General features: G+C 56.5%; 49 protein-coding genes and 1 pseudogene (2 of these 50 cut by a window edge). 30 read left to right on the top strand and 20 right to left on the bottom strand.

What is annotated here, in order from left to right:
- The 7 genes from lptB to C8R31_RS12815 form a co-directional block, all read right to left on the bottom strand.
- Positions 1 to 162: the 5' portion of an LPS export ABC transporter ATP-binding protein gene (gene lptB / locus C8R31_RS12845; protein ID WP_107694471.1), read on the bottom strand. The gene continues 561 nt to the left of window position 1, outside the view; 162 of the gene's 723 nt are visible here — the first part of the coding sequence; the start codon lies at positions 160 to 162; its stop codon lies beyond the left edge, outside the window.
- Between the two features lie 24 nt (positions 163 to 186).
- Positions 187 to 681 (bottom strand): lipopolysaccharide transport periplasmic protein LptA, encoded by a 495-nt coding sequence (gene lptA, locus C8R31_RS12840; protein ID WP_107694551.1) that lies wholly within the window; start codon positions 679 to 681, stop codon positions 187 to 189.
- A gap of 106 nt (positions 682 to 787) precedes the next feature.
- Positions 788 to 1,360, bottom strand: coding sequence for an LPS export ABC transporter periplasmic protein LptC (gene lptC / locus C8R31_RS12835; protein ID WP_107694470.1), 573 nt, complete (start codon positions 1,358 to 1,360; stop codon positions 788 to 790).
- Positions 1,357 to 1,881 (bottom strand): HAD family hydrolase, encoded by a 525-nt coding sequence (locus C8R31_RS12830; protein ID WP_107694469.1) that lies wholly within the window; start codon positions 1,879 to 1,881, stop codon positions 1,357 to 1,359. The genes lptC and C8R31_RS12830 overlap by 4 nt, the downstream gene beginning before the upstream one ends.
- Before the next feature lie 302 nt (positions 1,882 to 2,183).
- Positions 2,184 to 3,128 (bottom strand): 4-hydroxy-3-methylbut-2-enyl diphosphate reductase, encoded by a 945-nt coding sequence (gene ispH / locus C8R31_RS12825; protein ID WP_107694468.1) that lies wholly within the window; start codon positions 3,126 to 3,128, stop codon positions 2,184 to 2,186.
- Positions 3,129 to 3,367: 239 nt separating this feature from the next.
- Positions 3,368 to 4,360: a cobalamin-binding protein gene (locus C8R31_RS12820; protein ID WP_107694467.1), complete on the bottom strand. Its 993-nt coding sequence runs from the start codon at positions 4,358 to 4,360 to the stop codon at positions 3,368 to 3,370.
- A 77-nt stretch (positions 4,361 to 4,437) separates the two neighbouring features.
- Complete coding sequence (locus C8R31_RS12815) at positions 4,438 to 5,556, bottom strand: 3-deoxy-7-phosphoheptulonate synthase (RefSeq protein ID WP_107694466.1); 1,119 nt, start codon at positions 5,554 to 5,556, stop codon at positions 4,438 to 4,440.
- 277 nt (positions 5,557 to 5,833) lie between these two features.
- On the opposite strand from C8R31_RS12815, the gene miaA reads away from it, so the two are divergent.
- The 7 genes from miaA (at position 5,834) to C8R31_RS12780 (ending at position 15,945) form a co-directional block, all read left to right on the top strand.
- Positions 5,834 to 6,757: a tRNA (adenosine(37)-N6)-dimethylallyltransferase MiaA gene (miaA, locus tag C8R31_RS12810; RefSeq protein WP_258192701.1), complete on the top strand. Its 924-nt coding sequence runs from the start codon at positions 5,834 to 5,836 to the stop codon at positions 6,755 to 6,757.
- A gap of 50 nt (positions 6,758 to 6,807) precedes the next feature.
- Positions 6,808 to 7,143, top strand: a complete 336-nt coding sequence (locus C8R31_RS12805) for a BON domain-containing protein (protein ID WP_107694464.1) — start codon at positions 6,808 to 6,810, stop codon at positions 7,141 to 7,143.
- A 123-nt stretch (positions 7,144 to 7,266) separates the two neighbouring features.
- Complete coding sequence (locus C8R31_RS12800; RefSeq protein ID WP_107694463.1) at positions 7,267 to 9,621, top strand: acyl-CoA dehydrogenase; 2,355 nt, start codon at positions 7,267 to 7,269, stop codon at positions 9,619 to 9,621.
- A 74-nt stretch (positions 9,622 to 9,695) separates the two neighbouring features.
- Positions 9,696 to 11,537 (top strand): long-chain fatty acid--CoA ligase, encoded by a 1,842-nt coding sequence (locus tag C8R31_RS12795; protein WP_107694462.1) that lies wholly within the window; start codon positions 9,696 to 9,698, stop codon positions 11,535 to 11,537.
- Positions 11,538 to 11,603: 66 nt separating this feature from the next.
- Positions 11,604 to 12,020, top strand: coding sequence for an acyl-CoA thioesterase (locus tag C8R31_RS12790; RefSeq protein ID WP_107694461.1), 417 nt, complete (start codon positions 11,604 to 11,606; stop codon positions 12,018 to 12,020).
- A 35-nt stretch (positions 12,021 to 12,055) separates the two neighbouring features.
- Positions 12,056 to 14,605: a 3-hydroxyacyl-CoA dehydrogenase/enoyl-CoA hydratase family protein gene (locus C8R31_RS12785; protein ID WP_107694550.1), complete on the top strand. Its 2,550-nt coding sequence runs from the start codon at positions 12,056 to 12,058 to the stop codon at positions 14,603 to 14,605.
- Positions 14,606 to 14,742: 137 nt separating this feature from the next.
- Positions 14,743 to 15,945, top strand: coding sequence for an acetyl-CoA C-acyltransferase (locus C8R31_RS12780; RefSeq protein WP_107694460.1), 1,203 nt, complete (start codon positions 14,743 to 14,745; stop codon positions 15,943 to 15,945).
- Positions 15,946 to 16,050: 105 nt separating this feature from the next.
- Here C8R31_RS12780 and C8R31_RS12775 read toward each other — a convergent pair whose 3' ends face one another.
- A complete protein-coding gene (locus C8R31_RS12775) occupies positions 16,051 to 16,257 on the bottom strand; it encodes a DUF3460 family protein (protein ID WP_107694459.1) in 207 nt (68 codons plus the stop codon).
- 93 nt (positions 16,258 to 16,350) lie between these two features.
- Complete coding sequence (locus tag C8R31_RS12770; RefSeq protein ID WP_107694458.1) at positions 16,351 to 17,127, bottom strand: polyamine aminopropyltransferase; 777 nt, start codon at positions 17,125 to 17,127, stop codon at positions 16,351 to 16,353.
- Between the two features lie 211 nt (positions 17,128 to 17,338).
- Here C8R31_RS12770 and C8R31_RS12765 point away from each other — a divergent pair, with 211 nt between their 5' ends.
- Complete coding sequence (locus C8R31_RS12765) at positions 17,339 to 17,830, top strand: hypothetical protein (protein WP_107694457.1); 492 nt, start codon at positions 17,339 to 17,341, stop codon at positions 17,828 to 17,830.
- 281 nt (positions 17,831 to 18,111) lie between these two features.
- Positions 18,112 to 19,587, top strand: coding sequence for an SEL1-like repeat protein (locus C8R31_RS12760; RefSeq protein ID WP_107694456.1), 1,476 nt, complete (start codon positions 18,112 to 18,114; stop codon positions 19,585 to 19,587).
- Between the two features lie 91 nt (positions 19,588 to 19,678).
- Here the strand turns inward: C8R31_RS12760 and C8R31_RS16090 are convergent, their stop codons facing one another.
- A complete protein-coding gene (locus C8R31_RS16090; protein WP_181320595.1) occupies positions 19,679 to 19,849 on the bottom strand; it encodes a hypothetical protein in 171 nt (56 codons plus the stop codon).
- Positions 19,850 to 20,060: 211 nt separating this feature from the next.
- Between C8R31_RS16090 and C8R31_RS12755 the strand changes: the two genes are divergently transcribed.
- A complete protein-coding gene (locus tag C8R31_RS12755) occupies positions 20,061 to 20,537 on the top strand; it encodes a hypothetical protein (RefSeq protein ID WP_258192700.1) in 477 nt (158 codons plus the stop codon).
- A gap of 134 nt (positions 20,538 to 20,671) precedes the next feature.
- Positions 20,672 to 21,175 (top strand): hypothetical protein, encoded by a 504-nt coding sequence (locus C8R31_RS12750; RefSeq protein WP_107694455.1) that lies wholly within the window; start codon positions 20,672 to 20,674, stop codon positions 21,173 to 21,175.
- 94 nt (positions 21,176 to 21,269) lie between these two features.
- On the opposite strand, the gene chaB is transcribed toward C8R31_RS12750, so the two are convergent.
- Positions 21,270 to 21,497: a putative cation transport regulator ChaB gene (gene chaB, locus C8R31_RS12745; protein WP_107694454.1), complete on the bottom strand. Its 228-nt coding sequence runs from the start codon at positions 21,495 to 21,497 to the stop codon at positions 21,270 to 21,272.
- A 487-nt stretch (positions 21,498 to 21,984) separates the two neighbouring features.
- Between chaB and C8R31_RS12740 the strand changes: the two genes are divergently transcribed.
- On the top strand, positions 21,985 to 22,143 hold the full coding sequence (locus C8R31_RS12740) for a DUF3309 family protein (protein ID WP_107694453.1): 159 nt from the start codon (positions 21,985 to 21,987) through the stop codon (positions 22,141 to 22,143).
- 746 nt (positions 22,144 to 22,889) lie between these two features.
- Here the strand turns inward: C8R31_RS12740 and C8R31_RS12735 are convergent.
- Complete coding sequence (locus C8R31_RS12735) at positions 22,890 to 23,594, bottom strand: MIP/aquaporin family protein (RefSeq protein ID WP_107694452.1); 705 nt, start codon at positions 23,592 to 23,594, stop codon at positions 22,890 to 22,892.
- A gap of 356 nt (positions 23,595 to 23,950) precedes the next feature.
- On the opposite strand from C8R31_RS12735, the gene C8R31_RS12730 reads away from it, so the two are divergent.
- On the top strand, positions 23,951 to 24,979 hold the full coding sequence (locus C8R31_RS12730; RefSeq protein WP_107694451.1) for a trypsin-like serine protease: 1,029 nt from the start codon (positions 23,951 to 23,953) through the stop codon (positions 24,977 to 24,979).
- Positions 24,980 to 25,112: 133 nt separating this feature from the next.
- Complete coding sequence (locus C8R31_RS12725) at positions 25,113 to 25,715, top strand: hypothetical protein (protein WP_107694450.1); 603 nt, start codon at positions 25,113 to 25,115, stop codon at positions 25,713 to 25,715.
- A gap of 748 nt (positions 25,716 to 26,463) precedes the next feature.
- Here the strand turns inward: C8R31_RS12725 and C8R31_RS12710 are convergent.
- From C8R31_RS12710 to C8R31_RS12700, 3 genes and pseudogenes are all read right to left on the bottom strand, one after another.
- Positions 26,464 to 26,685: a hypothetical protein gene (locus C8R31_RS12710; RefSeq protein WP_107694447.1), complete on the bottom strand. Its 222-nt coding sequence runs from the start codon at positions 26,683 to 26,685 to the stop codon at positions 26,464 to 26,466.
- A complete protein-coding gene (locus C8R31_RS12705) occupies positions 26,676 to 27,845 on the bottom strand; it encodes an aspartate aminotransferase family protein (protein ID WP_107694446.1) in 1,170 nt (389 codons plus the stop codon). The genes C8R31_RS12710 and C8R31_RS12705 overlap by 10 nt, the downstream gene beginning before the upstream one ends.
- A gap of 309 nt (positions 27,846 to 28,154) precedes the next feature.
- Positions 28,155 to 29,269: pseudogene (locus C8R31_RS12700) on the bottom strand (IS3 family transposase).
- Between the two features lie 349 nt (positions 29,270 to 29,618).
- Here C8R31_RS12700 and C8R31_RS12695 point away from each other — a divergent pair.
- The 5 genes from C8R31_RS12695 (at position 29,619) to C8R31_RS12680 (ending at position 33,183) form a co-directional block, all read left to right on the top strand.
- Positions 29,619 to 30,017, top strand: a complete 399-nt coding sequence (locus C8R31_RS12695) for a hypothetical protein (protein WP_258192699.1) — start codon at positions 29,619 to 29,621, stop codon at positions 30,015 to 30,017.
- Positions 30,018 to 30,137: 120 nt separating this feature from the next.
- The gene (locus tag C8R31_RS12690) at positions 30,138 to 31,058 is read left to right on the top strand and encodes a pyridoxal-phosphate dependent enzyme (protein ID WP_107694444.1); all 921 of its coding nucleotides are present in this window, start codon (positions 30,138 to 30,140) and stop codon (positions 31,056 to 31,058) included.
- A gap of 199 nt (positions 31,059 to 31,257) precedes the next feature.
- Entirely contained in the window at positions 31,258 to 31,857 is a 600-nt protein-coding gene (locus C8R31_RS12685; protein WP_107694443.1) for a LexA family transcriptional regulator, read from the top strand.
- Complete coding sequence (locus C8R31_RS16665) at positions 31,835 to 32,224, top strand: hypothetical protein (protein ID WP_308811278.1); 390 nt, start codon at positions 31,835 to 31,837, stop codon at positions 32,222 to 32,224. Before C8R31_RS12685 ends, C8R31_RS16665 begins: the two co-directional genes overlap by 23 nt.
- A gap of 8 nt (positions 32,225 to 32,232) precedes the next feature.
- Positions 32,233 to 33,183: a DUF4113 domain-containing protein gene (locus C8R31_RS12680; RefSeq protein ID WP_308811277.1), complete on the top strand. Its 951-nt coding sequence runs from the start codon at positions 32,233 to 32,235 to the stop codon at positions 33,181 to 33,183.
- A 262-nt stretch (positions 33,184 to 33,445) separates the two neighbouring features.
- Here the strand turns inward: C8R31_RS12680 and C8R31_RS12670 are convergent, their stop codons facing one another.
- On the bottom strand, positions 33,446 to 35,062 hold the full coding sequence (locus C8R31_RS12670; protein ID WP_107694441.1) for a dihydroxyacetone kinase subunit DhaK: 1,617 nt from the start codon (positions 35,060 to 35,062) through the stop codon (positions 33,446 to 33,448).
- 252 nt (positions 35,063 to 35,314) lie between these two features.
- Between C8R31_RS12670 and C8R31_RS12665 the strand changes: the two genes are divergently transcribed.
- The gene (locus C8R31_RS12665) at positions 35,315 to 35,596 is read left to right on the top strand and encodes a DUF768 domain-containing protein (RefSeq protein WP_107694440.1); all 282 of its coding nucleotides are present in this window, start codon (positions 35,315 to 35,317) and stop codon (positions 35,594 to 35,596) included.
- A gap of 615 nt (positions 35,597 to 36,211) precedes the next feature.
- Here the strand turns inward: C8R31_RS12665 and C8R31_RS12660 are convergent.
- Both C8R31_RS12660 and C8R31_RS12655 read right to left on the bottom strand, forming a co-directional pair.
- Positions 36,212 to 36,430 (bottom strand): type II toxin-antitoxin system RelE/ParE family toxin, encoded by a 219-nt coding sequence (locus tag C8R31_RS12660; RefSeq protein WP_107694439.1) that lies wholly within the window; start codon positions 36,428 to 36,430, stop codon positions 36,212 to 36,214.
- A complete protein-coding gene (locus C8R31_RS12655) occupies positions 36,427 to 36,678 on the bottom strand; it encodes a type II toxin-antitoxin system ParD family antitoxin (protein ID WP_258192708.1) in 252 nt (83 codons plus the stop codon). The genes C8R31_RS12660 and C8R31_RS12655 overlap by 4 nt, the downstream gene beginning before the upstream one ends.
- Before the next feature lie 688 nt (positions 36,679 to 37,366).
- On the opposite strand from C8R31_RS12655, the gene C8R31_RS12650 reads away from it, so the two are divergent.
- From C8R31_RS12650 to C8R31_RS12635, 3 genes are all read left to right on the top strand, one after another.
- Positions 37,367 to 38,674, top strand: coding sequence for a site-specific integrase (locus C8R31_RS12650; protein WP_258192698.1), 1,308 nt, complete (start codon positions 37,367 to 37,369; stop codon positions 38,672 to 38,674).
- A gap of 889 nt (positions 38,675 to 39,563) precedes the next feature.
- Positions 39,564 to 40,124, top strand: coding sequence for a glycoside hydrolase family 18 protein (locus C8R31_RS12640; protein ID WP_107694436.1), 561 nt, complete (start codon positions 39,564 to 39,566; stop codon positions 40,122 to 40,124).
- A gap of 349 nt (positions 40,125 to 40,473) precedes the next feature.
- Complete coding sequence (locus tag C8R31_RS12635; protein WP_107694435.1) at positions 40,474 to 40,812, top strand: SpvB/TcaC N-terminal domain-containing protein; 339 nt, start codon at positions 40,474 to 40,476, stop codon at positions 40,810 to 40,812.
- Positions 40,813 to 40,953: 141 nt separating this feature from the next.
- Here the strand turns inward: C8R31_RS12635 and C8R31_RS12630 are convergent, their stop codons facing one another.
- Positions 40,954 to 41,721 (bottom strand): N-acetylmuramidase domain-containing protein, encoded by a 768-nt coding sequence (locus C8R31_RS12630; RefSeq protein ID WP_107694434.1) that lies wholly within the window; start codon positions 41,719 to 41,721, stop codon positions 40,954 to 40,956.
- Between the two features lie 1,104 nt (positions 41,722 to 42,825).
- On the opposite strand from C8R31_RS12630, the gene C8R31_RS12625 reads away from it, so the two are divergent.
- From C8R31_RS12625 to C8R31_RS12600, 6 genes are read left to right on the top strand one after another with little or no spacing between them, the layout of a single operon-like run.
- A complete protein-coding gene (locus C8R31_RS12625; RefSeq protein WP_107694433.1) occupies positions 42,826 to 43,272 on the top strand; it encodes a hypothetical protein in 447 nt (148 codons plus the stop codon).
- A gap of 56 nt (positions 43,273 to 43,328) precedes the next feature.
- Entirely contained in the window at positions 43,329 to 43,781 is a 453-nt protein-coding gene (locus C8R31_RS12620; protein WP_146164593.1) for a hypothetical protein, read from the top strand.
- Positions 43,762 to 45,054: a hypothetical protein gene (locus C8R31_RS12615; protein WP_107694431.1), complete on the top strand. Its 1,293-nt coding sequence runs from the start codon at positions 43,762 to 43,764 to the stop codon at positions 45,052 to 45,054. The genes C8R31_RS12620 and C8R31_RS12615 overlap by 20 nt, the downstream gene beginning before the upstream one ends.
- Complete coding sequence (locus tag C8R31_RS12610) at positions 45,054 to 45,938, top strand: endonuclease/exonuclease/phosphatase family protein (RefSeq protein WP_107694430.1); 885 nt, start codon at positions 45,054 to 45,056, stop codon at positions 45,936 to 45,938. Before C8R31_RS12615 ends, C8R31_RS12610 begins: the two co-directional genes overlap by 1 nt.
- Positions 45,932 to 46,627 (top strand): hypothetical protein, encoded by a 696-nt coding sequence (locus C8R31_RS12605; protein WP_107694429.1) that lies wholly within the window; start codon positions 45,932 to 45,934, stop codon positions 46,625 to 46,627. Before C8R31_RS12610 ends, C8R31_RS12605 begins: the two co-directional genes overlap by 7 nt.
- Entirely contained in the window at positions 46,624 to 50,199 is a 3,576-nt protein-coding gene (locus tag C8R31_RS12600) for a hemagglutinin (RefSeq protein ID WP_107694428.1), read from the top strand. Before C8R31_RS12605 ends, C8R31_RS12600 begins: the two co-directional genes overlap by 4 nt.
- A 65-nt stretch (positions 50,200 to 50,264) precedes the next feature.
- Here C8R31_RS12600 and C8R31_RS12595 read toward each other — a convergent pair whose 3' ends face one another.
- On the bottom strand, positions 50,265 to 50,477 hold the full coding sequence (locus C8R31_RS12595) for a hypothetical protein (RefSeq protein WP_107694427.1): 213 nt from the start codon (positions 50,475 to 50,477) through the stop codon (positions 50,265 to 50,267).
- Here C8R31_RS12595 and C8R31_RS12590 point away from each other — a divergent pair.
- Positions 50,476 to 57,671, top strand: partial view of a LysM peptidoglycan-binding domain-containing protein gene (locus C8R31_RS12590; protein ID WP_107694426.1) — the 5' portion only. 5,419 nt of this gene lie beyond the right edge of the window; the window shows 7,196 of its 12,615 coding nt (coding positions 1-7,196); its start codon is at positions 50,476 to 50,478; the stop codon falls past the right edge of the window. The two genes, C8R31_RS12595 and C8R31_RS12590, sit on opposite strands and share 2 nt — an antisense overlap.

The raw sequence follows: 57,671 nt of genomic DNA, 5'->3' as shown, positions 1-57,671 counted from the left end.
CGGGACTAAACCGACCATCATATAGAAACACGTGGTCTTGCCCGCGCCGTTGGGTCCGAGCAGGCCTACGACTTCGCCGCTATTGACGGAAATCGAAACATCCTGCACCACCGTTCGGGACTTATAGGTTTTTTTTAAATTATCGGCTCTGAATTCGCTCATTTTCCAGCACGTCGGCGTTCGACTTCATCGACTCTCAGCATCCGGTTTTTTCTTCGGTTGAATCACGGCCCTTACCCTTCCTTCGGAATGAGTTTGAGTACTTGTTTCGCCACTACCGTTTACCTGGAAGAATTCATTGACAGCATCGTAGGAAATGTAATCTCCATGAACCTCATCCTGCCCGCGTCGTAATCTCGCTTTCTTGAATAGCTGCACCTTGTCGGCCTTGCCGTCATATTCCATTCGTTCACTCCACCCCTCCACATACTCATCCTTGCCGTCGCGCTTTTGGCGAAAGGTGGCAAGGTTGCCGAACGCAGTGGCGTGCTGGAACCCGTTGGCGTCTTCTTTCACCGTCATCTTGTCAGCGCGAATGACCAAGGTTCCCTGAGTGAGCACTACGTTGCCGGTGAAGGTCGCGAGTTTGTTGGCATCCTGTACAGTCGCCCGGTCGGCTTCCAGATGAACGGGCCGATCGCGGTCAGCCCTTTCAGCCAGAACGGGCGCGGCAAGGGCCATGCCGAGTAAATACCCCACGCAACTTGAACGCAAGCCATGGATTTTCCATCGCGAGGGCCACCCCGCGAATCGCCCGCCTCGCGCCGGGCCTTGCGCCTCACCTTTCCTATCGTCGTTTGTCATGAACAACCTTAACCTGCGACAATAGCTGTGTGATACCCGTGCGGTTACTCATCTCCATGCCAACTGCTCTGATCACCGCGTTTGTTTCGGTAATAACGACGGGCTTGTCCGTTCTGGCAATATCGTCATCCGGGATAACATGGAGCAAGCTCGTAGTCATGCTTGTCTCGCCGCGGCCCTTACCTCCATTTCGCACTACCATGACGTTGCCGCTCAGATAAATATCTTCGCCACTGCTTGTCATTTTCGCTTCGTCCGCCTTCACTTGCATTGCCGGTTTTCCCGGCTCGGTATTGATCAAGCGCGGCTGCTCAAGATCAGTGGAGTCATCGTCCGGGTAATGCACCATTTTCTTCCCGAGCAGGACATGACGTCCAACGCCGCTCTCATCCATTCGAATAGCGGAAAAGTTTTCCACCACATAGTCAGGCGTTCGGCTCGGTTGATTGTTCTGCGAAGGGGAAATTGCACGCGGCGATTGATTCAGCCAGAACGGCAATATTACGAGCAAGGCGAGAATAACGACGAGGAGCCAGGAAGGCAGGCGATTGATCATTTAAGATAGGCCGCCAATTGGGCATCCAGGGTCTGCTGCGCGTGCATAATCAATTCACAAATCTCGCGTACAGCGCCCCGGCCACCTTCCAGACGGGTAACATGATGCGCATGCTTTTTCACAAAAGCCGGCGCGGCCGGCACTGTAATGGAAAGACCGCAACGCAACATCACCGGCAAGTCTATCAAATCATCTCCCACATAGGCGCAGGCGGAGGCGTCCATCCCGTGATCCTTAAGCATCGCCTCGAATACGGGCAGCTTGCTTTTCGCGCCCTGGTAAACGATGGTAACGCCCCAATCCTTGGCCTTCAGGTCGACGCACCGCGATTGCCTACCGGTGATGAGCGCAATATTAACTCCGCTCGCCCTCAGCATCTTAAGGCCGTGGCCATCCTGGCTATTGAATGCCTTTATCTCCTCGCCGCCGTCCGTAAGGTACAGGCTTCCGTCGGTAAGTACCCCGTCCACGTCAAAAACGACCAGACGAATATTTTTAGCCTTCTCCAGTATGTGCTGCATCGATTACAACGGCTTATTGCCAGGGCGATTGAACAGTTAATTAATTCGGATGCGGATCAGGTCGCGTAACAGACGTGCGACCAAAGCCCAGCCGGTTTCCAATTTGCCGCAACTTCGACCCATGATTTTACTGGGACAGAGGTGGAAAAATCTGATGGAGGCTCCCTGCTGCAATCAGGCAGCCCAATTGCAGAGGCCAGCGACCAGTTTTATAGCGGGTAGCGGTTGATTGTAAACCCGATGGCGAACCACAACAGCTGAGGCTCGGATATTACCGGGGTGAAGCAGTGAGAATCATCTGATCAATTCTTAGGCAACGGAAATACTACCGACTCAACCACGCCGCTCAGTTCTTCGACCATGACTTCCCTGCCAGCCTGCCCCGCTCCTATCTGCCTGAGACGCGCGATCACCTCCTGCACGAGCACTTCCGGTGCGGAAGCCCCAGCGGTAATGCCGATCCGGTCTTTTCCTTCCAGCCACGTCTCCAGCAGTTGTTCGGCCCGGTCTATCATATATGCGTCAACCCCGGCATTTCTGGCAACTTCGCACAAGCGATTGGAATTGGAACTATTAGGCGAGCCGACTACGATAACCAGATCGCACTGCTTTACCATCATTTTTACGGCATCCTGCCGATTCTGCGTCGCGTAGCAAATATCGTCCTTTTTTGGGCCGGTAATTTTTGGAAACCGCTTCTTCAGCGCCTTGATAACGCGCGTCGCGTCGTCCACCGACAACGTCGTTTGGGTAACGTAGGCCAGATGGCTCGGGTCTTTCACTTGCAAATTTTCGACGTCCTCTTCGGTTTCCACCAGATACATACAGGGCCCGTCTCCTTCAGCCTGTCCCATCGTGCCTTCCACCTCAGGATGTCCGGCGTGGCCAATCATGATGATTTCCCGTCCCTGCTCGCGCATTTTCGCGACTTCGATATGAACTTTTGTCACCAGCGGGCAGGTGGCATCGAATACCTTAAACTGTTGCGCCTCCGCTTCGCGCCGCACCTCGTGGGATACGCCGTGCGCACTGAAGATCAGTATGCTGCCGACTGGCACTTCATCGAGGTTTTCTACGAACACCGCCCCTTTCTTCTCCAGATTCTCTACGACGAACCGGTTATGCACCACTTCGTGGCGCACATAGATCGGCGCTCCGTGCATACTCAGCGCCCGCTCGACGATTTCAATCGCGCGGTCCACCCCGGCGCAGAAACCGCGGGGATTCGCAAGCAATACCTTGATCATTGTTCATTCTCCATAAAAACCATTTAGTTCAGGCACAATGTCGCGCCCGGTCTGTCCATCACCCGGAGCACGCCTCCCGTCCTTGCGGGGCTCTTCGCAGTCCCGCGTGTAGGGCTAATTCACGGCAAAACGCGTTGGACCGTTATTCTAGACTATTCATATATTTACTCAAGTGAACTCTCCCCTTTTCACATCCGCGGCATTTGAACTCAGCCGATCTAGAGATGACAAGGAATCTACTAACCAGTTCCGGGTACAGGCCGGGCCGGTTCCTTTTCCCGACCTGACCGGACGCTTTCCAGCTGTGCGCAAACCGTTTTTGCGGCTACCAGCGTGCGAACAGTCTGCCGATTGATGAGATCGGGGTGCACAAAAAATATATGATTGTTTCTGACGGCACTCATTTGAGAGAAGCGTTGCGATCGGGAGCGCAGTCCAGTTTCGGCGGGTTCAAGCGAGGTACTGCTGATGATGGCGTCAGGATCGGCCACGAGAAGATCTTCCTCGGACACGGCTTGCGTCAGGGAAGGCGCGGACGCAAACATATTGACGCCGCCACATATATTGATGATATCGCTCGCCATATGGTTGGCATTTGTGGTCATGAGCGGTTGATCCCAGATTAAATGGAACACGCTTATTTTATGATGCGTGTCATAACGATGCTTAATCTGCTGCAATTCCTCTTCATACGCCCTCGCCGCTGATTCGGCTAGCCAGGATGTGCCCGCAAGCTTCCCGGTTGCGCGCAGCAGACGGGGAATATCCTCGAGCCGGACTGCCTCGGCTGCGAATACGGGGAGACCCAGTTTTTCGAGCTTGCCGATATCCGCGGCGCTGTTACCGCTGCGCCATGCAATCACCAGATCAGGCTTTAGCGCGAGAATTCTTTCGAAGTCCAGACCGGACGCATCCCCGATTTCCTGAACTGTTTTTGCCTCCTCGGGATAATCGCTGTAACGACTGGCACCCACCAGTTTGCTGCCGGCCCCGGCGGAGAAAACCAGCTCCGTAATATTCGGGGAGAGCGATACAATACGATTGGCGAAATGGTTCAGACGGACGCCGCGCCCGCGATCGTCAATCAATTCGAGCGGGGCAACCGTCCGCGCTGCCGGTCCGGCGGCGTCATCTGTAACATCCCCCCGAACATTTGTCGTCGATGCCGGGAGTAATCCGGAAAACACGAACAGAAGCAATAAAACACTACACCGAATCTTATTGAGGCGCATGAACGGCGGGCACCTGTCCCGGAGAAGATAATCGCAAGATCGCGACTTTACCGTTTTACCGATAAAACAAAATAAGACTACGCATCACGATAATGTTCAGCCAGAGCGGCACGTTGCTCGTAAGCCTGGCGAGCGATGCGAACGTCTTCCAGAAAAAGCGGGAGCTCTTTGATTAGCAGCGCTTGAGGTCCATCCACGAGCGCCTTGCCGGGAACCGGGTGGAAATCCACCAAGACCATATTGGCGCCGGCAATAATGCCTTGGGCAGTCGCATGCATAATATCGAGTATGCCATCCGGAGACGTCGCCCGCAGACCCACCGAATGAGATGGATCAATGCAAACCGGCATCCGGGTCAAACGCTTCACCACGGGCACATGGGCAAAGTCAACGAAATTGCGATGAGGATCGCCCATATTGGTTTTCATGCCGCGCAGACCAAAGACGACTTTACGATTTCCTTCGGAAGCCAGATATTCCGCGGCGTTGAGTGACTCATCCAGGGTTATGCCGAAACCGCGCTTGATCAATACCGGGAACTCCTGCTGGCGACCCACGATTTTGAGCAGTTCGAAATTTTGCGTGTTGCGCGTGCCGATCTGCAGCATGATACCGGTGGGGTTGCCGGTCACATAAAGCGCCTCGCAAATCTCCTCGAGATGGGATTCGTGGGTGATTTCCATGGCAATCACCTTGATCCCGTACTTGCCCGCCAGCTCAAATACATAAGGCAGACAAACCTTGCCGTGTCCCTGAAACGAGTACGGGCTGGTGCGCGGCTTATACGCGCCCATGCGGGTGCATATCTGTCCGTTATCGCGCAGTGCCTGCATCATCAACTCGACATGCTCCAACGTATCCACGGCGCATAATCCGGCAAAAATGTTCAGTGTATCCTGCCCGAAACGCACGCCGTTATAGTCGAAGTAAGTGGCTCTGTTATCATTCTTGTGCCGGCCAAGAACGCGATATTCCTCAGAAATCCTGACGACCCGCTCGACGCAGGGCAGGCTTTGCATGTCCTCGATCGGCAGCGGTTTGGTATTTCCAATCAAATATACCTCTGTAAGCGTTTGCTCACTGCCGACTTCGGTGTGCACACGCGTGGAAATACCCGGCAGGTTGGCGAGATGCGTCAGCAACTGCTTATACTCGGAACTTTCAGGCCGGGTGTCCGGACTTAAAACGAGGATCATGGAAGGAGGAAAGAAAATGTTGATAAGCCGGCGCGGGAAAGCACGACGGGGCGGAAATACGCGATTCTAAACGAAAAAACCGGCACTTGCCATTTCCTCGCTTCGGGCGTTTAATGACTTGATGACGTATAAGGCGTGTCTCTCGACAGTCCAAAGTTTCAAGAAATAAATAAACCGGGCACTCAATCCGGACAGCGCCTTCGCCCTACTCATGACAGAGCAAAGCCAAAAAATCCAACGACCGGAGTTATCGGATCATCCACCCGCGATTTTTTTGATGGGACCCACCGCAAGCGGAAAAAGCCATGTCGCTCTGGCAATCGCGCGGTTGCTGCCGGTGGAAATCGTGAGCGTGGATTCCGCGCAAGTCTATCGGCACATGGATATCGGCACGGCCAAGCCCGGCTGGAGGTCGCTGGCCGTGGTCCCGCACCATCTTATCAACTTGATCGATCCGAACGAGCGCTATTCCGCTGCGCAATTTCTCGATGATGCGCTGCGCGCAATGGGCGAAATTACTGAACGCGGCAATATTCCGTTACTTGCCGGCGGCACCATGCTCTATTTCAAGACACTGCTGGACGGTCTCTCGCCGCTCCCGTCCGCTAACAGCAGCTTACGCGCAGCCATCGAAGCCAAAGCTGTAGAAAAAGGCTGGCCCAGCATGCATCAGGAGCTGGCTTTGCTTGACCCGGCCAGCGCGGCGCGCATCAAGCCTAGCGACAGCCAGCGTATACAACGCGCACTGGAGGTATGCTACCTTACCGACAGACCCATGTCTGAAATCCTTCAGAAACCCAAAACTGTTCATTTTCCCTATCATGTGATCAGGATAGGGCTTATCCCCGCCGACCGTGCGGCGCTACATCAACGCATCGCCCGGCGGTTTGATGAAATGCTCAAGCTGGGATTGATCGATGAGGTAAACGCGATCCGTGATAAATTCTATCTCAACGAGGGAAGCCCTTCGATGCGCTGCGTGGGTTACCGGCAAATGCTGATGTATCTCGACAAAAAAATCGATGCCGTAACAGCCCGGGAAAAAGCGTTGGCGGCCACGCGGCAATTGGCTAAGCGTCAGCTCACCTGGCTTCGCGCAATGAACGGCATACGCGAATTCGACTGCATAGCCGAAAATCTGACCGAACAGGTATGCGAGCATCTCTTGAACGCTGGCCTAAAAGCCGCCATGGTTTCATAATTGCACTGATGGGCTCGGTTGTGTTTTAACAATTCTGATGGGGGAAAAAGATGAACGATAGGCTCGGATTAGTGACTCTGATCCTCATCGCCGCCTTATCGGTCGCGGCTTGCGGAAAATCCGAGGAGAAGGTGCACGAGTCGTGGAAGACGCCTCCGGAGAAGGCGCAAGTGGACGACAATACGCTCGCCAGCACCATCAAATCCGCATTGAAGGCCGACCCCGAGGTCAGGCATCTGGACATCGGGGTCGAAGCGGATAATGGAACGGTTATGCTTAGCGGTGCGGTTGACAATCAGTCACAGATGGACCGTGTAAATATGCTCACGTGGATGGTGGAAGGCATCAAGAAAGTGGACAATAAGATGAGTTTACGAGGCCGTTAAATAAGTTTTCGGGGCATGCCGGGACCTATTCAGCATTTTTCCCAATGCGCGGCCGCTACAGCGAACAACTGATCAATAAGGCAATGCGGTGTTAGCCACGCAAATTTGCGCAGGGAAATTATCTTGAGCTCTTCTTTGTTTCTGACGCTGCTCCTGATTGTCGGCGTCATTCTTTTCGCTCCCCCCGTGCGGCGCGCGCTGATTTCTGACCGGTTGCTCAAGATTTTTCGCAAGATCCTGCCCCAGGTATCTCAAACCGAGCAGGAAGCGCTGGATGCGGGAACCATATGGTGGGAAGGGGAGCTGTTCAGCGGAAGTCCGAACTGGTACAAACTGCTCGCTTACCCGAAGCCCAAACTCAGCCCCCAGGAAAAGGCTTTTCTTGCCGGACCGGTTGAAGAGTTGTGCCGCATGCTCGACGAATGGACCATAACGCGCGAGTTGCATGATCTGCCCCCACACGTGTGGCAATTCATCAAGGCCAACGGTTTTTTCGGCATGATTATCCCGAAAAAATATGGTGGTCAAGGTTTTTCCGCGCTGGCACATTCGGAAGTGGTCATGAAGATCAGCTCGCGCAGCGGCACAGCGGCAGTCACGGTGATGGTACCGAACTCACTGGGACCATCCGAGCTGCTGCTGCAGTACGGAACGGACGAGCAAAAAGATCATTATCTGCCACGGCTGGCCCAGGGACTGGAAGTTCCCTGTTTTGCCCTGACCGGACCGGAAGCGGGATCGGACGCTGGCGCGATTCCGGATACGGGCATCGTCTGCTATGGCCAATTCAACGGCGACGAGCATGTACTCGGCATACGCGTCACCTGGGAGAAACGCTACATTACCTTGGGACCTGTGGCGACGCTTCTCGGGCTTGCGTTCAAGCTGCGCGATCCGGAAGGCCTGCTGGACGGACCGGAAGACCTCGGCATTACACTGGCCCTCATTCCGACAGATACGCCTGGCATCAAGATCGGACGCCGCCACTTTCCGCTTGATGCCGCGTTTCAGAATGGTCCCAATTCCGGAAAGGATGTTTTCATCCCGCTGGACTGGGTGATCGGCGGGCGTAACGGGGTGGGGTACGGCTGGCGCATGCTGGTAAATTGCCTGGCAGTGGGCCGGTCGATATCGCTGCCCGCGACCAGCACCGGCGCGGCCAAGCTAGCTGCCCGCACCAGCGGAGCGTATGGCAGAGTACGGGTGCAGTTCAAGACGCCGATCGGACGCTTTGAAGGCGTGGAAGAAGCGCTGAGCCGAATCGGCGGCAACACCTACATAATGAATGCGGCACGGGTAATGACAGCAGGAGCCGTGGATCTGGGCGAAAAGCCTTCGGTGATTTCGGCCATCGTCAAATACCATCTGACCGAGCGCGGACGTCAGGCAATAAACGACGCGATGGATGTGCACGGGGGAAAGGGAATCTGCCTGGGACCCAGCAACTACCTGGGGCGGAACTATCAGCAAATCCCCGTCAGCATAACGGTGGAGGGGGCGAACATCCTCACCCGCAATATGATCATTTTCGGCCAGGGTGCAATACGTTGTCACCCTTACCTCTTGAAGGAAATCGGCGCGGCGAACGACGGCAACGCGGTGCGCGCTTCCAAGAATTTCGACAAAGCGCTGGCTGGCCACGCGGCATACACGCTCAGCAATGGTGTGCGTACTTTCCTCCATGGGCTGACCGGTGGGACGCTCGCAAGCGCTCCCGGCAGCGTGGCTCCCGAAACGCAACGTTATTACAGTCAATTGACCCGGTTCTCGGCAGCTTTTGCTTTTCTCGCCGATATATCGTTGCTGACTCTGGGCGGTGCGCTAAAACGAAAAGAGAGAATATCTGCCCGCCTCGGCGATATTCTCAGCATGCTTTATTTATGCTCGGCTGCCCTGAAACGCTTCGAAGACGATGGCCGCCCCGCAGCCGATTTACCATTGATTCACTGGTCGATCCAGGATGCGCTCTACCGCATGCAACAGGCATTCGAGGGCTTGCTGGATAACTTCCCCGGGAGCGCTATCGCCGCCCGCCTTCTGCGGTTCATGGTCTTTCCCTTGGGGGCTGCATTCTCACCACCATCGGATAAACTGAGCCATGAAGTGGCAAAGCTGATGCTTTCGCCAAGCGAGGCGCGCGACCGACTGACGGAGGGCATCTTTATACCTGATTCCGCTGACGAACCGCTGAACATCCTGGAACAGGCGCTACAGTGCGCGGAGGTGTGCGACGCGGTGGAGGCGAAGTTGAGGGCGGCGGTCAAAACCGGCCGCATACCCGCCGAGGGCGAGGAAAGAATTTCCGCTGCGCTCAAGCAGCGAGTCATTACTGCTAATGAACTGGAGTTAATGGCGGGAATGAAATCGCTGCGGCGCCGAGTCATTATGGTCGACGATTTTCCTCCCGATTTCGGCACGACGTCAGCCCCTGCACCCGAGTCTGCTCCCGCAGTTACGCCGGTGCCGGCGGACGCCTGAGCAATGCAGGGACAAATGACGAAGCGCCGCGCGAGTTCCACACGAGTATCAAAACAACAATAGACGGAACGATTATGCAGCCAACTCACGACGACCGTGCGGACGTCATCCGGGTCGAGACCGCCGCCACCCTTGATGGCCTGTTCCGCGAGCGGGTGCGGCGGTCGCCCCAGATGGTGGCTTATCGGGACTACGACCGTTCGACTGGAAAATGGCGCGACCTCACCTGGGCGCAAATGGATGAACGGATCGCGCACTGGCAACAGGCTCTAGCGCAGGAAAACCTTTCCGCTGGGGACCGCGTCGCGGTGATGTTGCGAAATTGCCCGGAATGGGTCACTTTCGAGCATGCCGCTCTGCGACTGGGGCTCGTGGTCGTCCCGCTTTACACAGCCGATAGGCCGGATAACGCCGCGCATATCCTTTGTGATGCAGCTGTCAAGGTACTGTTACTGGAAGACCGGGCGCAATGGGATGCGTTTTACGAGGTAAGGGGTCAGCTGACTGAGCTTGTGCGCGTCATTACCATCCAGGGAAGCGAAAGAAAAGTCGAAGATGATCTCGTACTTGCGCTGCATGACTGGTTGCCGGACCAATTAGTCGAAAGATCGCCTGAGGACGCTGGCCAGGCGAATCATGCCCAACGTGATCCGCATCAGCTGGCGACGATCATATATACATCGGGTACTTCCGGCCGGCCCAAGGGCGTAATGCTGAGCCATAATAATATCCTTACCAATGCTTACAGTTGCCTGCAAGTTGTGCACATCAGGCAGGATGATCTCCTGCTTTCGTTCCTGCCCCTATCTCATACTTTTGAGCGTACCGGCGGGTATTATGCCCCGATGATGGGCGGCGCAACGGTGGCCCATGCCCGTTCAGTTCACCAATTGCAGGAGGACTTGCTGACTATCCGGCCTACTCTTCTGATTTCAGTGCCGCGGATCTACGAGCGTATCTACGCCGGAATTCGTGCAAAGCTGGCGGAGAGCTCGGCGTCGCGCAGAAAACTGTTTTATTTGGCGGTTGAGATCGGCTACAGCCGCTTCGAGTACCAGCAAGGACGCGCTCCATGGCGCATCTCTCACCTGCTGTGGCCAATACTGGAACGCGTGGTAGCAAAGAAAATAATGGCCAAGCTCGGCGGCCGGCTTCGCGAAGTGATGAGCGGCGGTGCGGCACTGCCGAGCGATGTTGCAAGGATCTTTATCGGTCTGGGACTGCCAGTCCTGCAAGGCTACGGCATGACTGAAACCAGCCCGGTAGTATGCGCCAACACCACCGAAGACAATGTTCCCACCAGCGTGGGGCGACCAATTCCCGGAGTTGAAGTAAAACTGGGTGAGCATGATGCCTTGCTGATCCGTGGCCAGAATGTAATGCTGGGGTACTGGAACAACCCTGAGGCTACCCGGGCGATATTATCGCCGGACGGGTGGCTGAATTCCGGAGATATCGCGCGTATCGATGAACATGGGCGCGTAACAATAACCGGACGTCTCAAGGAAATCATCGTCATGTCTACGGGAGAAAAAGTCCCGCCGGCGGATATGGAAGCCGCCATCCTGCGCGACCCCCTATTCGAGCAGGTAATGCTGGTCGGGGAAGGCCGTTCGTATCTGGGTGCGCTGGTAGTGCTGAACTCCCGCCATTGGGAAAGTGTTGCGGCCCAATATAACCTTGATCCTGACTGGCATCGGCTTTCAAGGAATCAAAAGCTTGAGGAAATCCTGGTGCAACGCATCGGCCAGCAGATAAAAGAATTCCCTGGCTACGCCCGACTATACCGGGTAGCGCTGGCGCAGGAGCCATGGACGGTGGAGAATGGTATGCTGACGCCGACCCTAAAGCTGCGGCGAGGGTACGTGCTGCAATACTACAAAGGCGAAATCGACAGGCTTTACGAAGGGCATTGAGCGCGAAAATGAGTTGCGACGAGGCGGCAGCTTAGCTGCCCCCATAAAGGAAACGTAGAGACAAACATGTGCACTGGCTCCGGACCTGATGCAACACTGCCCAAAGGACGGGACCCCGTACTGCGGTTGGTGCCCATGCCTACGGACACCAACTATGCGGGTGATGTCTTCGGCGGGTGGATCATGGCCCAGGTCGACATTGCCGGCAGCCTGCCGGCGATCCGGCGCGCACGAGGTCGGGTGGTCACGGTAGCTGTGAATTCCTTCGTGTTTAAGCAGCCAGTGTTTGTCGGCGACGTCGTGAGCTTCTATGCCGAGATCGTCAAGATCGGTCGCACCTCGATCACGGTCGATGTTGCGGTCTACGCCCAGCGCGGGCTGCGCGAAGGAAATAACGAAGTATGCCGCAGGGTGACCGAAGCGGTATTGACTTATGTGGCGGTCGACGAGAAACGCATACCGCGGATAGTTCCTCAGGAATGAGCAACACGGGATAACAGTGGTTGAAGGGGGGTAACGTGAATAATACCAAATTCATCGTGCGCAAAGCTGCTGTTCTCGGCGCTGGAGTGATGGGCGCTCAGATTGCAGCCCACCTGGTGAATGCAAACGTCGAGACGCTGTTATTCGAGCTTCCTGCCGAGCAGGGCGAGCCCAATGCCAACGTAATAAAGGCGGTGGAGAACCTGAAAAAACAGGACCCCGCGCCGTTGTCGTCTCCAGGCCGGGCGGCCTCCATCCAGCCGGCGAATTATGCCGAGCACCTCAATTTGCTTCAAGATTGCGACATCGTGATCGAGGCCATCGCGGAACGCATGGACTGGAAACGCGATTTGTATGAGAAAGTCGCGCTGCACCTGGGTGAACATACCATTCTCGCCAGCAACACGTCGGGCCTGTCGATTAATGAGTTGGCGCGGGCGCTTCCCGAGACGTTGCGCCACCGCTTTTGCGGTATCCATTTCTTCAACCCACCGCGTTACATGCATCTGGTCGAGCTGACCGCCTGCGTCGAAAGCGACGCGTCCATGCTCGACAACCTGGAATCATTCCTGGTCACCTACCTCGGCAAGGGCGTGGTCCGGGCAAAAGACACGCCCAATTTCATCGCCAACCGGATTGGCATATTTTCCATGCTCGCCACCATGCATCACGCGAGCCGGTTCCGTCTCGGATTTGGTGCAGTAGATGCTTTAACCGGTTCCCTGATTGGCCGTCCAAAAAGCGCGACGTTCCGTACTGCCGATGTGGTAGGGCTGGATATCCTCGCGCATGTGATCGAGACCATGCGCAATACGCTTCCGCATGACCCATGGCACAAATACTTTATCGTACCCGACTGGCTGAAAGCTCTGATCGACAGTGGCGCGCTCGGGCAGAAAACCCGGCGTGGGATCTACCGGAAGGTTGGCAATGAAATACATGAACTAGATATTGCCCGGAACGAGTACGTGCTGTCCAGGGCGACGGTTGAAGAGGGCATAAGGGAGTTGCTCAAACGCAAAAATCCGGCGGAGAAGCTGGCGGAACTGCGGAATGACTCAAGTCCGCAAGCGCAATTCCTCTGGGCCATATTCCGTGATGTATTCCATTATTGCGCCGTGCATCTCGAGGCGATCGCTGACAATGCGCGCGACGTTGATTTCGCCATTCGCTGGGGTTTCGGCTGGAATCAGGGGCCCTTCGAAATCTGGCAGGCAGCGGGCTGGAACGAAGTCGCCGGCTGGATAAGCGAGGATATTGCGTCAGGCAAAAGCATGAGCGACACGCCGTTGCCAGATTGGGTGAAGCAGGCAGCGCGACGCACCGATCAAGGGGAAAACCGGGACATAAGCTGGGGCGTGCACATGCCATATGGCTCCTACTCGCCTTCGTTGAATACCTTCCGGCCACGATCGACGCTGCCGGTCTATCGACGGCAGCTGTTTCCGGACCGGCTGCTGAACGAGCGAGCGGAGTACGGCGTAACGATATTCGAGACCGATGCGGTGCGGATGTGGCATACGGCGGGCGAACCGGGTCGGGAAGGAATTACGGATGACGGCGTAGCCATTCTCAGCTTCAAGAGCAAGATGCACACCATCGGCAACGATGTGCTGGATGGTATTCAGCAAGCGCTAGACGAAGCGGAACGCAACTGGCGTGCCCTGGTGATCTGGCAAACAGAGCCACCCTTTTCCGCCGGAGCAAATCTTCAAAAGGCCACAGAACGCCTTAAAAGCGGTGAGCCGCCATCGGCATTCAGCCTGCTGGCGCGAAAGCTCAGGAAATCGGCGCAATCGGCCGTGCTCAAGGCAGCGCGAAGTCTTCATCTTGCCGACGCTTTGATGGCGGGAAAGCTGGCGGAAGTGGAGGCAATGGTGGCGCAGTTCCAGCAGACATCGCAGGACCTCAGGTATTCGATGATCCCGACGGTTGCAGCGGTGGATGGGCTCGCCCTGGGAGGCGGGTGCGAGTTCGTGATGCATTGCGATCGCGCGGTGGCAACCTTAGAAAGCTATGTCGGGCTGGTGGAAGCCGGGGTGGGGCTGCTGCCCGCGGGCGGGGGCTGCAAGGAACTGGCCCTGCGAGCCTCGCAGGAGGCAAAAGATGGCGATCCCTTTCCCCGGCTGAGGAACTACTTTCAGAATGTCGCAACCGCGCAATTGGGCAAAAGCGCCGAGCATGTGAAGGAATTGGGTTATCTGCGCCGGGACGACCCGATAGTGATGAACCGCTTCGAGTTGCTCTACGTCGCCAAGGCCCAGGCAGTGGCATTGGCTGAGGCAGGCTACCGTCCGCCACTTAGGGCTCGCAGCATCCCCGTGGCTGGCTCCACCGGCATCGCCACCATTAAAGGCCTGCTCGTCAACATGCGCGAAGGCAACTTCATTTCCGAGCATGATTATCTGATCGGCTCCAAGATCGCTCATGTCATGTGTGGAGGCGAGCTGACGCCCGGCAGTCTGGTTGATGAGGAATGGTTCCTGGAACTGGAGCGCACCGCTTTTATAGAATTGCTGGCGACCGAGAAAACACAGGCCCGCGTCGAGCATACGCTAAAGACAGGGAAGCCGTTGCGGAACTAACGGCGGTTGAAAGGCAACTGAACCAACAGGTGTCGATTCCTGTCATTCATGAACATCCAGCACATTCTGTTTATGAAGACGAGCATGCAGAAGACCGCGGCGGCGAAGATAGCGCCAGTTAGCGTAAGGAGATTTCCATGACGACCGATAAAATCCAGGATGCTTATATCGTCGCTGCCGTGCGCACTCCGGTCGGCAAGGCCCCTCGAGGCATGTTCAAAACCGTTCGCCCCGACGACATGCTGGCCCATGTATTGAAAGCAGCGGTGGACCAGTGCGCGGGGCTCGATCCTGCGGCAATCGATGACGTGATCGCCGGCTGCGCCATGCCCGAGGCGGAACAGGGCATGAACGTCGCCCGCATTGCGCTCCTGCTGGCAGGCCTGCCGGATAGCGTACCGGGGATGACGGTCAATCGCTTTTGCGCATCGGGGCTGCAGTCCGTCGCACTCGCCGCGGATCGCATTCGCCTAGGCCATGCGGATGTGATCATCGGCGCCGGGACGGAAAGCATGAGCATGGTGCCCATGATGGGCAACAAAGTGTCATTTGACCCGGCGATATTTCAGCATGATGAGAACGTGGCGATCGCGTATGGCATGGGCCTAACGGGAGAGAAAGTCGCGGAGCGATGGCAGGTCAGCCGTGAGTCTCAGGATGAGTTTGCCGTGACCAGCCATGCAAGAGCGCTCAACGCTATCGCGACGGGGGAATTCAAGCAGGAAATCGCACCCTATACGGTGGAAGAGAAACGCCCTGATCTGGCTTCGCATGACATCCGCGAGGTATCGATCGTTCGAGATACCGACGAAGGACCGCGTCCCGGGACGACTCCCGAAGTGCTTTCCAAGCTGAAAACGGTATTCGCCGCCAACGGCTCGGTAACGGCAGGTAACAGCTCGCAGATGTCAGACGGCGCGGGAGCGGTCATCGTCGCAAGCGAAGCCGCGTTAAAACGTTTCAATCTTACCCCCCTCGCCCGCTTCCTGGGTTACTCGGTAGCGGGTGTGCCGCCGGAAATCATGGGTATTGGGCCGATCAAGGCGATACCAAAAGCGCTCAGACAGGTTGGTTTAAAACAGGACGATCTCGACTGGATCGAATTGAATGAAGCCTTCGCGGCGCAGAGCCTCGCGGTAATCAACGAGCTGGGACTGGATCGCAGCAAGGTGAACCCGCTGGGTGGTGCAATTGCGCTTGGCCATCCGCTCGGCGCGACCGGCGCCATCCGTGTCGCGACATTGCTGCATGGGCTGCGACGGCACAACCAGAAATACGGAATGGTAACGATGTGCGTCGGTACCGGCATGGGCGCCGCCGGCGTGTTCGAAGCACTCTAGTGTCTGCTGATCGCGCTTGTCGTGTACTACCCTCGATTACCATGCCCCACGCAACCGTTGCGCATGGGATCGCGCGAGCTCGGACTCGATACGTCGAGCCTTCGCTTATTTCCCGGAATTAGTGTTAGTGCCGAAATAGACGTACCCTTTTTGGGGGACGCTCGCCTCTTTGAAGCGCTTGCGTTCGTCAAGGTCGAGTTTTTTATCCCACCAGATGGCCCGCGCCTCTCTCTGAGCTTGCGGCAGCCGCGGGTTTTTCTCAAATAATTCTCGTATGAACTTTGTGTGGTCGGATTCGTATAGTTCTGGCATTTGTTGCCTCCTTTCTTCGAGCTTTTTCCATTTTACACCAACCTAAAACTTTACCATATCCTCAAGCAGCATGGCTGAGCTCAGGCGCATGACTCAAGCAGGATTGCTCCGCTGCAGCCTGTCCACGAGCCGGGTGAACGGCAAAGCGAGTTCTGTTTCGAAATCGCGCGCTCGGGCCGGCAGGTTTTCCCACACACGTTTGCCGGGGCTGTGCTTGAAAGCGAAGGCGATCACATTTCCGTGCGGCTCGACTGTTACAGACGCAACGCGACCGTTAAAACTGTTCTCGATGCGCGTCATATAATCATGGAACCTCTTGTCTCTGCTGAGCAGATTGACCACCAATACGCCGTTTCGTTTCAGCGCATCGCGAGCGCTGTCATAGAAATCCGTCGTACAGAGCGCTGGCACCTGACAACCCTCGTCGAAACCGTCAACCATTACCACGTCGGCGATGTTCGGATGACTCGCGAGGTATTCGCTCCCTTCCTCGCTCCGCACCTGCAGACGGTCGTCATCAACGGGCACAAAAAAGTAACTGCGCGCCGCCGCCACGACTTCCGGGTTGATTTCAATTACGACCGTCCGGACCAACGGCAGGCGGTGATATACGAATTTGGCCAGCGAACCACCGCCGAGGCCGATCATCAGAATGTCTTGCGGATCAGGATGAAACAGCAGGAAACCCATCATGTACTTCGTGTAGGCGAGTTCCAGGTCGTTTGGCGCACTAAGGCGCATCGCGCTTTGAATCATGCTGCTGCCCAGGTGAAGGGAGCGTATGCCATCCTCCTCGCTCAACTCGACGGAGGGAAACATGGCCGAGCCCCATCGGGCACGCCTTCCTGGAAATCCTCGTACTAAACCCATGCGGTTCACCCGAAATGAAATGATGCTTTACAAGCCCGTATTTTTAGCCTAGTTTACATGACGCAGGACGCGATGGCCGGAGCAGACGAGGAAGTGATTGAAGGCATGAGGTTCGTCCTTTAAAGACGATCTGACGCCGCATGTAAAGCTCATTCATAGGCTCTTCACGCGCACACGGCGCCCGCCCGAGATACGTATGAAAAGGGTACGTATGAACAAGTTTGCTATCGCGCTAATTACAATGGCATTGCTTCTGACCGGTTGCGCGGGGTTCAGCCTAAAAGAAACGCGCCAAACCTATGGGGCAAAGTTCACCGGAACGCATCCGGTGCTGGCGAAATGCGTGTTGAATAAACTACAGTCAGACAGCCGGTGGTTGATCCGCGGGCTGCAATACGATGTGCGCACGTATCGCGATATGGAAGCCACGGAAATCTACGCCTATCCGCGCGACTCGCTACCGGGCACGTATGCGCGTAACTCGCCTGAGAACCCTGATGCCGTATTGAGTTACAACGCCCCGCAACCCGGCGTCCACGTATCCAGACAGGCTCCTGATACCCGAGGCGACGTCAATCCCAACTATTCATTCGACCTGATGCTGAAGAGAACCGATAGCGAAACCGTATTTGCCACAATAAACGGGAAGAAATACGAGAGCGATGCCGCCTGGAACGCGCTAAAAGCGTGTGGCGCCCGCTGAGGTCACTATTCCCCCGCTTTCTCTTCCCTGTTTACCTGCATGCATTAGTCCAAACCGCATTGCTCCATAAGCGCTCCAGCTATCGAAAATTGGGCCGCGTGTACGCACATGCAAGTTTTTTGGCATCGTCCGCGATAGAATGTCGTTCTACACGACTGTGGGCAGGTTCATCCGTGCAATTCATGAAGTTTGCTTGTCTATTACGGAACGTATACGTTCGGAGGGGAGCAGAGGCCATCCCGACCGACCGAGTCGTGCCTGGAAACAAGTATCGCAGAAAAATGTTGAGCGATAAGATACGACTATCCATACAACAATGGGCGGCGTGCCTCGCGGGACTGGTGTGGCTGCTGCTAACGCCATCGATTTTTGCCGGGGACTTTGAAGACGGAATGCAGTTCGTCCTCGCAAAGGATTACGCGAGAGCGGTGCAATCTTTCAGGAAAGCGGCGGAGGACGGAAACGCCGATGCCCAGTTCAATCTGGGCGTCATGTACTCCAAGGGGCGCGGTGTCGAGCAGGATTACGCACGCGCTGCGCATTGGTATCGAAAAGCGGCGGAGCAAGACGATGTGCCGGCGCAATCAATGCTGGGCTTCATGCATTTGAAAGGCCAAGGGGTTCAGCAGGACTATCAGCAGGCCCTGTTCTGGTACCTCAGGGCAGCGGGGCAAGGGTATGCCGTAGCCCAGCATAATCTTGGCGTCATGTATGCAAAGGGCCAGGGGGTGCCGCAGGATTATCAGCAGGCAGTGTCCTGGTATACGAAGGCGGCGGAGCAGGGGCACGCGCCCGCGCAAGCGATTTTGGGTTTCATGTATCTGAAAGGCCAAGGGGTGGAGGGGGATGACCGACAGGCCGCCTCCTGGTATCTCAAAGCGGCCGAGCAGGGTTACGCAGATGCGCAGTATGCGCTCGGGGTGCTACATGCAAAAGGCCGGGGAGTTGCGCAGAGCGATTCTGAAGCCGTATCCTGGTATCGGAAGTCGGCCGAACAGGGCAATGTCGACGCGCAGTTTAATCTTGGCCTCATGTATTCCGGGGGCACCGGTATTGGCCAGGACGATAAGCAGGCGGCGGGCTGGTATCGCAAGGCGGCTGAACAGGAAGACGCGCGCGCTCAGTTCAAGCTCGGCGTGGCGTATGCGAAAGGACGGGGAATAACGCAAGATGATTACGAGGCGGCTGCCTGGTACCGCAAAGGCGCTGAAGGAGGTTATGCGCCGGCGCAGTTCAACCTTGGGGTCATGTATGCCACTGGGAAAGGTGTTCTGCAGGATGACCAGAAGGCCGTGGATTGGTACCGTCAAGCCGCTGAGCAAGGGGATCCGGATGCCCAGTTTAATCTGGGTGTGCGCTACGACAACGGCCGGGGCATCATAAAGAATGAACAGGAGGCATTAAACTGGTATCGCAAGGCGGCTGAGCAGGGCTATGCGAGGGCGCAGTACAGCCTGGGCGTGAAGTATGACAACGGCGAGGGGGTGCCCCAGGATTACGCCCAGGCCCTTTCCTGGTATCAAAAGGCTGCGGAGCAAGCCCATCCCGGTGCGCAAACTAACCTGGGGGTGCTGTACTATAAGGGCCACGGAGTTAAGCAGGACTACGTTGAAGCCGACAAGTGGTTTAGCATCGCCAGTGCAAGCGGCTATGAGGATGCGTTGGAAAACCGCGAATTGATGGAAAAACTCATGACACCGGTCCAGGTCGCCGAAGCACATCGGCAAGCCGATGAATGGGCAAAAACAAAGAAATGATGTGACCGCAACTGGAGCTGCTATGGCAGCGAAACAGGAAAGACGGTTGCGCTAAGCTCGCGCATGGCCCGGCCCCACCTTGACTGACCGGCTATTTGCTGCTCTTCTCCTTGGCTATGGGGTTGTGTAAGGTGTAACCTTTCTCTTTCATCTTGTATCCACCGTAGACGCCGGCTCCGCCCGCCACCAGATACCAGCATCCCGAAAGAGCGGGAAGGACAGCCAAAACAACTGCCAGACGAATAATTCTCACTATTTTCATAATAATTCTATTATTTGAGGGCGGTAAAACAAGCATCGGGGTGAAACGTACGTCGGCGAACCGCGGGTTGTCAATTAAGCTGTGCAATATAATGGATTTGAGCTGTTAACACCAAATAGAGCAGAAAAAACGAAGCTGATACGTCCTTCGATTAACGAACCGCCGGTTAGAATCATCCCCGGTTCAGATGGGGTTTGAGGAATAAACGAAGATGAAAGGTCTTTTGATCTCTGGTATGAAGCTAAGGCAGTTATTTATACTCGCGCTGGTCGTGCTGCTGCCCGCATGTCAATCAACCGAAACCCGACGTGCAGGCGGATTGATCGGCAGCATCGCCGGATCAATCGGGGGAAGCTACCTTGGCAGTTATCTCGGGGGAGGCACGGCAGGCCGGATTGTAGGTGCGATAGCGGGAGGCGTCGGCGGCTACTACCTCGGTTCGACTGTTGGCGGCTATCTTGGCAAGGACGATAAACAAAAGATGGCGGAGGCGTCCCAACGGGCGTACGAAACTGAAGAACCTCAGACCTTCAGCAACCCTAACAGCGGGGTGAGCGGCAAGGCCGAAGTTGTGCCATCCGCGCAGCAAGGCGATAATCGCGAGTGCAAGATCATCCGCCAGACGGTCGTGCTTAAAGACGGCAAGACCGTTAAGGAGGACGTTAAAAGCTGCAAGGACGCAGGTTGAGCGGTTCGTGCCCCCATTGGTGGCATGATGCTGAACATCGATCCAATGGCTTGACTGCGAAGAAAGAGGTGTTAGCTGAACAAATGCATCGCCTGTTAGTCTATTAATGCGTATGGAAGGAAGTGCTTGTTGTTATGAAAGACAGTGAACACCAATTAAACCAGCGAATGATTGAACTAAGACAGGAAATCTCCAGCCTCAGGCTGGAAGATTACAGGCGCTCGCAGGACATTCTTGGAGCGCTTGTTGCGGGCTTGCCGCCCGACACCCGCGCAGAATTTTTTGAGTTGCTGGAAACACTTTCCCAGGCATCCCCGTCCGGTGACCGGCGGGGTGTCGACCGGCGGCGGGCGCTTGAGATTGTAAAAGAAGTTTGCAGGCCGGAAGACCTCGTCAAGCATACTGCGCAGTCTCATTATGAGCCTGACCGAAGAATAGGTGAAAGGCGGCAACTCGACCGAAGAAAGATGGCGCGCAACGCCGGCAAACCCTGGACGACAGAACAACTCACTGCCTTGCAAACCCTTGTGAGCCAGAATGTTCCGGTACGGCGAATCGGGCTTAAACTGGGACGGACGTCAGCCGCCATTCTGGCCAAAGCGAAAGAGATTGATTTGCCGCTGGATCCGCTCAATTAGGGAGGCAAGCCTAAAACGGACCGAACACCGCTTCCAACGGTCCGCTCATGGACGGACCTTGGTTTAACCAGAATTCCACTCCCATGTCAGGCGATCAATCCTTCTTGCGCCACTCGTTGCCGCGTTTCTCGTATTCCTTTTTAACCGCCGCCCAGGCGACCTTGTGCGCCGTCTCCTCCCGACTGGCGTCCCCGCGCCGCTCGTCCGGGTCCTTGTACTCATCCCACGCATTGTTGAAAGCCGCCCGGTATATTTCCTGGGCATGCTTCGGCAATACGTTCCTGACATTCTCCGGAAGGTCCTCCAACCTGTCGTATGGCATGGCTTTTCTCCTCAATGGTGACTTGTCGCCGACAGCGTATTTTTAGTATAGCGAGTTTGAGCAGGGGAGCGGGGCAGCGGAGGACGAAGATCGGCCTATTGTCGGTCCTGCGCTCACTATCGCTGACACCGATGGGTATCGGGATGCGGCAGGACCCTCAGCACAACCGCCCAGCCTGCAGGTCTTTGCGACGCCCTCCCTCCGCAAATGCGAAGTCGTTTTAATTTCGTTCGCAAACGAACAGAAAATACCGGGATAAGGGGGGACAATTGGTTAAACGATGGGGTGGCTGATCGCACTTGTAAATCGCCAGGTTGTCCCCGGCAGATTCCCAACCGTCAGCCTATCTGGAGTTCCATCAGACGCGATAGCGTGCCAGGTAATTAAGGCAATCTACGGTATCTCCGAAAACGAAACAGGGAAGGAAATTTCCGTTTCAGAGGGAAAAAAATAAACGACCCAGTGAAACAAAACGAGGAGAAGCAAAATGACTATTGGAACCATTCTTGTGATTCTGCTGGTACTTGCGCTCGTCGGCGTGATTCCGACCTGGGGTTATAGCAGCGGCTGGGGTTATGGTCCCAGCGGTGGGATTGGATTAGTGCTGTTGATCGTTCTGATTCTGATCTTGACGGGTACGGTTTAGCTCGGGGAGTGGATAGTTAGATCTGCGTGCATCGAAAGCGATCTGCCGCGCTCAGGCGGTCTACATTTCCCTGCGCATTGCTGCTTTCCGGCACCCGCTCATAGGGCAGGACCGTTAACAAAAACTCTTGGCGCTGTTGGTCCCCGGATGGACGCGATCAGGACGCGGTAACGGCATTCCCGGCGCTGGCCAATGAGCAATGAGCAATGAGCAATGCTCGTCAGTTTGAGCTTTGAATCAGCGAATGGCGCGTTGGAGGATCGGCTCCCGCCCCTCTCAGGCCTTCCATCTTGCCTTCGGCTCAAGCACCGGCGCCCAAGATGCTGGACCGCGCAGATCCATTTGATGTATCTTTCTTAAGGCGCCGGAAGCAAGAGCGCGGCTCCTTTTCGGATCAACCCAATGTATCAGCCGCGCGAGACCTCAGCGGTAGGCCCCAGGAAGACCTCATCAACAGCTCTAACTGGGCTATTATTGCCGTCCCTGCGTGGCATTGGATTAGTGGGGTTGATCGTTCTGGTTGTTGTGTTGACGGGGACGACATAGCTTGCCCGAATGGATAGGGGATCGCAGCTAAAGCTCTTCCAACGAAACCGCGCAGTCGGGGTGTGAGCCTAGGTGAAGAGTAGGGGAAAGACGCCATCCCCGGACGCCAAAAAAGGCGGGCAACTCCGGGTAATCCTATACGGTCGAACAAATCGCCCGTTGGCCAGTTCTTGCCGGGCAGAATGTACTTCAGGGCACAATCACAACAGTTTAAAAATAGACACAGCGAGAAGACCGCCAACAATGGGACCGATCACCGGAATGTAGGCGTAGCTCCAGTCGCTGTCCCTTTTATTGGGTATGGGAAGTATGGCATGCATAATTCGGGGCCCCAAGTCACGAGCGGGGTTAATTGCGAAGCCCGTTGTTCCACCGAGCGATAAACCGATACCGAATACCAGCAAGGCCGCCGGCAGGGCGTCCAGTGATCCGAGGCTGCTCTGAGGGGCAACCATGTGTAAAATGCCAAATACCAATATAAACGTTCCAACTATTTCAGAGACAAGGTTACTGAAAGGATTCCTTATCGCCGGTCCGGTGCAAAACGCGGAAAGCTTGGCGTTGGCATCGTCCGTTTGTTCAAAATGCTGGCGATAGAGAATCCATACGAGTAACGCGCCGAGCATGGCCCCCAACATCTGTCCGGCAATGTAAGTCGGGACGTCGCCCCATGCAAATTTACCAGCAGCAGCCAGAGCAATGCTTGCGGCAGGATTTATATGCGCGCCACTTACCGAAGAAACCGCGTACACGCCGACGAATACTGCAACTCCCCATCCTAAAGTAATGGCGATCCAGCCACTGTTAGTGCCTTTTGTTTTACTCAATACGACGTTGGCTACCACGCCATTCCCGAGTATGACCAGCAGGCAGGTACCTATCAATTCGCCGAGAAAGGGGGTCATAGCGATTTAGAAATTTAGGGTTAAAAAACAAGCATACGCGTTTTAATGAGGATTGCCAGAAGGATTTGAATTCTCAGGGATGTGAATTCTTCAGCTAAATGTTCCGTCGCTATGATGTGTATGAGAATGACATTTAACGCCCCGCTACTAGCGGCAAATGTTTGTTGGAAACATTCAAGGGCTTCAATCCTATGAAATCCTGAATTAGCAAAATCTTGCTTGTGCCAGAGCGCGTTGCACAGCAGCGTTTCCTAATGTTAAAGATAGTTGATGAGGATGAGAAATCAAGGACAAACTGTTATCCGCAATTAGGTGTATCCGAGTTCCATGCAACTGTGTCCCAGTAGCGTATAAACATGCATGCCGGAACAAGGCTTTGTAACCCCTTAGAGAAGGAACACAACTTGCACTCTGCATCGCATTTCGAGCTGAAAATAAGCCAACGTATAAGCCAGAGATTAAGGCTTATCGGTACGTCCATACTCTTTTGCCTGACTCTTCTATTTGCGCCCCAATCAGTAGCCGGGGCAGACAACGCTGAAAATCATACCGATCCATATGAAAGAGCGCTCCGAAATTGGCAGAATAAAGCGCCACTTAGTGCAAAAATAATAAAGGGAAGGAGTGCGACCTTTGGAGACCGCCCGTGGCAGGTTGGGCTATTAAACGCGTCAATTCCTGATCCCCTTTACGCCCATTTCTGTAGTGGAACTCTTATTACTGATCAGTGGGTGCTCACCGCCGCACATTGTGTTGCTCGCCGGCAAGGAACAGAATTAATTGTCTTAACAGGTACTAATAGCCTGAATTTTGGAGGCCGAAAGAAAAAAGTAATTTCAGTCGTTGTGCACGGGGCCTATGATCCGCAGACCCTTGAGAACGATCTTGCACTGCTGTTTCTCGATAGCCCTACCGCTATTGTTCCTCCCCAATTCCCTTCTATTGAGGTGGAGCAACGCCTAATTGATGACCAGGAAAAAGTTAAAATTGGCGGATGGGGTAACACCTACGACTTCGGCGTCAAATCACTGGACCTAATGGAAACGGAAGCACCGTTAGTACCTCCCGAACTCTGCTCTGCGCCTGATTCTCACGGTCAGTCGCTTAAAGCCACCATGTTATGTGCCGGATATGAAGATGGAAGAACCGACGCATGTGATGGGGACAGTGGAGGACCCGCCACGGTTCGTCAGTATGGTCAAGAGCTTTTAATCGGCGTTAAAAGCTGGGGAGATTGCGGAGCCCCAAAGAAATACGGGCTCTTCACCCGCATTGCCCCGTATGTAGGATGGCTCAGGGCGAATACACATTCGGGGTTAATTCGTACCCAAACTGAATACCTTTGGCCGGAGTCGTTGGTAGCACCTGCTCGCAGAGTTCCATAGCTTACGGATTGGAGAGGAATATTAAGGCTTCTTTCGCAAGACTCCCTGCTTAATTCAATCCACGTACTAAAATTCTCTAATAAGAGAATCAATCTATCTGGTAGCGGCTTGGCAAACCATTGAGGAGGTGCACATGAACGCACATTTTGATTCAACGGCACAGACAAACCATCCTAGGTCTTATTTGACCTTCCAGGATGTTCTGGAAACGGTGAGCCATGAACCGGGACAAGGCCGCCTGCTTGATCAGATCGAAAAAATTCTGAGGGTCCAGCAGCGGGAACGCCTAGATGTCATTCTGTCGCAAGTCGCGGAAGACCAACTCCTGCCGGTGCAGGTCCTGCTCGAGCGCGATCTTCCACAGAGGGGAAAAAGCAATTCGGCCTATAACCGCTTCTTGATTCCCTCCTGGAAAAAATACGACGACATCTATTGGCAATCGCTAATCGACTATACGATCCTCGCGCTTCGTACGTTCAAGGAAATTCACTTCTGCGCCATGCGTGGGAAGCTGGTGCTGCATTATTTTGATATTCCCGGTGGGACGCCCCGGATTCAGGATGTCATCCGAAGACTGGTCTGGCTGATCGATAATGAACATTTGTCCGTCGACTTTACGCGATCCCGGTGGATGGAAAACTGGCGTCATACTGTGGCGAGCATGAGCCGCGAGGAAGTACTCACGGCTGCCGGCATCCTCGAGATCGTCCCTAAATTGTTGCTAAGTCCAGAGTAGATAGCCCGGGCTGGGATCTTTACACAGGGAACGTCAACGGGAGAAATTTCTTTAAGTCTCCCAAAAACGGAGAAGTACATGGGATGAACCCCAACAATCAAAAATACGGTGCTAAAGGCGCGACCCGGAATCCCTCACCCGCCTGTACCTAACCTTTCTTGAAGTCGCCACCGGCGAACAATGTCGGCCACATTAGCGGCATTGGCTATATTTTCGTTCCATAGCGCCGCATATGGCACGTCGGCACTGTGAGGCCGCCGCTCTTCCGGGTCACTGAATCTAACGCGAACAGCGACTTCAGTTCCTTCCCCACGATCAAGGCTTCCGGAGCACAGAGCGTGGGGAGCACTTTGACTAAGCTACGAACCGCATCCGGCAGAGCACGCTGGACGAAAGTCTGATCTTGCTCGTTACTCATCCGAAGTGCAATCAGCGTATTGCATTGCGATCAGATCGTTTCATCCAGCTCGGATGGTCGCTGCGATACAGGTCCAGCGAGACATCGTATTTTCGACCCTCCTTTGCAATCCGCGCCAACGCGTGTTTGTATGCTGGAAGGCAGCGCGTCGCTTCTAGGTGCATATCGATGCGCCTCTTTGCAAACAGCAGGATCGTTACTTTTACAGGACGAGGGCTCCATACAGCGAAGTCAAAAATCATCCGACAAAGCACAGAAACTACCACATCCACGACATCTGCAGGCACGCCGGATAAGTCGACGATTGAGACAATTTAGCAATGTTCGCAGTCAAACCCAGCCTAGCCATTTTGCGATTCCTGCACCAACAACCGCCGCTAAGACTCCCGTGATCCAGCTGAAAATCTTTGCAGAAAATACGAACCTACCGGCTTTGAAGCCAGGCGGTCCCTTGATAAATGAATGGGTCATATCTTCACCAGCTTCGGCAATATCCTCAGCATTATAACCGCTCCCAGGGCTTATAAAGACAAGATCGCCGATTAAATGCATCTTTCCAGGATGTCCAGACCCTGTTTGGCGATTGCTTGATCGATATTTAATGAAGGAAGTAAAAGTAGCGTTGAGCCTTCGGCTGTAATTAAAAGACCGTTTCGTTGACACTTGGCTTGGATGTCAGAAGCATAATCGTCAGTGTCCAATTCTAAGCCAATAGCCATACCGGCAATGCTGTGGTTTGCGACGCCTTTAAAGCGCAGCTGTGACAAGCGGGAGCGGAAATATTCGCTCATCTCATTGACAATACCCAGGAGCTGTTTCTGATGTGTCGTTATGTAATGAATCGTGGCAATCGCAACATGCACGCTTCGAGGATGCCACCCATAGGTAGAGTAGTAACTGCCATTTTCTTCCATTGATCTTGCAACCGCTGCCGTAGTTATAGTCGCCCCCAATCCTCCCAGACCACCTGTGACTGCTTTGGCGATGCACATGATATCAGGCTCAAGATGATAACGTTCTGAAGCGAATAATGTTCCTGTCCTTCCGAAGCCGGTTGCCACCTCGTCCATAATTAATAGCGTACCGTATCTCCTGCATAACTTGGCGAGCTCGGTCATAAATTCCATCTCGGGAATAAGCACTCCGAGATTGACGCTGATCGGCTCCATGATGAATGCCGCAAACTCTTCAGTTTTCAGAAACTTGTCAATACGCTCGAGGGCTTCATTATCTAGCGGTAGTTCGACCTTGTAGCAATGAGGCAGCAGATTCCTGCATTGCTGCCTATTCTTCGAATCCGCTACACTCAACCCGCCAATCGCATTTCCATGATAGCTGCCCTCCAGGGAGAGAAATTTCTGACGGCCCGTATGCACCATGGCTGCCTGCAACGCGATATCCACGGCTTCTGAGCCCCCGGTAGCCCGGAAGCTTTTCATAAGCTTGCCCGGCGATATCGAAGCCAGTAATTCAGCAAGTTCGGTCCAAGGCCCATATGAGTGCCCAGGAAACACATAATCTGGCCCATCGAACTCCGCGGCGGCGTTTGTAAGCACTTCATTGCCCCAACCGAAGTTGCCGACACACCAGCCCATTACGAAATCGATATATTTCCTGCCTCGATCATCAAAGATAAAGCTCCCTTCCGCCTTCGTTACTTGCAGCGCGCCGGGTATTTTTCTGCCCAAAAAACGTTGTTCTCTGGAAGCCATCACATGCTCCGTCTTGTCATTTTTCCTGCCAATGTTGAGCCTTCTCGCTTTCTCGATGTAATCATTACGCCTGCTGTCTCTAACAGAGAACCTCCCGGCATGGTTATCGTTCCGCAGACGAACCCACCGCGGCCACTCAACCATCATCGGTTAATTCAATATAGATCAGCCGAAAGGGATTACGAGCGTATTGATGAAGAGGCTGACTCTGGGAAAACCCTAAGCTCCCCCGTCAAATAAACAGTTAGACGGTTAGACAGTTCAGACGGTCTAGTGGATGACGTCCCCCAATTCTGCGGGGATTCAAAACTAGAATCTGGCCACTTCTGGCAGTCTGACCTGGTTGGATTTAACGTATTCGCGTGGGGTCAGCTTTCCAAGCGAACCGTGGGGTCTGTGATCATTATAGTCGCGTCGCCACGCTTCGATGATACGCTTTGCCTGCTCCAGGGATTCGAATTCATGAGCATTCAGACATTCATCGCGTAGCCTGCCATTGAATGACTCGCAAAGCCCGTTGTCCGTAGGCTTTCCAGGGCGCGTGAAGTCAAGCTGCACCTTGTTCTCCCAAGCCCAAGAGTCCAGTGCTCTGGAAGTAAATTCGGTGCCATGGTCTACGGTGATGCATGCTGGCAGGCGAACTGTCTTACCAACCCGACTGAGCGCCTCAACCACGCTGCTGCCGGTTAACCGAAATCCCACCTCTAATACCGGGCTCTCACGACTCCAGTTATCGACGACCGTCAGGACCCGGAACGGTTGCCCATTGACCAGTTGATCGTGCACGAAATCCAGGCTCCAGCGCTGTCCTGGCGCTGTGGGCGTCGGTGCCCGCCCACGGTGCAGGCTCATACGCTTCTTCCGGCGTACCCGCATGCGCACTTGAAGACCTTCCAGACAATACAACCTATGGACACGTTTGAGATTGACATGCCAGCCCTCACGCCGAAGCAGGACGTGAATGCGCTCGTAACCAAACCGTGGACGGCTCATGGCAATGTCGCCAATGCGCATGCGCATGCGCAATCCTGACTGATCCTGCGCCGTACTCTTGCGGTGCCAACTACCGCGAGAGAAATTGCCTAGCCGACACGCCGCTCAACGCTCACCTTGCATATATCGATGATCCATTGAACAACTACCCGGCGGCGTGCCGGCGTCAGACCTTTTTTCGGATGACCTCCTGCAGGATGTTCTTGTCCAGCGTCAGATCAGCCACCACACGCTTCAATCTTGCATTCTCTTCCTCGAGCTGGCGCAACCGCCTGACCTCGCTGCCACCCAGGTCGCCGTACTTCTTCTTCCAGATGTAGAACGTGGCTTCGGATATGCCAAGGCTGCGGCACGTCCCTCACTGGCGTGCCGGCTTCTGCCTGTCTTAATGCATATGCCACCTGCACTTCGGTGAATCGGGATTTTTTCATCGCTTCAAACTCCTTCAATAGGGGGAGCCAAATGCGACTTTACTCTAATTTAGAACTGCCCCAGTTTTTGGGGATGACGTCAAAGGGATGCCATTTTTTGCGTATTCCGGGGGGAACTGCAGTTAGGACTTAAGGTCCGCAATACATAAGCAGCGTATTATGATAACAATCAAAACACGTGACTTTTATTTATAGTAATACTGAGTACAATTCAACTCCGAAGCTTCTTCATGTATTGCTCAGGGTTCCATCTAGCATAAAACTAGAGTTTCCCTAATGTTCCAATGTCATGAACCGCATCAATATGGAGCGGCTTTCACTTAATCCATTTCATTGGAGTCTACCTATCATGGAAAAAGAAATAAGGAAGTTTTTAACTTCCATATCCATGCTGGGCCTGCTGGCCTCCTGCACCGAGACCGGTACGCTCGAAGCAAGCAATGACAATGCGAGCATGGCCGCACAAAGTATCAGAACTTTTGTCGACCACGACGAGCTCGCTAGGCGGTATGAAAACCGAGCCAGGAAACTGCTGGAAATAGCAGCGGAACACGAGAAACGGCTCCAGTATTACGAGGACAAAAGCTACCTCTACGGGAGACACGTGCAGAATTCACAGTCGCGTGCCACCGCTCTAGTGCAACAATACAAGCGCGAGGCGGAGAAAGCCACCGACGCTGCTTTTCACCACAGGATGGCGTCGCAACTGTCGAAACGCGATTATATTGCTTCGAGGGCCTCACATTGATTTGGATTGGCTCAGGAGCTCAGCGGTGAAGCTGGCTAGAACTGGATGAAACAGTACGACTTGATTCTGTGGCACGGGCCCCAGGTTAGCTGTTCACATCTCATTGGAGATCTCTTTTGAATGCCGCTACATATCGAAACACCACTAATTGAATCCCGCTCGATAAGCCATAAAGTGGGCCAATCCATTTGGCTGAAAATGGAATCCGCGCAGCCATCCGGCTCTTTCAAGACCAGAGGAATCGGGTATGCATGCGAAGAATATTTAAAACGAGGAGCAAAACGCTTCATTGCGTCATCAGGCGGGAATGCGGGGCTCGCGGTCGCTTTTGCTGGGCGGCGTCTTTCGGTTCCTGTAATCGTCATCGTGCCGGAGACAGCCTCAAAGCGGGCGGTAAATTTAATGTGTTTAGAGAACGCGGAAGTTATAGTCCAGGGGAAGTCTTTGGACGAAGCACACCGATTTGCACTGTCGCTCATGCAACCTGCCGATGCATATATACATCCTTTCGATGACCCGCTGATTTGGAGAGGTCATGCCAGTCTAATTGATGAAATATTCCGTGCTGGTCTAAAGCCTGATGCGATCGTTCTGTCAGTTGGGGGCGGCGGTCTCCTGTGCGGTGTTATAGAAGGATTGAAGCGGAATGGAGGTGCCGATATACCTGTCATCGCTGTTGAGACTGAAGGTGCAGACTCCTATGGGAAATCCTTAAACGCAGGATTCCTTATCGAGCTTGCAAATATATCGAGTATTGCGACGACGCTAGGAGCGCGCATAGTTTGTGAACAAGCGTTGGCATACTCAAGAGAGCACTGTATCCAAAGCGTTGTGTTGCCGGACCGGATGGCCGTTTCTGCTTCTTTGCAGTTTTTGCAAGACCATGGAATTGTGGTTGAGCCTGCGTGTGGCGTTGCACTTGCTGCGGTTTACGAAAAAGTTGCGGTGTTATCAGGATATAAAACTGTATTGGTTATCGTGTGTGGCGGCGTTGGTTCTACCGCTGATCATTTAGTCGAGTTGTCACGTCCTGGAATGTGACGCAATATAATGTTGCGCTCTACGCTGTCCGTATCGCCAAGGCTAATATAAAAAGATAGGAAGTAGCCCAATATGTGAGCTTGGACAGTAACAGGGTTGTATCGCATCCACATCGTGCCAAAGATACCCAACTTAGCAATTCGGAAAGGAGGATTTCATGCTAGACTGAACACCGTTACATCGTTCAGTTGAGAATATCATGGCGACGCGCGGCGGCAGAAGGGAAGGTTCGGGTCCGAAGAAATCGATGAGCCCGTATGGCGAGAAAACCGCAGTCATCCGCGTACCCGCCAGCCTCAAGTCCGATGTGCTGGTTTATCTAGAGCCCTTTCGCAAGGCCTCAAGCCAGAACAACAATAGCACCGACGCCGAGTTTCCCCAGGCTATTTCCAATCCGCGGCCACTTCCGCGTCCCATCTATAGCGGCAAGATACTGGCAGGCCAGTCCCGCTTTCCATCCCCCGCGCAGGACTACGAGCAGAAGACGCTGGATCTGAATGACCGCTTCATTGCCAACCCGCCGGCTACTTTCTTCTTCACCGTCAAGGGCGATTCCATGGTTGGGGCCGGCATCTTCGATGGCGCTACCTTGATTGTGGATCGCTCGCTCAGGCCCAAATCCTCCAACATTGTCATTGCTGACGTGGATGGAGAATGGATGGTCAAGCGCCTGTACAAACGCAGTGGATTGATCAAGCTCCTGTCCGAGAACCCGCTCAATGAGCCGATCCTTCTCAAGGAAGGGCAGGAACTCGTTATCTTCGGTGTGGTGACCTATGTCATCAATGAGGCCAAATAGACCTGTCTTTGCCTTGGCCGATGCCAACTCCTTCTATCCATCCTGTGAAAAAGTATTCCGGCCTGATCTCAGGAATTCACCTGTAGTCGTTCTCTCGAATAACGACGGCTGCGTCATTGCTCAAAGCAGGGAAGCCAGGCATTTAGGGATAAAAATGGCAGGACCATGGTTTGAAGTGGAAGAGCGTGCCAGAGAAATAGGTGCGATTGCCTTCTCCTCCAACTACGAGCTGTACGCCAACATGAGCAACCGCTTCATGTCAACGTTGAGCCAATTCAGCCCCAGGCAGGAAGTCTATTCCATAGATGAATGTTTCCTCGATTTGACGGGCATCAACGTGACTTCGTTGCTTATGGGCAGGAAATAAAAGAGACGGTGACGCGGTGGACGGGGCTGCCGATATGCGTGGGCATCGGCCACAGCAAGACCCTGGCCAAGCTTGCCAATCACTACGCAAAGAAGCAGCCTCAATTAAACGGGGTATGCGACTTCACCCGCATGACGGATGACGCGCTGGACGCAGTTCTGGAGAAGCTTCCTGTCTCAGCGGTCTGGGGAATAGGCCGAAGGCTGGAGAATAGCCTGAAAGCGCTGGGTGTGGAAAATGTTCTGAGACTTAAACGTGCGAATCTCAGGAGAGTTCGGGACCGGTTCGGCATCACAATCCAGCGCACCGTTCAGGAACTCAACGGTGAGCCATGGCTGGAGTTGGATGAGACTCGACCCATTGCCAAGCAGGTGATGAGTTCACGCTCATTCGGGCAAAGGGTGGAGAGCCTGCAGGAGCTGAGGGAAGCCATCAGCTACCATGCCGCGAATGCCACCCAGAGGCTGCGCAAGCAGAGCCTGTTTGCCAACGCTGTTTCGGTATTCATCCAGAACAGCCCATTCGACGAGGCGGAGTTCTACGGCAGGACCGAGGCCGTTGCCCTGCCTGCGCCAACAGAATGCAGCCTACAAATCACCAATGCTGCGCTGTGGCTGTTGAAGAAGATGTACCAGCCCGAAGTGTATTACCAGAAGGCGGGCGTGATGCTATCGGAACTGGTGCCCCAAGAAGGGCAGCAGATAGACCTCTTCACATACTCATCCTGCAGCAACAAATCCGGCAGGCTGATGGATGCCATGGACAAGATCAACGTCAAGTACCGGCGCAGTACCATTCATCTGGCATCCGAGGGTATAGACCGAACATGGTCCATGCGGCGCAGCTTCAAGTCCGAACTACACGGGAGAATGGAGCGATTTGCCGGTGGTGAGATAATACGGAATGCCCGAGCTCGGAAAGAGCGTGTTACCAATAACAAAGGCAAAGGCCGCAATTAACTTGAGGATAGTAGCCCGTTCAATTCCTCGAACCCAAGCTAAGGAGACCCTTGACGATCCACTATACCCTGTACATGGCAACGAGGTGAATATCGTTATTCGGGAACAGGGGAAAACCGTCCGAAGGATGACTATCCGCTTTTGGATGCACACCTTACTAGGCTCAGAACTCATTAATCTCATGGTTCACGAATAGGATCAGATGTGATTCACTTATGGCGGAGGTGGCGCCATGAGATAAATAGATGCTTATGATCTAAAATTAGGCCAAGTGTTCAAACAGTCGCGCGACCGCCTCAGCACCTGGATCAGCGTGACCGACCAAATGCTTGGCATTGACATAGGAGGCGCGGCCCGCATTCGCCTTGCTCATGTGGGCAGTGCGATCGGCACCCGCACGCGCGGCTTTCGCCGCCTCGGGCAGGCTCTCGTCCAGGGCATCAAGGGCCGGCGCAAGGGCATCGACCATGGTGCGGTCACCCGGACGTGCCCCGCCGATCTCCTGCATTCTCCGCAACCCGGCCTGCAACGCTTCGCGCATTGGCAAGCCGCTTGAGGCGGCATCGCCCGCTGCGGCGAAGAAGATCGCGAGGAGCACCCCGCACGAGCCTCCCATGGTTTGGGAAAGCTCCAAGCCAATGGCTCGATAGAGCTGGGTATGGTCGGCAAGCGGCAATCGGTCCACGGCGCTGATCAGGGCGCGTGCCGCTCCGGCTAGCGTGCTGCCGGTGTCGCCATCGCCTGACTTCGCGTCGAGCGCGTTGAGGTCGCTCTCGGCGGCGATCAGAACTTCGCAGCAACTGGTCAGGAACTCCCTGGTCGGCTTGTGCATCGAGGGCATCGGAACGACAGCGGTCAGGCCGTCCGGAAGCGCCTGAATCGCGACCTGGCCTAGCCGGGAGACCCGTGGCCATGCCGCCAGCGGCGTGTGCTGCTTGAGCAGGGCGATCTCGGCATCGTCGGCAGGATAGGCCGAAATCGAGAAGCCATGCATGTCGAGCGATGTCATCATGGCCGCCGGCCCGATGACGTGGGTTATCCGCTCGCCAATCGCTGACCGCCGGATTTCGTTGAGGATGATCGACATCTCGATGACCGACGTGCCGCCGAGATTGTTGACCATAGCGACATGCGGCCTTTCTTCCATTGCAGCTGACAGGCGCTCGACCATGGCAGCGACAGCTTCGGTCGCGTCCTTGAACTCGACCTGCTCAACCCCGGCTTCACCGTGGATGCCAAGCCCAAGCTCGGCCATGCCGGGCGGGATGCGATCCTCCTTTGGCGAACCTGGGATGGTGCAGGTGTTTAGCGACATGCCGATACTTTTTGTCTTTGACACGACCTTGCGCGCGGCCGCGGCGACGTGCGCCAAGTCGGCACCATTCTCGGCCAACGCGCCGGCTATCTTGTGCACGAAAAGCGTGCCGGCGACCCCGCGGGCTTGGGGCAAGTCGGGCAACGCCACATCATCGTCGACGATGACTATCTCGACATTCAAGCCAAACTGGCGAGCGCGTTCGGCTGCCAGCCCGAAATTCAATCGGTCACCGGTATAATTCTTGACGATGAGCAGGCAGCCGGACGATCCCGTCACGGCAAGGATGCCTGCCAGTATCGCGTCGACTGTCGGCGAGGCGAAGATGTCGCCGCACACCGCAGCCGTCAGCATCCCTTCCCCGACGAAACCCACATGTGCCGGTTCGTGGCCCGATCCGCCTCCCGAGATCAACGCGACCTTGGACTTGTCCCAGTCATTGCGTACGACCACCCGTATATGCGGATAGCCGTCGAGCCGCGCCAGCTTACCGCCAGACGCCGCGACCAGACCATCCACGGCTTCGGTGACGATGTTTTCTTTGGTGTTGATGAACTGGGTCATGTTTTCGGCTCTGTTGCAAAAAATGATTTTTGATAAAAAGTGAATTTAAAAGTTATTAAAAAATATTTAGTTAAATATTAAAAATATAGCTGTTTCTTATTTTTTGCAACAGAGCCCCTAGGCCCAGGAATCATTAATTCAGATAGACGGTGACGGTAGCTTTTGCCCTTGATAACCTATTTTATCATCGGTAAAATACTCCCATGAGGGGCGACCGGCGCCGAACTCAACGCAGAAGATGGGTGGGCAGTCATGAGCAATCGCTTCCTGAGGTGGGTCGACACATGGATCGAGGAAAACATCCCTCCCGGCGCCAATTCCGACATAGAGAGTCATGAAGTAAAGGCAAAGCGGCTGACGGAGAAACTGTTCGCCGAGGCAGCTGCGGCCAACTTCACAAACTTCGAGACCGAGGAGGAGCGGGAGCGCGTTACGCCCCTGGTACTGGCCGCGGTCTCGGACAGCAAAGACTTTGACATCGATGCCTATCATCTCAAGTCGCAACTTGCGCGGGAGAATGAAGATGGCGACTGAGCCCCGCATGGTTGGTCTCAGGGCGGCATCGCGTTGGTTGCTTGTCAGCTGCTCGTGACATATCCATAATCAAAAGAGGGCTGTCATTTGTTCTCAAGGATCTTCCTGGAGACAAGCCTGTAGTCCGTCATTCCTATGCAGCAGGGATCGAACAAGGTGCTAGAAAATCTTCTAAATTGCCTGCGATTTAATAGGGCAAGGCCCACGGCCGCGTCAGGCTTTTCGTTTGTATAATTGAAGTCCGGGGGGCCTGTGGGCAACCGCTGTGGAAAACCTCGTGGACGCGGATGGTTCCGTCCATCAGGCTATCCATCAGAGTTGTCCATGGTTCAAGTGCAGTGAGCCGGACGATTGGAGCCGGACGATTGGCGAAAGCCAATCCAGTTACCGCTTATCTATTTGATAAGTTATGTTCCGGATGACAAGGCGGGTACCGAGACATTTTTCCCATTGATGGTCGTGTGCAGGGAGATCCTGAGGGCAGCCCAATTTCCAATTCGCGCCCCAATGCAGCGCTTTAAGCCCCAAGATCTTCAGCAGCCATCATTGCCTATAAAAGGTCTTGCCATTGCGCGCGCCGTGGAGCACCCGGGCAATTTCAACGCCTTTATCGACTTACTGGTAGAGAATCAGATAGCTACCCGCTGGCAGCATTCTCAATCCGAGTCGAATAGAGGATTTGGCCACTCCCATGGAAGGCATCTCGCCAAGCTGTTGGCAAAGAGCATGCATGTCCTCGATCCATCGTCGCGCAGCCTGGACATTGTCTTCCGCGATATAAAGCGCGATATCCTCCAGGTCTGCCTCGGCCTGAGGCCTGAGGTAAAACGTCATGCAGGGCGGTGGCCGGAGAGCTTCGCATCCAGCCGGGCTCGAACGCGGGAGAAGGCTTCATTGCCCTCTGTTGCCAGACCGCTGGCAATGCCCGCGTCCCATTGCCGTCCCAGTTCAGCGATGATTTGATCGCGCTGCGCCCTGCGAAACTTCCAATCACGCAAGGCTTCGCGCACCACCTCGCTCGCCGAGGCATACTCCCCGCTTTCCACCGCTTGGCGCATCATGGCCGCCATTTCCGCAGTCAGCGCTACACTGACTTTCTAGACATTTGCCATAACCCTTCTCCTAAAAAAAGTAATAGTGGTAAAGCTTACTACCAATACAGGGTCAAGGAAATGTTTATCGATGAAAGCATGCCGTTGTGGATTCGCGGACTCGTAAAAGGGGTAAGCTTCATGCCGCGCCAGTCGCATCCTAATAAAGCAATTGGACGAAGGTACACCTGAGTATGGGCGTGGGTGTTATAACTGCGCCACGTTGACGCGTTTATTTTATAGAGCCAAACGGTACGTCATATCGCAAGACACATAGTGACTACCAATACTTCGTGGCCTCTGGGGCGGTGACCTGCGTGGAGTCTGATACGGTAAACACGTTAGGTATATAGGTATACCGGCCATCACCTCCTTTGTCTTTCGGCAAAGGCGGAGCGAGGGTTGCACTCGGCTAGCATTTACCAATCGGGAGTGATGACAGCGGTGTTCTGTATAACCGGTTACAAAAAGGTTACATCTCTGATGTATTTGTAGCGCTCAGATGAGCATCTCAGCTTGAAACCGGCATGAACATTGGCGCCCTGAACACGAATCGAACGTGTGACCTACCCCTTAGGAGTTTCTCAGGCTCATCATTTACCCATATTGTTAGACCTTTACAAACCTATATAAATAGCGGGTTTCAGCCGGAATTAACCTTAACGGAGTTATACAAAGTTTGCTAAAATTACACCCATACCGTAACCCCGGCGTAACCCCGCTGCACTCGTTTGTCATGGCAACAAGTATCAATTTCACCAAAGCAGCAATAGAAGCATTGCCGCTCCCATCAGCGGGCAAGCGAAATACCTACCTTGATTCGAAAATTTCCGGTCTGCAGCTGCGCATTACCTCGAACGGAATCATAACCTTTTCCGTATATCGGCGCACGAAGGGCGGCGGGCCCGAACGTGTCACGGTAGGCCGGTATCCCGCAACAACCATCGAGCAGGCTCGACGGACGGCGGCAGAGATAAATGCTTCTATTGCCGGCGGCGGAAATCCCGCCGATCGTGCCCGGGCGGCAAGAAGGGAAATGATGCTGGACGACCTATTCAGTGAATACATGACTAGGCGTGCAGCCTTTAATAGAAGGCCGGATAAGCCGCAAGCGAACTATCGGCTGTACCTTTCTCATTGGGGAAAACGGAAGCTTTCCACGCTCAAGCATGAGGAAGTGGACAGACTGCACAAGAAGATTGGACGCGAAAACGGCATCGTAACCGCGAACATTGCTATAAAGCTCCTACACGTGATGTTCAACAAGGCTATCAATGAATGGAGGATCTGGTTGGGCGAGAATCCTGCTCATGGTATTCAGAAATTCCCCGAGCAGTCACGCGACCGCTTTCTCCAATCCGATGAGCTGCCCCGTTTCTTCAAAGCGTTGGCGGAGGAGCATAACGACACAATGCGGGATTATTTCCTGCTGTCTCTGCTTACTGGCGCGCGCCGTTCAAATGTACTGGCTATGGAATGGGCTGATGTGAATTTTGAACGAGCAGAATGGCGCATTAAGGAAACAAAGAACGGTACTCCGCAAACGGTAACGCTGTCGCCAGAAGCGTTGGCAGTATTGCGCGATCGTAAGCCTGAACAACCTTCAAGGTTTATTTTTCCTGGTAGGGGAAAGACCGGGCACTTGGCGGAGCCAAAGAAGGCATGGGAGCGTATCTTGGCGAGCGCAGGCATCAATGACTTACGGATTCATGATTTACGGCGCACCTTGGGAAGCTGGCAAGCCAAGACTGGCGCGTCATTGGCGATTATTGGTAAAAGCCTGAACCATAAGAACCAGAACACGACAGCCATTTACGCCAGGCTGGATCTTGATCCTGTTCGAGATAGCGTAAACGCAGCTACGAGCGCAATGATGGCGGCCGCAGGAGTAAAGACGAGCGCCGATGTGGTGAAGATTGGCGGGAAAACAGCAATAAACAGCGATAATATATGTAACCCTCTCCACGCATTACACATAAATAACTGAATTTACGCGTATTATTTATAACTCATAAGCAACCAGGGCGAACTTAAAGATTCGAATCCCTCTCTCCGCCATATATATAGCGAATACGCCATATAATGGCAATTAATTTTGGTTACACATCATTAAGCCCCCCAAGACGCATTGCGATTCATTTTTTACAGCTGGGTGTTGGCCAACCGGGCGCAATTCGTACCGCTTCTCAATCCAGATTGGGACTATTGCTATGTCAACATTATCGAATGAGCCTTTTAAAAAAATATCTCTCTGTCCTTTTATGTAAACAGGCTTGGTAATAACAGTCATTTCTTACTTCCGCGTACTTTGCCTTTCGTTGATTAACTGTACTTGAGCAAACTCTTCTGGAATTAGGATGTATCCAACGCCTTCTTGTACCACTACGGTTGAACTATTCGTGAGCGACTTTATCTTTTTTTGAAGAGGCGGTTTGGTTATAAAAATTAGATGTGCGGAAGTTTCAAATCTTGGCAGCTTGGCGTCGGTATCCAAAATTTAGCCGAATTCGAGAAGGCCGTTCCTAATCTAGGGGTGTCTCTGCTGCTGCTACCGAGAAAGGTATGAAATCTTTGGGAGTTCAACCGAATGAAAAATCTGAATATAGATTTCTCGTGATCTTGACTAAATGCGAGGACCGCTTCTTTTATTGCACGGTAGATACTTATATCACTAAGGAGCAACAAGGCGATGCGCAAAAATATGGTAAATGCTTGGATCTATCTGAACGAGGACGAACCCTCAGGAACAACCTATGACAGTCCTAATAGCTGCTATCAGCGGCTGATCAACGATGACATCTACAAGGCTGTCGATCTGCTATTGATGTGTTTTGTCGAAACCCTTCCAACAAGCGAGACAACAATTCCGGTGGGTGATGGTTCTTCTCATACCCTCAAATGGGGGCTTACACCCACAACCAACCGTACATGGAGAACATTATTGTGATGCACCACAGAACAACCCGAACATCCTGCTCGGCGTCACCTTACTCTGGGGCGACGGAAAGCAGCTGTCGCAGATATTCCCTGATCCAGCCAATCCTGATCAGAAAAGTGCCGAGTCCTTCGCCGCGAACTTAGTTGCCCATCTATCCCACTACAACTTGAAGGCCTTCTGGATCGATTGGGAGGACCCGCTCCGTTTTGAAACTACGCAGGAGCAGTTCAAGCTTCTCATCAATGCTATCGGTGCCGAATTTAAAAAGCAGAGTGAGCGGTTCGATCTGTCAATGGCTCCCGCCTCTGTCGGAAACATCGATGCCAAAGCGGTTAATGACAATGTGGACTGGGTGACATTGCAACTTTACTCTGGTTTCACGTACCCTGGAGAATACATCAGCGCGGGAGTCAACGAGGATCTTTTCGCCTATGGGGTGAAATTCGAGTCGAACTACCAAACCGCGCAGCAGGTGTTGGACGACAACAATAAGAATTAAAAGTATCTCATTTACACCAGTTGGAGGCTGAACTCGTCCAACTTCGAATTCGAACAAGACCAGCAGAAGCAGCTTTACAGTCTAATTTTCTAGTCAGCTGCTTGTAAGAGCTTGCATTTGAAAACACTCATGCTCGCATTTAAAGCCGTTTAGGTCACGGGTTCACTACAGCTTCTTGCCTCCTCCCCAACTCAAATCCGCGAAATCTTTAGAAGAACCGATGGAAAGAGCCTAAAAAACTCAGAGGCAAAGGCAGCGGCGCTGGCATTGAAAGCAATGTTGCCAGCATCTCACTCCCCACAGTTGAGGGGTTATAAAAGGAATAGGGGACGCATTTCAATAGAACGTTTTGTCAGATATCGGCAGTTACTTTATTCCCATTGTTCTGACGTCGGCCCGCGGCTTTGAACCACAACTAAGCCTCAACTATAAATCAGGTTCCAGAAACAATGTTTTTGGGCTGGGATTTTCTATTTTTCTTCAAAACATTTCCCGAAAAACCGATACCGGCATTCCAAAACACAACGAGGATGACACCTTTGATTCGGCGGATGACCGTGAACTGCCCTCAAAATTCATAGAAGAAAATGGGCTGTTGGTGCCCGAGGAGGTCACAAAACATGATGGTGGTGTTTCCTGGAACGTCCACACCTTCCTGTCAATCCAGCATAAGGAACGCAAGTCTTGAATGGTTAATATACGGACGCTCACTCAGTTTCCCAATTCGAGTAGGAAACGAAAATTTTTGTAGAAGTGCTGCTATCAGCGCTCGTTTGAAATCAATTGAATCAGTCCCTGTTCCAGCTTTTTTAGTACCAAACCGCTCAAGCTAGCTTGATAAAAACCTCATAAGATTGTCATCAATCACACCTGTGACTTGAATTCCTTCTGAAGATTGAAATGACTTAACTGCATTTATTGTATTGGGTCCCAGTATGCCGTCTATCCCTCCGGGAGAAAATCCTTTATATGTCAAAAGGATTTGAGCGGCCCGGACACTCAGATCAGGTAATTTTCCATTGCTGTATTGTTGGTAAAAATGATTGAGTAAGCCACCGTAATTATTGGCTGCATAATCGGGACCATTATAGCGTTGGGCAAATCCTGACCAGTTGTGTGCCTGAAGCAACTGATCCAAGTTATTCCTTTTAAGAAATGTGGCGACTCCCAATAATTGCGCGTTCTCACCAGAAACCATTTGGGCAACCATTGTTTCGACATCGTCAAATCCGGCCTCGTTGAAATTCTCGCCCATGATTTGCCCGAGACCCCAAGAGGCACTTTGGAGGGCGGCTTCCCTATCTAACTGGATCGCGGACGCGAGACGGCCGTACTGATATGCACCGCTTGCACCATAACCACCCGCCGCTGGCGCACTGATATCGGGGTGCTTTGCATCATATTCACCATTTGTAAGACGGCTGAAAATATGTCGCTCAAAGAGAATTTTTGGACGTTTATCGGTTAAAAAACCGCAGCCGGATGTTTCAACGGAGAATACTGACCAAATTTCAGCCAAGCCAACTTCCGCACAACATTCAGCAGCCTGTAATCCATCCGTGGTTAAAGGAGTACCATTTCCACAGAAATCAGTCATTTAATCTCCTATATTGGCTAGCAACGCGGTGCTTCCTGGTCCTGCGCAGCATATAAATATTTTCCAATACCAGATCTACCGGCTGCAAATTATCATTAACGATGTAAGTGCTCGATCCTTCTCCCATGGCGTCCGCCTGGGAAACTTACGGGCCTCATCCCAGATAGTGTATTTCTCCACCTTGTTTTTTTCCTTCCGGACAGGCGACGTCAAATGGGCGGTTCTTGATATTCTCAATTCTATAGCCCGAAAGAACTATTATATGTTAATTATACTATGCCATCTGGAAGTAATTGCCTACCTTTTCCCTAGCGAAACGTTTATTTCCCTGAGCAAGTACTCCTTCACCTGCTTCCCCATAGGGAGGTCTTTTTTAGTGCCGCTGCCGCCTTTGGACGTTAGAGAGAAGGGACGCCGGTACCGGAGCCGCATTTTCTCGTCGTGCGAGTCTATCTAACCTAATACTGAATAAAGCGAGGATCGCCCCCGTTCTGGGCCGCACACCTTCCTCCGTCCTATTCGTGACAAATGCTATAGGGTGGATTCATTCTCATCATCGCGGCGAGCATTACATTGGAAAGTTTAGCAAACCACATCCTACTTTAGCCGGGACTCTTCCAATTCCTTCTCAAGCCCCTTAACACGTTGCTCACGTTCTTCAGCTTGACTCATTAACGCGAGCGCCCCATCGCCTAATTTGGAGCAATAAGATCTCTATTTTGACGTCCTTGACATACAGAATCCCATTCCTGTCGGAGCCATACTGGCCTTTTGCTGCGTGCTTAATTTCGCTGATATTGTCAATTAAGATAGTCAACGCAGCGCGGAACATTCATTGTCCTTTGGATTCGGGTCATCAATCTAAACACTGCTTAATCCTAATGTTCAATCTTTTTTATCCAACCGATTTATAACTCTCCCCTATTTAATTAATAGTCTTAAAGTACTATGAAAAAGTACTATGAAAAGCTAATATGATGTTATGCTTGAGTTGCAATATTTTTTAGAACGAACCACTTTTGAAGAACATTCGAAGCGTGTTTCGCCGAGTCCTGGTTTTTGGACATTCCCGTCCACAACGTTCATACAATAAGGGGAGTAGAAATGGCTACTGATAACAATCTGTCTGCCGACGACAACGGCACCGTCCGTTCGATCACTATCCAGATCAACAATTCGAGCGACGGCGATCTCGGGATCGCCTCCGGGCAACTCACGGGCGGCAACTGGGAGGGCTCGGGGTCCGAGCCTGGGCCCGTGCCTGGGAACGTGATCAGCGCGGGCAATGTTTCGTTCGTCAACGGCGCAAGCAACGTCTTCTCCGTGCTCGGCGGCGACATCCAGCTGGCGCCCGCTTCGGGTGGGTCGATCACCATCACCTGGAGCTGGCCGCACGGCTTGGGCGTGACCGGCAGCACCAGCACCAGCACCCTGACTGGCCTCTCAGTGACATCAAGCGTGATCAACCCGCAGACCAACAATCCGACCCTGCAGGTCTATGTCGTGGACACCGCGACGCTAACCCAAGCGCTAGAGCAAGCCGCCAAGTAACAACCCACCAAACCGCGGCGGCCGCCAGCGGTGCGCCGCTTCCAGGAAGCGGCATTATGACAGGTCGGGAAGAGCGGATGCTCAAGGCGAGCCAAGGCATGGTGATCACCATCACCATCACCATCACTATCCTCAACTCCTCGTCTGCCGAGCTCGAAATTCAGGCTGCGGAGCTGACCGGCGGCAACTGGAGCGGCACGGCGCCCGTGGCCGGCACGGTGCTGGCGGCCGGCTCGACCAGTTATATCAATGTCGGCGCGTCGATATCTGCCGGCGTCGGAGGGATCATCACCCTCATTCCCGCCAGCGGCGGCTCGATCAGCATGTCTTGGAACTGGACTCCGACAAATCCGGCGATTGCCTACGGCGTCGTCTCGGGCACCAGCACGATCCTGTTATCGTACAGCGCCGCCAACGCATCAACCTACAGCCCTATGGTCACCTATGTGATTTCCGACGCAGGCGTTGCTGAACAGCCGGAGATGGTGCATGCCAAACGGCCAATATAGCGTCACTAACAGCTTTGGCGGCGGCGGCGCTGTAGGCCCCTTCCTGGTGCCTTCCGGGGCTAGTGCGGGCAATACGGTCACTATCTACGTGGTCGGCCCGGTCGCGCCGAACGTGCGCTCGGGCAACGTGACGCTGCCCAGCGTGATGCTGCCTTCACCGGCACCGACGACGCAGTCGACCTTCACGCTGAGCATCTTCTCGCCGCAGGGAAATTCCCCGCTCCCTGCAGTCCAGGTCAATGTCGACAAGGGCGCAGCGTGGAGCTCGGACTCGACCCAGCGGGCGGCGATGGCGATGGCGTTCAAGGTCTTCCGCGCGCAGTTGGAAGCTCTCGAGTCGGTGAGCTCGCCGCCGCTGCTGCCCGGCGCTTCGAACTTGATCGTCAATCGCCTCGCGTCGGCGATGCCGCTGCGCTTCGACGAGATCCTGAGCTATTACTACGCTTTCGATCCCGTGGCGCAGAGCATTGACCTGCTGCCCGGCATGTCGCTGCGCGTCGATTGGGCAGGCTATCAATATTGCAACGGTCCCGGCGGCGCGGGCGCGGGCCTCAACGGCTTTGGGACGACAGGAAGCAGCAATCTCGAGATCTTGCTGCGGCCCGATGGCACGCTCGCCTTTGACGGCTTTTCCGCGCAGTTCACCCAAGGCATTTCGCTCCAGCCGCCGACCGAATGCCCCCTGCTCGCGGGCGGGCCGGTCGATCTCCAATTGCTCGGCAATGGCCGGCGCCATTTGCGGCTGGTCTGGCCGACCAGCTTCTCCGGCGCGGGTAGCGTCGACAATAGCGGCTCAAGCAACCAGCTGAGCTGCATCCTGCTCGGCGCATCGAGCTTCGCCGACATAGAGGCCGCGACCGCCGCCGTGGTGGCCGGACAAAGCGCCTGCGGGTCGCAGAGCAGCGGCGCCGATCCGATCGTCAGCATTGTCTTCGTCGGCCGGGTGACGCTCGTGCCCCAAGTCCGGGTTTGGGTGATGGGAACGCAGCAACTGGTGCCGATCGGCACCACGGTGCGCAACCTCGTCCAGCGATTCGCAGATCCGATCCCGATGCAGATGCAGCAGGGGTCCGCGACGAGTAACTTGCAGCTTGCCGTGCAGCGCTGGGGCCAGCCCAACATGCAGCCGATCGACCGGAGCACTCCCAGGTTCAATATCGGCGCGATCGACCTGTCCCAGGCCGCGTCCGCCGTCGGGCCCCTCGGCGACGGCTTCGACACACCGCTGATCAAGGGTGACTATCTAACGATCTACCTTCCGGGAACATCCTGATGAACCTGAAACTCCTCGGCCTGGCGTTTGTGCTGGCGGGAGCCCTGCTCTCATGCGCGGCGTCGGCACAAACCTTCACGATCTTGTCGATGAACGTACTGCGCTTCGGGCACGGCAGCCGTCTGGCGAACCAGTGCAATGCGATTACCGCAGCATCGGCAACGGTCGACATCATCGTCCTGCAGGAAGTAATGCTGGCCCGCTATCCGTGCCTGGCCAACAATAACAGCAAAGGCGTGAATATCCCGATCCCGAAGGACTTCGCCTATATCTCCTCCGTGGCAAAGGGGCGTTCGTCCTATGTCGAATATTACGGGATCCTCTACCGCACCAACCAGCGCAACCAACAGCAAATCAAGCTGATGGAGGAAAATGATGCGCTGAGCACCACGGCGACCTTCATGCGCCCCCCCTATGCGGCGCGCTTCCAGGTCACCGACAGCAGCACGTCGACTCCCAAATCGTGCGATGTATGGATCGTCAATATCCATTCGATCTTCGGCAACAAAGTCTCCGACCGCCAGGCTGAAGCCGCGGCAATGTTGGGCGTGTACAAAGCGCTGACGAACATGAAAAATGGCTCGGTAATCGTCGCGGGCGACTGGAACCTGCCTGCCGACGACAAGACTGGCTTCGGCTGGGTGAACGGGAACGACGTGGCGATCGATCCCAATGTGCCCACCAGCCTCACCACTGCGGGCATGCCGAGCAGTTCCTATGACCACGGCGTCTATACTAAGGCCCAGAGCTCCGCCCTACCGCAGGTGACATTCGCGCAAACGGGCGGAAGCTGGACCTATACGGGGACCTATAGCCTGCTCAATTGGCGCAGAGATGTGTCGGACCATATGGGCGTGGTCGCCAAGGTGAGCCTGACATGCTGAGGGTGGCGCCCGGCCTCATGCACTGGCTGCTCGCAGCCATGCTCCTCGCCGCCGGCGCGTCGATGGCCCAATCCTTCACGCTGCCCAAGGAATGCGCCAAATATGGCGCCACCGGCAGCGAAGGCGATGATCCGGTCGTGCTCGTGGTCGACAACGACGTGAACAGGTGGCTGATCAACGTCCCACTGAGGCTGGTCAGCCCGGGCCCTCCCATCCAATGGGGCATCATCATCTGGCCGTTTCGCAACACGCAGGCCGGCTACAGCATCTTCGCGACCTTCACGCCGTTCCTGACGTCGGACGCGTTCGTCGCCGATTCGCGGAGTATGCCTAGTTACGAACTGATCCTGCCGCAGCCGGGCGTTACCGCCGGCCGGCAAACCATGATCTACGACGTCTTTCCGGTCATGATCGTGGACAGCCAGAATGCGCCGATTCCGAATGCATTCGTCGATTTCATTCCTGATTTCGTCGGATCGTCACCGCTGACGCTTCGAGCCGATGGCAATGGCGTGATCACGCTGCTTTGCGTTCAACAGAATTTCCAAGGCTACAACATCACCGTCCACGATTCGACGGGCAAGTACCTGTACGACGGCTCGATGCCGGGCAAGCGTTCGACCCAGACCAACGCCTCGGCCAAACCCGCCCCCGTGCTCTCGAGCCCGCATCCAGGGGTGCCAAAATGAGTGTCGCGCTACAGCCTTTCGGTTTCGGCAGCCTGCTCTACGTCCCTGCCGGGCGACCCGCCGGTGGCGGCGTCACCGGCTTCCTCTTCCCGATCGGCAGCACCCCGCCACCCACCGTCGCGCTTTCCGACGCGCTCAAGGCGCAAGGCTGGTTCCTCATCACCGGGCCGGTCGCCGATTCCGCGGTGCCGGCTTTCGTCTCCGCGGCACAGACCTGGTTCGCTTCGTCGGCACGCAATGGTGCGGTGCTCAGCTGGTTCATCAACGCCGCGAAGCCGGGGGCCGGGCTCGCGGGGTGGACGATCTTCGCCGGTCTCTCCGGAAGTCGCTCGGCGCTGACCGGCACCGCGTCGATCCAGTTCGGCAATTTCGCGATCAGCCTGCCACGCGGCACCTTGCTCGCTGCGAGCACTGACGGCACCACCCTGGCCTTCACGGCGGCAACCAGCCCGATCGCGGTCGCTGTGACTCCCTTTGGTGCGCGCACGCCAGTCAATTTCCCGATCACCGGGCCGCTTTTGCTCAATCTTGCTGGGGACGCCGCCGGCGTCGGCTGCGCCGCCTTCAGTTTCGCGACCAATGCCGCGGGGCTCGACTCGCTCGATGTCGGGATGCGCTCCTACAGCGCGCCGCCTGCGGGCGGCTATGCGCAGACCGCGTTGCACCGGCCCTTTGATTTCAGCCAGTGCAACGTCACGCTCGCCGCGACGCTTGATCCGCTCGACCCCACCAATCACGACCGTAGCTTCCTCGTGCCTGCCTCGGGAACGACGGTACCCAGCTTTTACCGCAGCGCGGCCGGCCCGGCATGGCATGCGACCTTCGGTTCGGACTTCAGCTTCGTGCTCGCATCGCGCCTCGCCGCTGTCGATTCGAAGGGGACTCCGGTGCCGGGCAACCCAGTCTACACGATCGTGCCTAGCGGGACGGTGGACTTGGCGCTTCCCGGCGCCACCGGCGGCGCAGCGGTGGCATCGACGCTCGGCCCGACGCTGATGGGGGGATTGTCGCCGGTCGAATATTTCAATGCCCCGGCAGCGGCCACGCTGGTCTTCGTCCCCGATCAGCCGGCCTTCGCGCCGACGGTGTCGGCGGCAGACAAGGACGTGGGCCGCACCTTCGGAGCACTGACGGGGGCGGCGACCACCGCCTGGGCCTCGATCGTCGCCCCAAGTGATGGCACTGCCTATTTCTCTCAGCCGGACCAGGCAGTGCTCCACCAAGGTGGTCCCAGCGGATCGAGCTTCCTCGCCTATCTGCCGATGCAGATTTCCACACTGCCCGCAGGCGCAAGCACGCCCTTCCCGCTGTTGCCCTATGGGTCAGTGGCGATCGGGGTCGGCATGTCGCTCCACGATCTCGGCCAGTTCGAGCGCCAGGCCTGGTCGCCCAAGAGGCTGGCGACGCTGCAGCCGGCGCCCGGCGGAAGCGCCGCGGCCGCCGCCAATGGGCCCCAGCCTCCGCCGGGCAAAGCGCCCAATCCGCCCTGCGGAACGACGCGGCAGGGGCTGCTGCTCAGGTTCGGCGACCAGGGCAGCTGGGCCGATCTCACACTCGCAATGTCCGCGCCTCCGCCGGACGCCCCCCGCCAACCCGGCCTGATCCTCCAGAACGTCGCCGGCAAGCTGCGGGCGGCGCTGCAGACCAACGAGCTCTTCCTCGTCGTCTCGGCGGGCGACCTGCTGCTCGCCGACAGCGACATGGCGTACGAACTCTCGACCGAGCGCGTCGACGTGATCAATCCGAAGATTAGCGACCAGCCCTGCCAGCAATGGCTGCTCGGGCTCGTCAAGAACGGTGCGGTCGCCTATCCGAACCTCGCTGCGCTCAAGTCCGCTGTGCTCGCCGCCGGCGTGCCGCCCGCGATGGCGAGTTTTTTCGATATCGTGCGGACCTATGCCGGTGATTTCAGCCTGTTCGCCGCAGGCGCGGCCGGCGCCGATGCCTGGGAGTTCGATCTTTCGCCCTGGCGCTGGGCCGAGCACCAGACGATCCTGATCTTCAAATTCTGCAACAAGAAGCTGTCGCAAGCCGCCGCCGACCCGAGCCAGTGGAGCGCCGGCGATGCCTTCAATGCCAATACCGCAGCGATGGCGCAGCAGATCGGCCAGATCATCGTCGATGCCCGCACGCGCCAGCAGACCGATACCGACCTCACCTATTTCGTCGACACCGTGCTCGACGATCCCTCGTGGAACGGCATCATCGCACTCAATGCGCTCGTGCCGCTGTCGGGGCTGCCCGAGCAGATGCGCGCTCTGGCGGCGGGCATCGATCCGGCAGCGTTCAAGGCGCACCATGTTGGCGTGTCGGTCACGCCGGTCACGCCGGGCGCCCAGTCGTTCACTGCCGCGCCCAGCTCGATCTTCGGGCTGATCGACTATCAGGATCCGGCACCACTCCAGAGCAGCGACGACTATGCGTTCAAGGTCAACACGCTCAAGGTGCTGATCACGAATTCGCAGGTCGCCGGCTTCTCCAGCCAGGTCGAGCTGCTCGTCAACAAGCTGTTCGGCGAGCGGGTGACGCAGATCGGCGCGTCGGACAACAATCTCGGTTTTAACGGCTATTACCAGAAGAGCGGCGACACGAGCGGTTCTGGCAAGGAAGTCGGCACCTACCGCTTCGTGACCAGCGGACCAGCCGCTTATACGGTGGCCAGCCGTGTGCTCGAACAGGTGGCGATCACCGGTGCCACCTTCGTCACCCTGCCCGGCAGTACCGACCAGAACCCGGTGGTCAACGCCACCTTCCAGCTCGACGGTGCCATCGCTTTCCTGCCGCAAAAGGGGTTTGACCTGTTCTCCTATGGTCCGGAGACGGTGGCGGAGACGATCGAGCAGGGCCTCTGCTATCGCTCGCTTGCGGTCGAGATGAGCTTCAACGAAGCAACTCCCAGCTACCAGACTTTCGCCTTCGACGCGTCGAAGTTGGTCGTCGATCCAGCCACCAGTCTCGCGCGCGCGGCCAGCCTCGTCAGCCACTTCCCGATGAAGCTCACCGCCCTCATCCAGGGGCTGGGAAGCGTCACGCCCGACAGCCTTGGTTTCATGCCGGTCGAGATGCCGATCCAGAGCAGCATGGTCTCTGCGCCCTGGTTCGCGCTGCGGTTCGATCTCGACCTCGGCACGCCGGGCGCGCTGGCAGCGGCTACCGGGTTCAACGCCGGGCTGCTGCTGGCCTGGGCGCCCAATTCCAACGACGCGGCCATCTATTGCGGCTTGTCGCTGCCCGGCGTTTCGGGCGGCCAGCGGGCGATTTCGCTCGAAGGCGTGATCAGCCTCGTCTTCGGCGGAATCAGCTTCGTCGTCGCGCCGCCGACCTACCTCATCCAACTCAGGAACATCGCGCTCAAGTTCCTGAGTGTCAGCTTCCCGCCCAACGGCCAGATCAACATGACGCTGTTCGGCAATCCCGCGCAGCAAACGAGCGGCGCAATCGGCTGGTTCGCCGCCTATGTCAAGAACGGCGCGGGGGGCGGCAGCAAGAAGCAGCAGCAGGTGCTGCAACAGCAGCGGCGGGCGCGGCTACAACAGCCGGAGCAGCGTAAGTCACTGCCGGGCGGGAGCTAGATCACGAAATCCCTGGCAACCACCACGATCGATCAGCTGTGGGGCGCGCTCCAAAGCAACGGCTATTACAGCGCGGGATCGCTGAACCTGCCCGCGAGCAATGCGCTGGGATCGCCCGGAATCAGCACTCTGATCGGCGATACCACGCTGTTCCCCAATGGCGCGCTGTCGATCGCGGTGACGGCGACGCAGCCGCCCGGCGGCTCAATCGTAATTTCCGGCACGCTCACCAGCGGCTTCCTCGGCCAGACCAATGCCGTGGCGGTTGCGACGTTCATGATCGACGGCAGTGGTGTCCCATCGCTCGCGCTCACCGTCACCACGGCGCCAGGCACCGTTCTCGCGATAGCCTTCCCCACGTTCGACCCCGAATCCGCGCCGGCGACGCAGGCATTCTCTGCGGCAAGCTTCATCGCAAGCTCGGGCACGCCGCCCACGCTCCAGTTCAACGGCACGCCCGATCTCACCCAAACTGCCTATTCCAAGCTCTGGTCGGGCAAGACCCCGGTGCTCGCCGGGCCGATCACCAGCTGGGGCGGCACGCCGGCATTCCAGCTCGCCACGTCCGCCCCCGCTGACGCGTCGGCGAACGCGGGCCTGCTGGGGTTGCAGATCCAGATGAGCCTTACCGTGGCGAGTGGCAAGGGAAGCGGCCAGCTCCTGGGCAAGATCGTCAGCCCCGGTACCAAGCTGAACGGCCTGCAGATGATCTGCGCGCTGCCGGTATCGGCCGGCATTCCCGCCTCGCTCGACAGTGGCCAACTGAGCAACTTCGCGATTCCCGATCTCAGCGCGCTTGCCGGGCTGTTCGTCGGCCAGCAGCTCGCCGCGCTGATCCCTCCGCAGTTCAGCCTGGGCAATCAGCTGTACCTCGACGATGTCCAGCTCGGCCTGTCGTCTGATGCCGGCAGCCTCCAGCTTCTGCAGGTGACGATCAGCACAGACAACGCGCTCAACTGGCCGTTGCTGCCGGCGAATCTGCTCAACCTAACTCAGGTCGGCGCCACCTTCGCCTGGATGGGCGGCACGGACGTCTCGATCACTTTCGGCGGCAATTTCAATCTCGGCGGGAGCGACCAGCTCGCCTTCCTTGCCGCGTTCAGCCTGCCCGACAAGTTGCTCAGCGCGCAGAACATCTCGACCTTCGACGTCGGTGACCTACTCGCGATATTCGGCGTTCAGCCGCCCCAGACCGGGATGACGGTCGAAGTCCTGTCGGGAACGGTATCGATCCCCGACAAGACCTGGAGCTTCACCGGCGACGTCAGCCTCGATGACAGCTGGTCGATCAAGCTGAAGGGCGAGACGGTGATCGGGCTCGACGCAGTCTCCCTCTCGATCGCCCAGTCCAGCTCCTCGCGCGCATTGGCAATCGGCGCCACCGCCACATTGTTCGGATCGCAGTTCCTCGTCACCGCGGCGACCGACAGCGTTAGCAAGCTCTGGTCGTTCACCGGCACGCTGGTCAATCCGCTGCCGCTGTCGAACGTCACCGAGGCGTTGCTGCCCTTCGCCTTCACGCCGCCTGACATCATCGTGGAATCGCTAGCCGTCGCGTTCGATACCGGCGGCAGCTTCAGCTTCGATACCGTGGTCGACTGGAAGATCGAGGACATCGACACCGAGATCACCGCCGAACTCTCGCTGATCCGCACCGCCGGTCTATATTCCGGCTTCCTCAAGGGCATGCTCGACATCCACGGCCTGGTGCTCCAGGTCCGCTACGATTTCTTGCCGACGAGCATGGGCATTAGCTTCGTCTATCGCAGCCTGACGATCGGCTACCACAAGGATGCGAGCGGGCCGACCGTCACGATCAGCCTCGGCCGCGGCACAGTCGGCGATCTGTTCTCCTTTCTCCTGTCGTTCGCCGACCCCGGCCGCTCGGTCTCGCTCGGATCGCCGTGGGACGCGTTCGAGAAGATCGAGCTTCCCGACATCTCGGTGACGGTGAACCTCACCACCAAGGCGATCCGCGTCGAGCTCGACCATGTCGTCAACCTCGGCTTCCTCGATCTCGAGAAGATCGTTCTCAACTACAGCCGGAACTACGGCACGCCCCAGTTCAACCTAGAACTCAGCGGCACCTTCCTCGGCCAGCCCTATGGCAAGAACAACAACCCGCCGCTCAAGTGGGACGCGCTCAACGATCCGCCCCCCGCTGTACCCGGCGCGGGCACGCAAGTGCTCGACCTCGAATTCCTCGGCATCGGCCAGCGCGTCGCCATCTCGGGCTCGGTTCCCACCGAGATGGACAAGATCATCGATGCGCTCGAGGCGGCGATGCGGCCGCCTTCCGATCCCAACAAGAATCCAGTCAGCCAGCTCGACGGGATCGCCTATGATGCTGACAGCAACTGGCTGATCGGCACGCGCTTCACGGTGATGTCGACCCTGAAGATGGACCTCATCTTCAACGATCCCGTGGTCTATGGGCTGCTGATCCAGCTCTCGGGCGAGAAAGCGGGGCTGTTCGCCGGGCTGCGTTTCGAGATCCTCTACCGCAAGGTCACCGACACGATCGGTGTCTACCATATCGAGTTGACGCTTCCCGACGTGATGCGCCATCTCGAATTCGGCGAAGTCTCGATCACGCTGCCGGTCGTGACGCTAGACATCTACACCAACGGCGATTTCCGCATCGACCTTGGCTATCCGCCGAGCCTCACCGATTTCTCGCGCTCTTTCAGCGTCCAGGTGTTCCCGTTCACGGGCTTTGCCGGGCTCTATTTCGCAAAGCTCAACGGCGAGACATCCACCAGCGTCCCCAAGGTGACGAGCGGCCATTTCGGCACGGTGGTGGAGTTCGGCTTTGCGCTGCAGATCGGCGTTGGTAAAACGCTGTCGCTCGGCATCCTTAGCGGCGGGATCAGCATCACCGTGGGCGGCGCGCTCCGGGGCGTGCTCGGCTGGTACACGCCCTGCGACTCGAATCTGCCTTCGGAACGCTATCACCATCTCACCGGTACGGTGGCGCTCATCGGCGAAGTCTATGCGACGGTCGATTTCGGGATCGTTTCGGCGGGTGTCAGCCTGACCGTCTATGCCTCGATCAGCCTTGATGTCGAAAGCTATCAGGCGATTCTGATCCAGGTCAGCGCTGGCGTCAGCGTCGACGTCAGCATCAAGATCCTGTTCATCCGGATCTATTTCAGCTTCAACGCGACAATCACCGAGCGCTTCTCGATCGGATCGGACTCGACGCCGCCCTGGACGCTCGCCGCGCCTGGCAGCTCGAGCAGCGACACGGCGCTGCTGCGCGGCCGCCGCGCCTATCGCTCGACTCCGCTGCTGCTGCGCCAGCCCCCGTATGCGCTGCTGCGCAGCCGGCCCCCGCGCGCACTCCAGGTCGGCCGCAGGCGGCTCGCGGGCTTGGCTGGCCTGGGCGCGGGCCCGACCATTTATATCCCGGTGCTGGCGATCCCGATCGTCACGCAGGCGCAGAGCCAGGACTTCAACTTCCCCTCCGGGCCGCCCGTGCCAAGCAGCGCCACCACGCCGGTGCTCGGGCTGCTGCTGGGCCTCCAAACCTCGACGGACCCCACCCAGGGCGCCAATCCGCTGATGGCCTTCCTGCTCAACTGGGCGCTCGACGCGATCGGCCACGAGCACGATACCGCCTCCGCCGCGGTGGTCGAGGAAGTCCTCCAGTCGCTGTCCGATCCTTCGGCGTGCGACGCCTATTTCGACTATGGCACGCTCACTGGCCTGTTCGAGAGCAATGGCATCGTCTTCACGCTGACTCCGCGGCCCGTGACGAGCGGCGGGGACGAGCTGCCCGCGGCGCTGCTCGCAATGATCCCCGAGCTTCGCCTTTCCACCCCCGATTTCTCAATCGACTTCACCGCCGATCGGCGCGTCAGCTCGGATTACGAGAACACGATCCGCGATTATTTCTCCAACCTTGCGGCGAAGTTCGGAACCGACGGCATGCCGCCCCAGGCCGCCAACGAAACGACGGTCGAGAGCCTGGCGACCTTCGTCTTTCGCTACCAGTTCTGCTTGCTGGCCAAGTCGGTCGTGCAGGCGGCGCGCGACCTGCTCGGCGGCTCGACGCTCACGCTGACCGCGCCCGCGTCGCTGGCCGCGATCGTCAATCTCTACAACAACAACTACACCGCGCTCGCCAACGACACGCTGGAGAGCGTCGCGAAGATGTTTGGGCTCACCAAGGCGGTGCTCGCGGCTGCCAACCCCAACATTCCCAGCGCCGGGCCTCGACCGGGCGATGCGATCTTCGTCCCCGCCCAGCGGGTAAGCTACACCAGCCAGGCGAACGACACGCTCGCCGGGCTGGCGAACTGCTTCGGCCTCATCGAGGCCACGTTTCAGGCGGCGAACTCTGGAGTCGATTTTGGCACACTGAAGGCTGGGACGGCGCTGTCGATCCCCGCGATGCGGGTGCTGCACAGCGTGCTGGCTGGCGAGACCGCCGCGTCTATCGCGAACGACTTCGCCGTCAATCCCACCACGCTCGCCACTGCCAATCCGGGCGTCGACCTTGTCAAGCTCACTGTCGGGGAAGTGCTGCTCATCCCGAGCCAACTCACCGCGCTCGCCGTCGCCGCGGCCAATTCCGGGACGTCGGCGCTGCTCGACACGGCAACGACGATTACGCTCACCGACATCGCCTTCACCGCGGCTGCGAGCGACTCCCCGAGCTCAATCGCGTCGCAGTTCGGCATCCAGGTGAGCGATCTGCTCGCCGGCAACGCGGAAAGCGTCGCGCTGCTCAATCCCGGCCAGCAGATCGCGCTCGGCCAGCTCGCGGGGAAGACGCGCTCGCTCGACACGCTCGATGGGCTTTGGGCCTATTGGTACGGCGGGCAGACGATCACGCTCACTGCGCTGTCCACCGCCAATCCCTCGTTGACGGTCGCCAAAGGCCAAGCCCTCGCGATCCCCAACGGTTCCGAGCAGGACCATTCCTACACCACCGCCGGCGGCGACACCTTCGCCGGGATCCTCGGCATGTATTCGGGGCTCACCGTCGAGGCGCTGATCGCCAACAACGGCCCGATCCGGCTCGATCCGTCGCAGACGCTCACGTTCACCGGCGTAGTCCACACGTTCGCCACCAGCTATCAGCTCGCCTACACCACCACGACCAGCGACACCTATGAGATGATCGCCGCGGCCTTCTTCGCGGCCGACGGCGTCGCTGCGGCGGTGCAACTGCTGCAGCGGATCAACGGCGCCGCCGAGCCCGCCGCGGGCGTCGTGGTCAAGATCCCCTATGCGAGCTCGATCGCCAATCTGACGCGCCAGTATTGCGTGACGATCGCCTCGCTCGCCGGCAATACGGCGATGACGCAGGCGTCGACCCTCGCGCCTCGCGCCCCCATCACCATCGCGAGCACCAGCCATGCACTGACCGCGACCGACACGCTGGGCGGCATCGCACAGAGTTACGACCTGTCGATCGAACAGATCGTCGACCAGCTCGCAACGGTCGCGAACCTGTTCGCCGCGACGACGGTGAAGATTCCAGCGATCCCGGGAATGCGGTCCGACCGGCTGAGCGTCGCACTCGCCGCGAACGGCGGCTTCACCAATGCGCTGAACATGACCTCGCGCTTCATGATGGGCGGCCTGCGCATTCCGTCGCCGACCTTCCAGACCGGAGCCGCCGCGCAGTTGCAGGCGGCGCCGTCACTCAGGACGGCGGCGGCCCAGGCGGCAGCGGCGACCTATCCGCTCTACGCGTTGGTCGGGCAGGAATTCCCGGTCAATCCGGCGGCGACCACGGCATACGAGATCTCGATCGCCAGCAGCGGCGCAAGCTGGGTCGTGCCGCCCGCCAATCCCTTCCCGCTCGGCGCCCACGAAGTCTCACTGATAACTGCCTTCACCAAGCTCCCGTTCAATCCGGGCGTCGCGGCGGGCGCGGCGCAGATGCTCAGTCAGTTCGCCGTCGTGCCGGATCGCCAGCCCCCGGCAGCCTTGCTCTGGTGGCAGACGCCCGATTTGCCAGACCTGCTCGGAGCGAGCAAGCCGGGTAGCGTACCCAAAGTGGTTCAGCCGAGCATCTGGCTGCTGCCGACGCCGCTGGCCGATGCACTGGCGGCGAGCCCGGCGGGGATGCTCGCCTATGCCGGCTATCTCGGCACCACCGCCGCCGACGGCACGGTGACGAACGCGCCGCTCGCGGCAAGCCGGTTCGCGACGGTGTTCGACTTCACGATCGAGCAGGTCCCTGGCGCGGTGCCCGGCGTCTACAACATGGTCGGCACCGACCAGGCCGGTCTGCAGCGGCTGATCGCGCTGTGGGCGCACCTCCGGTCGGCGAAGGCGAACGCCAACCTGTACGTCGCCTATGCCAGCCAGGACGCGAGCGCGCCTTCGGGAACGATCGTCACCGACGCGCTCGATCGCGCCAACAGCTTCTTGCTCAAGACCAATCTCTCGACTGAAACGCATCCGCCGCCGGTGATGCCGATGCGCGAGGCGATCGCGCCGCTGAACACCAGCGTCGCCCAGGCCAGCGTCGCGACCTTTTCCGAGGCGGACAGTGGCAACTTCCTCCAGTTCCTGTGGGAATGCAGCGCGGTCCGCTCGGGCGGCTTCTACCTCCGCTACCTCAGCACCGCGGGCAAGCCGGGGCTTCCTGCAACGCTGTTCAAGGACGGCAACTCGGCGCAGATCAAGCTCGTCGTCGCCTCGACCGACCAGGCGGCAAACGTGCCGATCGCAATGGCTTTCAACAACGCGCTGATCGTCGGCGACAACGAGGATCCCGCGCACCAGAAGCTGATGTTCCAGGCAGTGGCCTATACCGTGGTCGCAGGAGATTCGCTCGCCAGTGCGACGAATAAGCTGATCAATGCCTATTCCGGCCTGCCGAGCGGTTTCGGCTGGTCTTCGCTCGCCGCGGTCAACCAGTTGATCCCGGGCATTCTGATCCCGGGCATGTCGATCGCCGGGCAAATCGCGCGGCCTGATGACAGCCTCTATTCGCTCGCCCAGCGCGCAAATCTCACCGTGGCGGCGCTCGCCACGAAGATCGTGGAGATCAGCTGCCTGCGGCCGGGCGCACTGCTCCAGCTGCTCGGAGAGCCCGTCCAGACCGTCGCCGCGGGCGATACGCTCGTATCGATCGCGCAGGGCCACAGCTATCTCGACCCCGCGTCGCTTGCCGCGCTCAACGCGACCACGGCCAACCTGCTCGCCGTCGGCCAGACGCTGGCGGTCCCCTGGCATCCCGACCATGTCGTGATGCCGGGCGACACATTCGGCGGAATCGCATCGGCCGCGGGCCTGCCGGCTACCGTGCTGGGCGAAGAGAACGCCAATGCGCCGATCCTCGCGGAGGGCGCCGGGATCATCGTCGCGGCGGACACGCTGCGGACCGTGGCGACACTGCCGCCCGGACGCGCCGGCTTCGCGCTGACGCGCACCGATCCGGAATCCGCGACGCGGGCCGAGGTCGCGCCTATCGGGTCGGACGACCCCCAGCAGATGCTCAATCAGCT

It is taken from the genome of Nitrosospira sp. Nsp2, assembly GCF_003050965.1.
Lineage (GTDB): Bacteria > Pseudomonadota > Gammaproteobacteria > Burkholderiales > Nitrosomonadaceae > Nitrosospira.
Note: the sequence above shows the minus strand (reverse complement) of the source record. Positions and strands in the feature narration are given on the sequence as shown.

Coding starts and splice junctions, on each gene's coding strand:
- lptA (WP_107694551.1), bottom strand. CDS start 681: ATGGCCCTTGCCGCGCCCGTTCTGGCTGAAAGGGCTGACCGCGATCGG.
- lptC (WP_107694470.1), bottom strand. CDS start 1,360: ATGATCAATCGCCTGCCTTCCTGGCTCCTCGTCGTTATTCTCGCCTTG.
- C8R31_RS12830 (WP_107694469.1), bottom strand. CDS start 1,881: ATGCAGCACATACTGGAGAAGGCTAAAAATATTCGTCTGGTCGTTTTT.
- ispH (WP_107694468.1), bottom strand. CDS start 3,128: ATGATCAAGGTATTGCTTGCGAATCCCCGCGGTTTCTGCGCCGGGGTG.
- C8R31_RS12820 (WP_107694467.1), bottom strand. CDS start 4,360: ATGCGCCTCAATAAGATTCGGTGTAGTGTTTTATTGCTTCTGTTCGTG.
- C8R31_RS12815 (WP_107694466.1), bottom strand. CDS start 5,556: ATGATCCTCGTTTTAAGTCCGGACACCCGGCCTGAAAGTTCCGAGTAT.
- miaA (WP_258192701.1), top strand. CDS start 5,834: ATGGGACCCACCGCAAGCGGAAAAAGCCATGTCGCTCTGGCAATCGCG.
- C8R31_RS12805 (WP_107694464.1), top strand. CDS start 6,808: ATGAACGATAGGCTCGGATTAGTGACTCTGATCCTCATCGCCGCCTTA.
- C8R31_RS12795 (WP_107694462.1), top strand. CDS start 9,696: ATGCAGCCAACTCACGACGACCGTGCGGACGTCATCCGGGTCGAGACC.
- C8R31_RS12790 (WP_107694461.1), top strand. CDS start 11,604: ATGTGCACTGGCTCCGGACCTGATGCAACACTGCCCAAAGGACGGGAC.
- C8R31_RS12780 (WP_107694460.1), top strand. CDS start 14,743: ATGACGACCGATAAAATCCAGGATGCTTATATCGTCGCTGCCGTGCGC.
- C8R31_RS12775 (WP_107694459.1), bottom strand. CDS start 16,257: ATGCCAGAACTATACGAATCCGACCACACAAAGTTCATACGAGAATTA.
- C8R31_RS12770 (WP_107694458.1), bottom strand. CDS start 17,127: ATGGGTTTAGTACGAGGATTTCCAGGAAGGCGTGCCCGATGGGGCTCG.
- C8R31_RS12765 (WP_107694457.1), top strand. CDS start 17,339: ATGAACAAGTTTGCTATCGCGCTAATTACAATGGCATTGCTTCTGACC.
- C8R31_RS12760 (WP_107694456.1), top strand. CDS start 18,112: ATGTTGAGCGATAAGATACGACTATCCATACAACAATGGGCGGCGTGC.
- C8R31_RS16090 (WP_181320595.1), bottom strand. CDS start 19,849: ATGAAAATAGTGAGAATTATTCGTCTGGCAGTTGTTTTGGCTGTCCTT.
- C8R31_RS12755 (WP_258192700.1), top strand. CDS start 20,061: ATGAAAGGTCTTTTGATCTCTGGTATGAAGCTAAGGCAGTTATTTATA.
- C8R31_RS12750 (WP_107694455.1), top strand. CDS start 20,672: ATGAAAGACAGTGAACACCAATTAAACCAGCGAATGATTGAACTAAGA.
- chaB (WP_107694454.1), bottom strand. CDS start 21,497: ATGCCATACGACAGGTTGGAGGACCTTCCGGAGAATGTCAGGAACGTA.
- C8R31_RS12740 (WP_107694453.1), top strand. CDS start 21,985: ATGACTATTGGAACCATTCTTGTGATTCTGCTGGTACTTGCGCTCGTC.
- C8R31_RS12735 (WP_107694452.1), bottom strand. CDS start 23,594: ATGACCCCCTTTCTCGGCGAATTGATAGGTACCTGCCTGCTGGTCATA.
- C8R31_RS12730 (WP_107694451.1), top strand. CDS start 23,951: ATGCATGCCGGAACAAGGCTTTGTAACCCCTTAGAGAAGGAACACAAC.
- C8R31_RS12725 (WP_107694450.1), top strand. CDS start 25,113: ATGAACGCACATTTTGATTCAACGGCACAGACAAACCATCCTAGGTCT.
- C8R31_RS12710 (WP_107694447.1), bottom strand. CDS start 26,685: ATGCATTTAATCGGCGATCTTGTCTTTATAAGCCCTGGGAGCGGTTAT.
- C8R31_RS12705 (WP_107694446.1), bottom strand. CDS start 27,845: ATGGCTTCCAGAGAACAACGTTTTTTGGGCAGAAAAATACCCGGCGCG.
- C8R31_RS12695 (WP_258192699.1), top strand. CDS start 29,619: ATGGAAAAAGAAATAAGGAAGTTTTTAACTTCCATATCCATGCTGGGC.
- C8R31_RS12690 (WP_107694444.1), top strand. CDS start 30,138: ATGCCGCTACATATCGAAACACCACTAATTGAATCCCGCTCGATAAGC.
- C8R31_RS12685 (WP_107694443.1), top strand. CDS start 31,258: ATGGCGACGCGCGGCGGCAGAAGGGAAGGTTCGGGTCCGAAGAAATCG.
- C8R31_RS16665 (WP_308811278.1), top strand. CDS start 31,835: ATGTCATCAATGAGGCCAAATAGACCTGTCTTTGCCTTGGCCGATGCC.
- C8R31_RS12670 (WP_107694441.1), bottom strand. CDS start 35,062: ATGACCCAGTTCATCAACACCAAAGAAAACATCGTCACCGAAGCCGTG.
- C8R31_RS12665 (WP_107694440.1), top strand. CDS start 35,315: ATGAGCAATCGCTTCCTGAGGTGGGTCGACACATGGATCGAGGAAAAC.
- C8R31_RS12660 (WP_107694439.1), bottom strand. CDS start 36,430: ATGACGTTTTACCTCAGGCCTCAGGCCGAGGCAGACCTGGAGGATATC.
- C8R31_RS12640 (WP_107694436.1), top strand. CDS start 39,564: ATGGTTCTTCTCATACCCTCAAATGGGGGCTTACACCCACAACCAACC.
- C8R31_RS12630 (WP_107694434.1), bottom strand. CDS start 41,721: ATGACTGATTTCTGTGGAAATGGTACTCCTTTAACCACGGATGGATTA.
- C8R31_RS12625 (WP_107694433.1), top strand. CDS start 42,826: ATGGCTACTGATAACAATCTGTCTGCCGACGACAACGGCACCGTCCGT.
- C8R31_RS12620 (WP_146164593.1), top strand. CDS start 43,329: ATGACAGGTCGGGAAGAGCGGATGCTCAAGGCGAGCCAAGGCATGGTG.
- C8R31_RS12615 (WP_107694431.1), top strand. CDS start 43,762: ATGCCAAACGGCCAATATAGCGTCACTAACAGCTTTGGCGGCGGCGGC.
- C8R31_RS12610 (WP_107694430.1), top strand. CDS start 45,054: ATGAACCTGAAACTCCTCGGCCTGGCGTTTGTGCTGGCGGGAGCCCTG.
- C8R31_RS12605 (WP_107694429.1), top strand. CDS start 45,932: ATGCTGAGGGTGGCGCCCGGCCTCATGCACTGGCTGCTCGCAGCCATG.
- C8R31_RS12600 (WP_107694428.1), top strand. CDS start 46,624: ATGAGTGTCGCGCTACAGCCTTTCGGTTTCGGCAGCCTGCTCTACGTC.
- C8R31_RS12595 (WP_107694427.1), bottom strand. CDS start 50,477: ATGAACGTCGCAACCGCCACGGCATTGGTCTGGCCGAGGAAGCCGCTG.